We start from the raw sequence: 53278 nt of genomic DNA, 5'->3' as shown, positions 1-53278 counted from the left end.
GCGTGCCGGAAGCAGCGCTTCTCCGGATCGGCGACGCCGGGGGAACCGACCACGCGGACAACGATGTCGGCCGGCGACAACCGCGCCTCCGCGACGGCCGAAGCCGCGATCTTCCCGACCGCCGTGACGAGTGCGGCGCCGGAACGCGCCGTGTTGCGCTCGTCGCGGCGCGCGACGATCGTGCGGCCGAGGTCCGACACCGCGACGCGCAGGTGCTCGCGTCCGATGTCGACGCCCAGCACGTACCCTGCGGTCGGATCGGCCTCGTACAGCACGGCCGAGCGTCCGGTACCGGTGGACGTGTGCCCGGTCGGGCGCGCCAGCCCGGCGGCTTCCAGCGCGAGCAGCGCCTGGCTGACCGTCGGCTTCGACAGCCCGGTGTCCTTCGCCACCTGCGGCCGGGTCGCCGGTCCGCCGCGGCGGAGCAGGTCGAGCACCGCCCGCTGGTTGATCTTGCGCATCCCGGCGGGGGTCCCGACCGTTGGAGCATCTACGCCGGCCACCCGTGCCCGCCTCCTGTCGTCCGCTTGCTTGCTGCCACGCTAGCCGCCCGGGGCCCGGTTCCGCCGGAATACGCCCGCTTCCGGACCGGTTGACCGGGACATGAGCACTCCGGTACGCGGCCGGGTCCGCGTGGCACAAGGCGCGAAGCGGGTACGCGTGTTCCTCGGCGGGCAGGTCGTCGCGGACACGGTGCACCCCCTTCTGGTGTGGGAAGTCCCGTACTACCCGACGTACTACTTCCCGCGCGCGGACGTCGTCGGCGGCGTTCTCGTCCCCTCCGGCCGGACCTCGCACTCGCCCAGCCGCGGAGAAGGCGTTCTGTCGACGATAAAGGGTGGCGGAGCCGAGGCGGTGGACGCCGCGCTGGAATACCCGGATTCGCCCATCGAGGAGCTCCGGGACCACATCCGCTTCGAGTTCGGCGCGTTCGACTGGTTCGAAGAGGACGAACAGATCTTCACGCACCCGCGCGACCCCGGCGTCCGCGTCGACATCCTGCCGAGCTCGCGCCACGTGCGGATCGAGGTCGACGGCGTCACCGTCGCCGACACCGTGCGGCCGCACCTGCTCTTCGAGACCGGCCTGCCGACCCGCTACTACCTGCCCCGCGTCGACGTCCGGATGGACCTGCTCGAAAAGATCGGCACCGTGACGCACTGCCCGTACAAGGGCGCGGCCGACCACTTCGACGTGGCCGGGCACGAGGACCTCGCGTGGAGCTACCCGACACCGCTGCCGGAGAGCGAGCGTGTCGCCGGGCTGGTCGCGTTCCTCGACGAGAAGGTCGACGTCTACGTCGACGGTGTCCGCCAGGAGCGGCCGAAGACCAAGTTCGCCTGAACCTCAGCGCGCGGCCTTTTCGGCGCGGGCGCGCACGATGCGCGGGTAGCGGATGGTGAAGGCGACGGGCACGGCGAAGCCGAGGACCTTGAGGGTGATCAACGCGGCCGTCGCGTGCGGGGCGTAGTTCAGCAGCGCGATGCCGGCGAGCCCGGTGACGGTGAAGCTCGCGGCCCACACGAGCGTGATGACCACGTTGACCCGCTTGAAGATCGGGTTGTCCCAGAGTTCCGGCGGCGTCATCGTCCGCGCGATGCCGAGCGTGAACGGCCGGCCCAGAGCGAGCGAGCCCCAGGCGGTGAGGGCCAGCCAGGCGTCGGTCAGCGCGCCGGTGTAGGTCTTCAGCGGCGACGCGGGGAAGGCGAAGGCGACCGCCGTGAGCAGGGCGAAGAAGACGAGTGCGCTCCACTCGATGATGAGGGCGTCCGCTTTGCGGCCTTCGCGGCGGGCGAGCACGAGGAGCGCGGCCGAGATGACGAGCCCGGTCAGGCCGGACCAGCGCCAGTCGAACTGCGTCGCGACCACGGCGAACGCGATCCACGGAAGGAAGCTCTTCAGGTAGTTCATGCCGGTCTCCCGCAGACGTTCCAATTGTGACAGGTCGAAACTAGAACCTCCTGGGTAGACATGTCAATAGTGGAATGTCATGATGGGCGCATGAGCCTTCGACACGCGGTCCTCGGCATGCTGGCCGACGAACCCGGAAGCGGCTACGACCTGCTGAAGCGGTTCGAGCGGGCGATGGCCAGCGTCTGGCCCGCGACGCAGAGCCAGCTCTACGGCGAGCTCGGCAAGCTCGAGGCGGCGGGCATGATCCACGTCCTCGCCGAGGGCCCGCGCGGGCGCAAGGAGTACGAGATCACCGAGGCCGGGCTCGAGGAGCTGCGGCACTGGCTGGTCGACGTCGACCCGGGCGGGCCGCCGCGCAGCGCCGGTCTGCTGCGCGTGTACTTCCTCGGCTCGGTCTCGCCGGCGCAGGCACGCGGCTACGTCGCGTCGATGGGAGAGTCGGCACGGGCCCGCGAAGAGCGGCTGCACGAGCTGGAGGCCTCGATCGACTGGGGCGACGACAACCAGTCGGTCTACGGCCGCCTGGTGCTCGAGTGGGGAAAACGGTTTTCGGTGATGCAGCGCGAGTGGGCGGAATGGGCGGTGAAGCAGGTCGAGTGAGGGTCGTATAACGCCCTATATGGTGCGTCTTCTTCGGGCCGGACGGCGGAACCCGGTCCGAAAACCGGAACGGCGGGACGCGGTGCGCGCCCCGCCGTCGTCGGCCGTCAGCCGTCCGAGGACCGCTTCCACAGGTTGATGTCCGCGTCGGTCGCGTGGCCGTCGATCTCGGTCAGCTCCTCGGAGCTGAACTCGAGATTGCCGAGCGCGCCGACGTTGTCCTCCAGCTGCTTGACGCTGCTCGCGCCGATCAGCACCGACGTCACGCGGTGGTCGCGCAACGCCCACGCGAGCGCCAGCTGGGCCAGCGACTGCCCGCGGCGCCCGGCGATCTCGTTGAGCGCGCGGACGCGGCCGAGGCGGTTCTCGTCCAGGGTGTCCGGGTCGAGGGACTTGCCCTGTGCCGCGCGCGAATCCGCGGGGACGCCCTTCAGGTACTTGTCCGTCAGCAGGCCCTGCGCCAGCGGCGAGAACGCGATGCAGCCCGCGCCCGCCTCTTCGAGGGTGTCCAGGAGGCCGTCCTCCTCGATCCAGCGGTTCAGCATCGAGTACGACGGCTGGTGGATCAGCAGCGGCGTGCCGAGCTCGCGCAGGAGGCGCGCCGCCTCCGCGGTCCGCTCGGAGTTGTACGACGAAATCCCGACGTAAAGCGCTTTCCCGGCGCGGACGGCGGAGTCGAGCGCCCCGACCGTCTCCTCCAGCGGGGTCTCGGGGTCGAAGCGGTGCGAGTAGAAGATGTCGACGTAGTCCAGGCCCATCCGGCCCAGCGACTGGTCCAATGAGGACAGCAGGTACTTGCGGGAGCCCCACTCGCCGTACGGGCCGGGCCACATGTCGTAGCCGGCCTTGGTGGAGATCACCAGCTCGTCGCGGTACGGCTTGAAGTCCGTGGCCAGCAGGCGCCCGAAGTTCTCCTCCGCCGAGCCGTACGGCGGGCCGTAGTTGTTGGCCAGGTCGAAGTGCGTGATGCCGAGGTCGAACGCGCGGCGGGTGATGTCGCGCTGGGTCTCCAGCGGGCGATCGTGGCCGAAATTGTGCCACAGCCCGAGCGAGATCGCGGGCAGCTTGAGCCCGGACCGCCCGGTGCGCCGGTAAGGGATCGATTCGTATCGGCCGGAAGCCGCAACGTAGGTCACGCGGCCGATGCTAACCCGCCGGTCGGGTACGCTCCTGGTGAGCGACCGCTTAGGAGGCACGTGGTGGGCACGGGATTCTTCACCTCCGTCGACGACGTGTCGGCGAAGCTGGCCGAGGTCGGCTACCTGGCCTCGACGGCCGTGGCGACCACGGTGTTCCTCGCCGACCGGCTCGGCAAGCCCTTGCTGGTCGAGGGCCCCGCGGGTGTCGGCAAGACGGAGCTGGCCAAGGCCGTCGCCCAGGTCAGCGGCTCACGCCTGGTGCGCCTGCAGTGCTACGAGGGCATCGACGAGGCCCGCGCGCTGTACGAGTGGAACCACGCGAAGCAGCTGCTGCGGATCACCGCCGGCCGCGACGAGACGTGGGAAGACGCCCGCACCGACATCTTCGGCGAGGAGTTCCTGCTGCGCCGCCCGCTGCTCACGGCCATCTCCTCGGACGAGCCGACCGTGCTGCTCATCGACGAGACCGACAAGGCCGACATGGAGGTCGAGGGCCTGCTGCTCGAGGTCCTCGGCGACTTCCAGGTGACCGTGCCGGAGCTGGGCACGATCACCGCGACGCGCGCGCCGTTCGCCGTCCTGACCTCCAACGCGACGCGTGAGCTCTCCGAGGCCCTGCGCCGCCGGTGCCTGTTCCTGCACATCGACTTCCCGGACGAGGACCTCGAGCGCGACATCGTCCGGCTCAAGGTCCCGGGCATCGACGCCGCCCTCGCGGATTCCGTCGTCCGGGTGATCGCCGCCCTGCGCGCGATGGACCTGCGCAAGCTGCCGTCGGTCGCCGAGACCATCGACTGGGCACGCACGCTGCTCGCGCTCGGCGCGTCGACGCTGGACGAGCAGGTCGTGCGGGAAAGCCTCGGCGTCGTCCTCAAGCACCAGGACGACATCGCCAAGGCCGGCGCCGGCCTGAAGCTCGAACAGGTCCTGGACGCGTCGTGACCGGCGGCGTGCCGGAGCGGCTCGCCTCGTTCGTCAAGGCACTGCGGGCCCAGGGCATCCCGGCCGGTCCCGCCGAGACGGTCGACGCCGCGGCCGCGCTGGAAGTGCTCGGCATGGACGACCGCTCGCTGGTCCGCGAAGGCCTGGCCGCCGCACTGGTCCGGCGCGGTGGGCAGCGCGCGGTCTTCGACGCCGCGTTCGACCTGTACTTCCCAGCGGGGATCGGAACGCCCGAACGCGCCCGCGAAGACCAGCCGTCGACGCTCGAAGAGCTGCGTGACGAGCTGGCCGCCGCGCTCGCGGATGGCGACCGGCAGGCGCTGGCCCAGCTTGCGGGGCTCGCGGTGGACATGCTCGGCCAGTACGGCTCGGCGTCCGGCCCGGGCGGCGGGTTCTCGGCCCACCAGACGCTGGAGCGGCTCCAGCCGCAGACACTGATCGCGCGGGTGCTGGCCGCGGTGCGGGGTGGCGGCGCGCGCGGCGAGTTCACCGACCGGCTCGACCGCGACGAGATCCGCCGCCGCGTCGAAGGGTTCCGCGGGCAGGTCCGCACCGAGGCACGCCGGCGCGCGGCCGAGGTGCGGGGCCGCGAGCGGGTGGCCAAGCACGCCATCGCGCCCGCGGCCGACCGCGTCGACTTCCTCATCGCCAGCCGCACCCAGCTCGCCGAACTCCGGCGGACGATCCAGCCGTTGTCCCGCAAGCTCGCGACGCGCCTCGCCGCCCGCCGCAAGCGCACCACACGCGGGCAGATCGACCTGCGCCGCACACTGCGGCGGTCGCTGTCCACGGGCGGCGTGCCGGTGCGCCCGGCCTACCGCCACCGGCGGCCCGGCCGGCCCGAGATCGTGCTGCTGTGCGACCTCTCCGGCTCGGTGGCGGGCTTCGCGAACTTCACCATGCTGCTGGTGCAGGCCCTGCGCGACCAGTTCAGCAAGATCCGCGTGTTCGCGTTCGTCGACAGCGCGGACGAGGTCACCCACCTGGTCACCGGCGGCGCCGCCGACCCCGAGCACCTCGGCGCGCGCATGCTGTCGGAAGCGGCGCTGGTGCGCTGGGACGGCCACAGCGACTACGGCGGCTCGCTGCGCCAGTTCACGGCGAACTGGCTCGAGGCGGTCGGCCCGCGGACGTCGGTGCTGATCCTCGGCGACGCCCGCACCAACGGCGGCGACCCGAACCTCGACGCCGTCCGCGAGATCAAGGCCCGCGCCCGGCACGTCTACTGGCTGAACCCGGAGCGGCGCTCGCTGTGGTCGACCGGCGACTCGGCGGCGCTGGAGTACGCCGAGGTCGTCGAGATGCACGAGTGCCGCACGGTGCACCAGCTCGGCACGCTGGTCACCCGCCTGCTGCCGGTGTGAGCCACGCGTCGATGCCGCGCAGCATCGCGTCCTTCGTCGCTTCGGGCGCGAAGGACGCGATGACGCTTGCCCGCGCGAAGTCCGCCATCACCGCGTCGTCGTAGCCGAAGGCATCCCGGACGCGGGCGTACTCCGCCGCCAGGTTCGCGCCGGTGACCGACGGGACGTCGGTGTTGAGCGTGACCCTCAGCCCCGCGTCGAGGAGCCGGGGGAGCGGGTGCCCGGGGAGCGACGGCACCAGTCCGAGCGTCACGTTCGACGACGGGCAGACCTCCAGCGCGAGCCCCCGGTCGCGGACCTCGGCGACCAGCCCGGGGTCGTCGAGGACGCGGATGCCGTGGCCCAGCCGTTCGGTGCGCCCGATGTCCAGGGCCTCGCGGATGCTGTCCGGGCCGGCATCCTCGCCGGTGTGGTGCAGCAGGTGGATGCCGGCCGCGCGGGCCTTCTCGAAGATCGTCGCGAAGGGACGCAGGGAGTGGTTTTCCTCGCCGGCCATGCCGATCGCGAAGACCTCGTCGTACCGCACCGCGAGGTCGAGGGTGCGCTCGGCGCGGTCGACGGAACGGCGTCGTGAATGGTCCAGCAGCAGCCGCCACTCGAGCCGGCTGCTGCTCGCATTCAGTCCTTTCAGGACGGATTCGAGCGGCATTTCCAGGTCGTCCAAGCGTTCCCCGTGCGACGCCGCGGTGAACGTGACTTCGGCGTAGCGCGTGCCCTGGGCGGCCTCGTCTTCGCAGTACTCGCGGGCGACGCGCTCGAAGTCCTCGGGACGCCGGAGGCAGGCCCGGACGAGCGCGTTGTAGTCGGCGAAGGCCCGGAAGCCGTCGAACACCGGGGGCTCGGCCGGCACGTCGACACCGTGGGCCTCGCCCAGTTCGCGCAGCGTGCCCGGCCGGATGGTGCTCTCCAGGTGGACGTGCAGATGGGCCTTCGGCAGGGTGGCGAGGTCGCGCATGTTCGCGAGCCTAGGGATGTTCGGTGCGGGTCCGCTTCGCATTTTTGAGACGGTGACGGTCCGTCACGCCGTGCTCGGAGGTTTGGCCGTCGTCACACGGGGAACCTTCGGGTGGTTCGTCCGCGTTGTCAGGATGACCGAAACCCGATGAGGGAGGACCACCGTGCCGTTGATGCGCAGACTGACCATGTTGGCCGGGGCCGCGGGCGCGGCTCGCGCCTACGCCAAGAAGAACCCCGAAAAGGTGAACCAGTACGTCGGCAAGGCCGCGAAGTTCGTCGACGACCGGACCAAGGGCAAGTACCACGACCGGATCGCCGGCGCGGTCCGCAAGTTCAACTCCGTGACCGGGCCGGACGGCCGGCCGGGACCGGGGCCGGCCGCCCGCTAGGTCACTCGGCGGTCAGCACCTCGAGGACACCCTCGCCGTACTTGGCGAGCTTGTTCTCGCCGACGCCGCTGACCGTGCCCAGGTCGGCCAGTGAAGCCGGCCGTTGCGTGGCGATCTGGCGCAGTGTCGCGTCGTGGAAGATGACGTACGCGGGCACGCCCTGCTCCTTCGCGACGCCGGCCCGCCAGGCACGCAGGCGCTCGAACAGCGGGGCCGCCTCCGCGGGCATGTCCGCCGCGGGGGCGGCCTTCCGCGTGCCGCGGACCTTCGCGGCCGCCGTGCGCTCGGGTTCGCGGCGCAGCATCACCTGGCGGTCACCGCCCAGCACTTCGGCGCTGGCCTCGGTGAGCACCAGCGAGCCGTAGTCGCCTTCGACCGCGAGCAGGCCCTGGGCCAGCAGCTGCCGCACCACCGCGCGCCACTCCGGCTCGCGCAGCTCGGTGCCGATGCCGAACGTCTTGAGCGTGTCGTGCTGGAACTGCGTGACCTTCGGCGTGGACTTGCCGAGCAGGATGTCGATCACCTGGCCGGCGCCGAACTTCTGGCGCCGCTCGTTGCGCAGCCGCACGATCGTCGACAGCAGCTTCTGCGCCGGGATGGTGCCGTCGAACTTCTCCGGCGGGCTCAGGCACGTGTCGCAGTTGCCGCAGGGCTCGCCCTTCTGCCCGAAGTAGTTGAGGATCTGCACGCGGCGGCATTCCACCGTCTCGCACAGCGCGAGCATCGCGTTCAGGTGCGCGCCCAGCCGGCGCCGGTGCGCGTCGTCGCCCTCGGACGTGTCGATCATCTTGCGCTGCTGTACGACGTCCTGCAGCCCGTATGCGAGCCAGGCGGTGGACGGCAGGCCGTCACGCCCCGCGCGGCCGGTCTCCTGGTAGTAGCCCTCGACGGACTTCGGCAGGTCGAGGTGCGCGACGAACCGGACGTCCGGTTTGTCGATGCCCATGCCGAACGCGATGGTCGCGACCACGATCAGCCCGTCCTCGCGCAGGAACCGCGACTGGTGCTTCGCGCGGGTGCGCGCGTCGAGCCCCGCGTGGTACGGCACCGCCGGAATTCCGTTCTGCACCAGGAATTCCGCGGTCTTCTCGACCGAGTTCCGGGACAGGCAGTAGACGATCCCCGCGTCGCCCCGGTGCTCGGTGCGCAGCAGCTCCAGCAGCTGCCGCTGCGGCGAGTTCTTGCCGACGATCCGGTACTGGATGTTCGGCCGGTCGAAGCTCGCGACGAAGTGGCGGGCCTCGTCGAGGTTCAGCCGGGCCGCGATCTCCTTGTGCGTGGCCTCGGTCGCGGTGGCGGTGAGCGCGATCCGCGGCACGTCCGGCCAGCGCTCGTGCAGCGCGGAGAGCTGGAGGTAGTCGGGCCGGAAGTCGTGGCCCCACTGGGCGACGCAGTGCGCCTCGTCGATCGCGAACAGCGAGATCTTGCCGCGGTCGAGCAGCCGCACGGTGGATTCCACCGAAAGCCGTTCCGGCGCCAGGTAGAGCAGGTCGAGCTCGCCGGACAGGAACGCCGACTCGACCTCCTGGCGGGCCGCGTAGTCCTGCGTGGAGTTGAGGAAACCGGCGCGGACCCCGGCGTTGCGCAGCGCGTCGACCTGGTCCTGCATCAGCGCGATGAGCGGCGAGACGACCACGCCGACGCCGGGTCGCACCAGCGCGGGGATCTGGTAGCACAACGACTTCCCGCCACCGGTGGGCATCAGCACGAGCGCGTCGCCACCGGCGATCACGTGCTCGACGATCGCCGCCTGGTCGCCGCGGAAGCTGTCGTAGCCGAACACGCGCTGGAGGGTCTCCAGCGCTTCGGACACCGTTGCCGTCTCGGGGGCTGCCACGCGGCCGAGTCTAGAGCCGGGGTCCGACAACTTCCGGCCGCCCTCTCCGGCGCGGCGCTCCGGCGGCCGGATGACACACTGGTCGCGATGGACGAGCACTTCCCGGTTCCCGACCTGGCCGCGCATTTCGCCGGCGGGTGGCGGCTCGACCGCGAAATCCTCACCGCCGGCGGTGAGCCGGCGGGTGACGTGACCGGTACGGCCACCTTCACCGAGGAGGACGGCGTCCTCGTCTACCGCGAAGCCGGCGAGATGCGGCTCGGCGCGTACACCGGCCCGGTGACCCGCACGCTGCACTACCGGCCCACCGCGCCGGGCCGCGCCGACGTGCACTTCGACCACGGCGGGTTCTTCCACGCGCTCGACCTGCGCACCGGGCACTGGGAAACGGACCACCCCTGCCGCGCCGACCTGTACCGCGGGAGCTACCGCGTGCTCGACGCGGGCCGCTGGCGGCAGGAGTGGGCGGTCCGCGGCCCGGCGAAGGACCACCTGATCGTCACGCGGTTCAGCCGGCCGACGGGCTGAGCAGGTCGCCCAGGTCGATCCGGCGCAGGAACTCGCTCCGGATCCGGTCGCCGACCTCCGCGACCAGCCACCCGCCGTCGTCGGCGGGATCGATGTGGACGCGGAACGGCCGCTCGCCCTTGGGCAGGCCGACCACGCGCGCCAGCTCTTCGGCGACCTTCGCGACGTCCGCGCCGGACGGGGTGATTTCGGCCAGCTTCCGCCCGACGTGCTCGCTCAGGCCGGCGTAGCGCTCTTCGTAGGCGGCTTCGACGGCCCGGTCGGCCGGATGCCCGGCGTGGGGGAAGTGGTTGGTCCCGGAGGTGAACGCGCCGGGCACGACGATCGTGGTGTCGATGCCGAACCGGGCCACTTCGGCGGCGTAGGAGACGGCGAGGCTGTCCATCGCCGCCTTCGCCGCGAAGTACGGCGCGAGGTAGGGCGGCGTGCCGCCGCGGACGCTGCTGCTCGACACCCACACCAGCAGCCCGTCGCGTTGCGCGCGCAGATGGGGCAGGGCGGCGCGGTTGACGCGCTGGGTGCCGATCGCGTTCGTGTCGTACAACTCGGCGAGCTGCCCGGGCGTGAACGCCTCGGCCGGGCCGAGCGCCATGTGCCCGGCGTTGTGCACGACGACGTCCAGTCGGCCCTGGTCGGCGACGATCCGCTCGATGGCGGCGTCCGCCGACTCCTGGCTGAAGACGTCGAGCTCGACGGTGCGCAGGTCCGCGCCGTGCTCACGGGCGAACGCGGCGGCCGCGTCGACCTGGGGCGCGTCGCGGCCGCCGGTGTCGCGCATGCCCGCGTAGACGGTGTGCCCGGCCCGGGCCAGGGCCCGGGCGGAGAGGGCGCCGATCCCGCTGGAGGCGCCGGTGACGACGATGATCATGGTTCGCTCCTTGGTGGTCGGAGGGGTGCTCAGACGATGCCGCCGTTGGCGCGCAGCACCTGGCCGTTGACCCAGCGGGCCGGTCCGGCGAGGAACGCGACGACCTCGGCGATGTCCTCGGGCTTGCCGAGCCGCTCGAGCGGCGGCTGCTGGGCCATCCGCTGGATGGTCGCCTCGTCCTTGCCGTCGAGGAACAGCGCGGTCGCGGTCGGCCCGGGGGCGACGGTGTTGACGGTGATGTCGCGGCCGCGCAGCTCGCGCGCCAGGATCATGGTGATCGCCTCGACCGCGCCCTTGGTCGCGTTGTAGATGCCGTAGCCGGGCAGGTTCAGCCCGAGCACCGACGTCGAGGTGGTGATCACCGCGCCGCCGTCGCGCACCCGCTTCGCGGCCTGCTGGGCCACCGCGAACGTGCCGCGGATGTTGGTGCGGTGCACGCGGTCGAGGACCTCGAAGTCGGTGTCGGCGATCGGCGTCGGCGCGTTCATGACGCCGGCGAGGTGGGCGACGACGTCTACGCCGCCGAACGTGGTCTCCGCGGTGTCGAACAGCTCCGCGACCGCGGCCGGGTCGCCCACGTCGGCGCGGACGGCGATCGCCCGGCCGCCCCGCTCGGTGATGGCGTCGACGACGGCCTGGGCCTCCTGCTCGTTGCCGGCGTAGTTGACGACGACCGCCATGCCGTCGGCGGCCAGGCGCTCGGCGACCTGGCGGCCGATGCCGCGGGAGCCGCCGGTGACGATCGCGACGCGGGGTTCGGTGGTGTTCATGGTTCCTTCTTCCGGTCAGGGCGGTGGTGGTAGCACCGCTTACGTCGTTCTGTTACCGATGATAGCACCTCGATGGTAACAGCGCTAGTCATCCGGTGTTATCGTCGTTACATCCGCTGTGGTCGTCGGCATCCGGCCGTATCCGCGCCGCCGGTCGGCCGAATCGCGGGCGAAGGCAGTTTTCGGGCACCGGTGCGCGGGAACTCCGGACGCGTCGGGGGCGACATCCGTGAAGGAGTGTTTTGGCAATGCCCACATGGCTGATCGTCGTGATCGTCGTCGTGGCCGTCGCGGTGCTCGGCGCCGTGATTTGGCTTGTGACGCAAGAGATGCAGCGAAAGCGCCTGCAGCAGCGGTTCGGCCCGGAGTACGACCGGACGGTCGAGGAGAGCGACAACCCGCGTGCCGCGCAACGAGAACTCGCCGAGCGCGAGCGCCGGCACAAGGAACTCGACATCCGCCCGCTGTCGGCGTCGGCGCGTGAACGCTACGCCCGCGAATGGGCGCAGGTGCAGGAAAAGTTCGTCGACGAGCCGACCACCGCGGTCGCCGACGCGGACCGGCTCCTCGTGGCGCTGATGGGCGAACGCGGCTACCCCACCGAGGGGTACGAGCAGCAGCTGTCCGATCTTTCCGTGCGGCACGCCAAGACGCTCGAGCACTACCGCGCCGCGCACACCACGCAGCAGAAGAGCGACGGAGCGTCCACTGAGGACCTTCGCGACGCGATGGTCCGCTACCGCACCGTCTTCGAGGACCTGCTGACCGACGGCGCGGACGACGACCACCACGACCGTCGCAACGGGCACGACCGCAACGGGCACGACCGTGACCGCGCCGACCGCGGCGAGACCGAAGCCCGCGACGGTGACGGGCGCGAGGTCCACGAGACCGGACAGCACGAACGCCAGGCGTCCGCACAGCCGCGGACCGAGTGGAACGGAGGACGCTGACCATGACCGAGCACCTGACCCGGCACAGCGCCGAACACGACGACGACTTCACCGGGCGTGAGGACGTCCGCCAGCCGGACGGCACCGGAGTCCCCGGCGCGGAGAGCGCCGACTTCCGGGAACCCGCCGCCGGGGAGAGCTACGACGACGAGAGCCGCACCGACGAGAGCCGCACCGACGGGGGCGACCACAGCCTGAGCACCGCCGACCTGGCTTCGGCGTCCGCCCAGCCCGCCGGCTCCCGTACGGACACGGACACCGGCACCGAGGCGGACCGGGACACCAGGCCCGCGGAATCGGGCGGTGACATCGAGGCCCCGCCGCTGATCGACGAGGAGAAGATCACCGGCTTCCGGGACCGCTGGCAGAACGTGCAGACCGGCTTCGTCGACGACCCGAAGCAGGCGGTGCACCAGGCCGACGAGCTGGTCGCGGCCGTGATCAGCGCCCTCGCCACCACGTTCGCCGAGCACAAGAGCGAGCTCGAAGGCCAGTGGCGGCAGGGTGAACCGGCCACCGAGGAACTGCGGATCGCGCTGCGCCGCTACCGCTCGTTCTTCGACCAGCTGCTGCCGCGCTAGCCGGATCCGTTTGCCGGCGGGCATGATCGGGTAGCACGCCGGTGAACGGGTTCAGCAACGGGAGGCAGTCGATGAACGTGGCCGATCTGCTGGTCGACGGGTTCGGCCGGGTCCGGGAGAACGTGCACGCGGCGGTGGAAGGGCTCACCGCCGAGCAGCTCCGGACCCGGCTGGACGACGGGGGCAACTCGATCGCCTGGCTGGTGTGGCACCTGACCCGGGTCCAGGACGACCACGTCGCCGACGTGGCCGGGACCGAGCAGGTGTGGACCGGCCAGGACTGGCTTTCGCGGTTCGGTCTCCCGTTCCCGGCGGGCGACACCGGCTACGGGCACCGCCCGGCCGACGTCGAAGCGGTCCGGGTCGACGAGCCCGACCTGCTCACCGGGTACTACGACGCCGTCCACGAGCAGACGGTCCGGTTCCTCGGGGGTCTGGACGGGCAGGCGCTCGACCGGATCGTCGACGAGGCCTGGGACCCGCCGGTGACCCTGGGTGTGCGGCTCGTCAGCGTCCTCGACGACGACATCCAGCACGCCGGCCAGGCGATGTTCGTCCGCGGTGTGCTGGAGCGCCGCTAGTCTTCGTAGCCCTCGCCGCGGTGGTCGGCCAGCCGCCGCGGCCCGGGTCCGTCGACGCCGAGCCGATCGCCCGGATTGGCGAGCCGGCACTTGGCCAGGGACATGCAGCCGCAGCCGATGCAGTCGGTGAGCTGGTCGCGCAGCTGTTCCATCTGCCGGATCCGTGCGTTCAGGTCCTCCTGCCAGCACTGCGAGATCCTCGCCCAGTCGGCCCGCGTCGGCGTGCGGTCGTCGGGCAGCAGGGCGAGCACCTCCCGGATCGCCGACAGCGGCATCCCGACCCGCTGGGACATCCGGATGAAGGTCACCCGCCGCAGCGCGTCCCGGCAGTAGCGGCGCTGGTTGCCCGCGGTGCGGCGGCTCCGGATGAGGCCTTCGTCTTCGTAGAACCGCAGGGCCGACGCGGGAACCCCGCTGCGCCGGGAGAGTTCGCCGACGGTGAGGTCGGGCAGCGTCCGGGCTGGGGCGTTCACCATGCTTTCCAGCCAACCACAGCCGCGCACTTGACTTCAAGCGAGCTTGAGGTTCGATCCTGGGCCGGACGGCAACAACGCCGCTGTGCCAAGGAGGATCTGTGTCCGAAGCTCCCGTGCGGGTCGCGGTGATCGTGGGAAGTGTCCGGGAAGGACGGTTCGGGCCGGTGGTGGCGGACTGGCTGGCCGGCGTCGCGGGCGACCACGGCGGGTTCGAGGCCGACGTCGTCGACCTCGCCGAGACCGGCCTCCCGATGGTGCTGCCGGCGTTCGGCGCGGTGCCGACCGCGTCGGTCGTGGCCGAGGTCGCGAAGGTGCAGCCGCGGCTCGAAGCGGCCGACGCGTTCGTCGTGGTCACCCCGGAGTACAACCACAGTTATCCGGCGTCGCTGAAGAACGCGATCGACTGGCACCGCACGGAGTGGACGGCCAAGCCCGTCGCCTTCGTCTCCTACGGCGGGATGTCGGGCGGCCTGCGCGCGGTCGAGCACCTGAGGGCGGTCTTCGCCGAGCTCCACGCCGTGACGATCCGCGAGACGGTCAGCTTCCACGGCGCCCACGCCCGCTTCGGCGCGGACGGGCAGCCGACGGACGAGGCCGCGGCGGTCGCGGCGAAGGCGATGCTCGACCAGCTGAGCTGGTGGGCCCGGTCGCTGGCGGAGGCCCGAACGGCCCGGCCGTATCCCGGAGCTTGACCGGGCCGACGCCTGGTCCGAGGTGGCTGATCTTTCCGGGGTGGCGCGCAGTCCACAGTAGACAGGCCGGTCAGAACGCCTGGCACGCCTGGTACGGCAGCCGGACGTCCGTCCCGGAGAGCGAAATGACGCCGTCGGTCGAGTAGCCGCCCTGCGCCGCCAGCGCCGCGAACGCGGTGCAGACCAGCTGGTTGATCCCGGCGCCGCTGATCGGCTTCAGCGGGAACGGGACCGTGATCGCCGGCGGCGATCCGGGGGACAGGACGATCGGTCCGGACCGGCGCGGGAGGTCCGTGACGTAGCCGTCGTCCGTCTCGTCGGTGGTCGGCCCGGCCAGCAGCAGCGAAAGGGCGTTCTCGACGCCCACGGTGCCGGTCGACCGCGACACCGGGGCCACCCGCCCGCCGATGACGAAGTAGAGGATCACGTCGGCGCCGCGCCCGCTGACGCCCGGGCTCCGCAGCGTCGGCGCCGGCCCGGCCGGGACGACGCCCGTCGGTTTGATGCCGCATGCGCTCACCACCAGCAGCACCACCAGGACCAGGAGCTTCTTCACCGCGCCTCCCCGGAGCCGGCCGCCCGGGGCAGGCGCAGCTCGAAGCGAGCGCCCGTGCCGGTGTTGGCCGCGACGATGTCGCCGCCGTGCAACCGCGCGTTCTCGCGTGCGATGGACAGGCCGAGCCCGCTGCCCTCCGACCGCGCCCGGGCCGTGTCCGCCTTGGCGAAGCGGTCGAAGACCCGGGGCAGCACCTCGTCGGCGATGCCCGGCCCGTGGTCGGTGACGGTCAGCACGACGTCGCCGACCTCCGCCCGCAGCACCACCTCGACCGGGGGCGCGCCGTGCCGCAGCGCGTTGCCGACGAGGTTCGCCACGACGATGTCCAGCCGCCGCCGGTCGAGCGCGGCCGTGATCCCGGCCGGCAGGTCGGCGACCAGATCGGCGTTTTCGGAACCGATCTCCCAGCCGCGCGCGGCGAGGCTGTCGGTGACGGCGGCGGCGACGTCCAGCGCCTCCCGCCGCAGCTCGGCCCGGCCGGCGTCGAACCGCGAGATCTCGATCAGGTCCTGCACCAGCCGGGTCAGCCGCTTCGTCTCCGCCGACACCAGCCGCGCGGCGACCGCGGTGTCCGCCGGCAGCTGGCCGGCGTCCTCGTCGAGGACGTCGGTGACGGCGTTCATCGCCGCCAGCGGCGTCCGCAGCTCGTGGGAGACGTCGGCGACGAACCGCCGCGCGTCGGCCTCCATCGCGCGCAGCGTGCCGACCGTGCGCTCCAGCTCCGCCGCGGTGTGGTTGAACGTCGTGACGAGCTGCGCGAGCTCGTCTGCGCCCTTGACGCGCAGCCGCACGTCGAGCCGGCCCCGGCCGAGCTGGTCGGCCGCGGTGTTGAGCGCGCGGACCGGCCGCAGCACCTGCCGCGCGGCCAGCAAGGCCACCCCCACCGCGAACGGCAGCGCGAGCGCGGAGACCAGCCAGGCCTGGCGGGCCAGTTCGTCGATCGCGGCCTGCTGCTGGTCCAGCGACGTGCCCGCATAGACCTCGAGGCCGGTCGTCGTGCCCGAGCCGGTCTGCACCGGGATCCCCACGTAAAACTGCGGGAACCCGTGGGCGTCGACCCGCTGGAACTGCGTGTACGTGCTGGTCGCCACGGCCTGGCGCAGGTCGGCGGGCACCTGGTCCGGTGGCATGCCCGAAGACGAGTACATGTCGTGGTAGACGACGAGGGCGCCGCTGGGCTTGAGCGCGGAGGCGAACGCGTCGAGCGTGGCCTGGGACGGCGGCAGCGACACGGTCGGCAGGTAAGCGACGATCTGGTCGCGCAGCTTGAGCATCGTCTGGTCCTGGATGCCCTTGAGGATGGCGTTGCGCGCGGAGACGTAGCTCGCGCCGGCCGCGGCGGTGGCGCCGAGGATCATGATGACCGCGAAGGCGGCGACCAGCCGGGGCCTCAGCCCGGCGAGCCAAGAGCGGACCTGCCGGATCACGACCGGCCGAACCGGTAGCCGAACCCCCGGACCGTCTGCACGTGCTCGGGCTTCGCCGGCACGTCTTCGATCTTCGCGCGCAGCCGCTGCACGCACGCGTCGACGAGGCGCGAGTCGCCGAGGTAGTCGTGGTCCCAGACGGCGGAGAGGATCTGCTGACGGCTGAACACCTGACCGGGCGTGCGCGAGAGCTCCAGCAACAGCTTCAGCTCGGTCGGGGTCAGCGAAACCGGGACGCCGCGCTTGGTCACCTCGAGCGCGGCGCGGTCGATGACCAGGTCGCCGTGGCGTTCCTCGGGCTGCGGTGGTTCGTCCGGCCGCTCCGCGACGGCCCGGCGCAGCACGGCCCGGATCCGCGCGTCCAGCACCCGGGGTTCGACCGGTTTGGCGACGTAGTCGTCCGCGCCCGCTTCGAGCCCGGCCACGACGTCGAAGTCGTCGCTGCGCGCGGTGAGCATGATGATCGGGATCGGTCCCGACGCGCGCATCCGGCGGCACGTCTCGAAGCCGTCCATGCCGGGCAGCATGAGGTCGAGCACCACGATGTCGGGGTGCTGGTGCACGAGCACCTCGATGCCGAGCTCACCCGACTCCGCGGTGTGCACCACGTGTCCCTGCCGGCGCAGGGCCAGTTGCAGTCCTTCCCGTACCGCCGCGTCGTCCTCTACCACCAGTACCTCGGCCACGGCGCCATTATTCGGAAAAGCGCACGTCGTGGCGACCCGGGCGGATCTTGTAGCAAAACCATGACATCGCCCTGACGGGATCTCGAAATGCCGCAGCCAGACTCGGAGACATGGCAGTGATCATCTCCGAGGTACGCCCCGCCACCCCGCCGGCCGGCCGCCACGCGCTCGTGACCCGGGCCGTGTCCCGCACCGCCGTGCTCGCGGCGAGCGCGGCCGGGTTCGCCCTCGCCTTCGTCGCGGCCTACCTGCTCTTCGTCCGCACTGAAGCCGGGCGCGGCGTCGAGAACGGCGTCGTCCGCAGCGCCCAGTCCGCGGGGACGACGGTGGAGTGGGCGAACCCGCTGCGCGACAGCGACTTGGTGGTCGTGCTCGGCGGCGTCGCGGTGCTGCTGGTGGTGATCGCCCTGGCGCGGCGCCGGTTCGCGCTCGGCGTGACGGCCCTGCTGATGCTCGCCGCGCCGCTGATGGTGGCGCAGCTGCTCAAGCTGTACGTCCTGGACCGCCCGAGCACGGGCGACCGGTTCGGCGTCGCGAGCCACAACAGCTTTCCCAGCGGGCACGTCAGCGCGGCGATGGCCGTGCTGGTGGCGCTCGCGATCGTCCTGCCGCGCCGCTTCCGCCCGCAGGCCCTGGTGGCCGGCGGGATCGGCGTCGCCTGGGTCTCGGCCGCGGCCGTGGCGCTGGGCTGGCACCGGTTGAGCGACACCGTCGGCGGCTGTCTCCTGGTCGCCGCGGTCACCTGCGCCGGGGCGGCGGTGGTGTCCGCCCGCCGCCCCGACGGTGACCGGGTGCCGCCGCTGCCGGTGCTCTGCGGCCTGCTGGTGCCGGTCGCGCTGGTACTGGCGGGCTACCTGGTCCTCGGGACGGCGACGTCGGGTGCGGCCCAGTTCGTCGCCGCGATGGTGCTCGCGGCGTTGTCGGCGATGGCGGTGGTGCTGCTGTTGCTGGCACCGTTGCGGCGGGTGGCGTTCGATCCGGCGGAGGCCCGGGTCCGGCGGCTTCGACGCCGCTGACCGGCCCCGGCTCGGGGTCATCCGGGCGGTCGGCCGGGAGCTTGAACGGTCGGCTGGTGCACCCGGACAGTCGGTCGGCGTGCCCGGACGGTCGGCTGGCGTGCCTGGACAGTCGGTTCGTGTGCCTGGAGGGTCGGTTCGCGTGCTTGGGACGGCATCTTGCGTGTCTGGGCGGGCATCACTCGTGATTGGAGGGGCATCACACGTGATTTGAGGGGCGACTCGCGTGTGGGTCGACACGGTGGTCGGCGGGCCAGTTTCGGGGGATTGGACCGCGACAGCGCCGGTCGTGGGGCCTAGCGTCGGTGGGGTGCATCCGAGGCTTGCCGAAGACCTGAAGTCCCTGACCGAACTGCTGGACGCCGCGCGGAAAGTCGCCGGTGAAGCCCTGGCCGGGCTGGCCGAACGGCCCGCCGCCGTTCCGCCCGGCGAGCCGGCCCGGGCGCCGCTGCCGCTCGGAGGTATCGGGGGCCGGGGCGCGCTGGAGGAGTTCACGCAGCGCTGGGAAGCCGGCTTCGCGGGCAGCGCCGGGCCCCGGTACCTCGGGTTCGTCACCGGGGGTGCCACCCCGGCTTCGCTGGCCGGGGACTGGCTCACCGCCACCTACGACCAGAATCCCGCCGGCGGCATGGACTCCTCGGCCCAGGACCTGGAGCGCGAGACCGTCGGCTGGCTGGCCGAGCTGTTCGGGCTCGGCGCGGAGTTCTCCGGCGCGTTCGTCACCGGCGCCACGATGTCCACGGTCACCGGCCTCGCCATCGCCCGCGAATGGCTCGGCGAGCGCGCCGGGGTGGCGGTGTCCGACGACGGCGCCGCCGCGCTCGGCCCGGTCACCGTGCTGTCCGGCTCGCCGCACTCGAGCATCCTGAAGGCGTTGTCGTTCCTCGGGATGGGCCGGTCGGCGCTGCGGAAGGTGCCGGTGCTGCCGGGACGCGAAGCCGTCGATGTCGCCAAGCTGGCCGAGGCGCTCGAAGCGCTCGACGGGCCGGCCGTCGTCGTCGCGAACGCGGGCACCGTGAACACCGTCGACTTCGACGACCTGCTTGCGATCGCCGCGCTCAAGCAGCGGTACGACTTCTGGCTGCACGTCGACGCCGCGTTCGGCGGGTTCGCCGCCCTCTCGCCGGAGCACGCGGCGCTGACCGCGGGCCTCGACCAGGCCGACTCGGTGGTGATCGACCTGCACAAGTGGCTCAACGTGCCCTACGACTCCGCCGTCCAGTTCACCCGCCACCGCGACCTGCAGCTGCGCGTCTTCAGCAACAACGCGGCCTACCTGGGCGAGATCGGCGAAATCCCGGACTTCCTGCACCTCACGCCGGAGAACTCCCGGCGGCTGCGCGCCCTCCCGGCCTGGTTCTCGCTCGTGGCCTACGGCCGGGACGGGCACCGCGAGATCGTCGAGCGCTGCGTGTCGCTCGCCCGGAACCTCGGCGCGCGGCTCGACGGCTCGCCCCGCTGGCGGCTGCTCGCGCCGGTGCGGCTCAACGTCGTGTGCTTCGCCCCGGCCGCCGAGCGTGACATCGATGCTCTCGTGCGTGCGATCGCCGAGGACGGGGCGACGTTCCTGACCCCGACGGTGTACGAAGGCCGCCCGGCGCTGCGCGCGGCCTTCAGCAACTGGCAGACGACCGCGGCCGACGTCGACCGCGTGTTCGCCGCGCTCGAGCGCGTGGCCGCCGGCTAGCTGCGGTCCGACCTCGGCATCAGGTACTTCCACGGCGAGGCGCCCGCACCCAGCTCGCACGGCACGTGCACGAGCGCCGGCCGCCCCGCGGCGAACGCCTTGTCCAGCGCGCCGCGCAGGTCGTCCGGGGTGCGCGCGGTCAGGCCGAGCGCGCCGAACGTCTCGGCGAGCCGGGCGAAGTCCGGGTTCCGCAGCCGCCCGCCCAGCGCCCGGCCCTCGAACAGCCGCTCCTGGTCGAGGTGGACGTTGCCGTAGTAGCCGTTGTCGAACACGACCGCCACCACGTTGAGCCCGTACTGGACGGCCGTGGCCAGCTCCTGCGCGGCGAACATGAAGCCGCCGTCCCCGGCCACCGAAACCACCGGGCGGCCGGGGAAGGCCGCCTGCACGCCGAGCGCCGTCGGGTAGCCGAACCCGAGCGTGCCCTGGTGGCCGCACGTGACGAAGGTGCGAGGCGAGTAGACCTCGAACCCGAAGTAGGACGCGAAGCCCACCTGGCAGATCTCTTCGACGAAGAAGCCGTCGCGGGGCAGCACGTCCCGGATCGCCCGCAGGTACTCCAGCTCGGGGCCGACGTCGGTGAACCGCTCGGCCACGGTTGCCTTCAGGGCCACGAACTCCGCTGTCCGGTCCGTCCTCTGTGGACCGGCCGCTTCGGTGAGGGCCGCGGTGGAGCCGGCCGCGTCGGCGACGATCGCGACGTCCGCTTCGAGCCGGGTCGCCTGCCTCGGGTCGATGTCGAGCAGGATCGTCTTCAGGCCCGCGGGCTTGTCCGGCCAGCGGAACCACGACAGCTCCATCCGCGACCCGATGCCGACCACCACGTCGGTCTCCGCCCACCGCTCGAAACCGGAGACGCAGGTGAAGCCGAGCGGGTGGTCGTCGCCGACGATGCCGCGTCCGCCGCGGAACGGCACCACCGGCGCCTGCAGCCGCTCGGCCAGCGCCCGGATCTCGGTGGCCGCGTGCCGGGCCCCGCCGCCCACCATGATCATCGGGTTCTTCGCGCCCGCGAGGAGGTCCGCGGCTCGCTCCACCGCGACCGGGTCGACGGCCGGGCGGGGCAGCGGCAGGGGGCCGGCCACCTCGGCGGGCGCGCGCAGGCCCAGCACGTCCCAGGGCACCGCCAGGGAAACCGGCCTCGGCCGCCCGCCCGCGGCTTCGCGGAAGGCGGTCGCCAGCGCGTCCGGGACGTCGGCCGGGTGCTCGACCAGCGCCGACCACTTGGTGAGGGTGCGCAGGGTGGCGAGCTGGTCGGGCATCTCGTGCAGGTGCCCGAGCCCGCGGCCGAGGTACGCGCGCGGGATTTCGCTGGTCAGGCACAGCACCGGCGCACTGGCCCCGTGGGCCGAGAGCATCGCGGCCGAGGCGTTGAGGACCCCGGGGCCGGGCACCACGGTGTAGACGCCGGTGCGGCCGGTCGCCTGGGCGTACCCGAACGCCATGTAGGCCGCGGTCTGCTCGTGCCGGGCGCCGATCACCCGGATGTGGTCGCGCGCGCGGGCCAGGCTGTCGAACAGGTCGTAGGTCTGCACGCCGGGCAGGCCGAAGACGGTGTCGACACCGTGGGCCCGCAGCCCGTCGACGATCAGGTCGGCCGCGGTGGGGGCGGGCGGGGGAATCGGCATCGGCACGGCCTCCTGGGCGTCGTCCGTCGGCAGGACCATATATGGTTTCCTACATGATCAGCGCGTCCTCGGGAAGACCGGTCACGAAGTCCCAGCTGGCCTACGAGACGATCAAAGCGCGGATCATCGACGGCCGCTACGGGCCTGGGTACCGGCTCGTGCTCGACCGGATCGGGCGCGAACTCGACGTCAGCGCGGTGCCGGTCCGCGAGGCCCTGCGCCGGCTCGAGGCCGAGGAGCTGATCCAGTTCGAGCGGAACGTCGGTGCCCGGGTGGTGGCCATCGACCCCACGGAGTACCGGCACGCGATGGAGACGGTGGCGATCGTCGAAGGCGCGGCCACCGGGCTCGCCGCGCCACTGCTCACGCCGGAGACGCTGGCGCACGCCCGCTCGCTGAACGAGCGGATGCGCCGGAGCCTCGCCGAGTTCGACCCGCTCGCGTTCACGGCGCTGAACGCGGAGTTCCACGAGGTGCTGTTCAGCGCCTGCCCGAACCCGAACCTGGTCGACCTGGTGCAGCGCTGCTGGACCCGGCTGGCGGCGGTTCGCGACAGCACGTTCGCGTCCGTGCCGGGGCGGGCACCGGCGTCGGTCGAGGAGCACGAGCGGCTGCTGGCACTGATCGAGGGCGGCGGCGATCCGGCGGAGGTCGAGCGGTTCGCGCGAGGGCATCGGCTGGCGACGCTGGAGGCTTATCTCGCGCGGCAGCGGTGAGGACGGGCGGCTCGGGGCTTCGCGTGGTGGGGCCCCGCCGCGCGGGGGTCCGGTGGGATGCGGGTCGCGTGCCTGGTGCTGGGGGCGAGGTGCTCGCGGGGCTGCGCTGGGCCGGCGTGGATTGGTTCGCGCGAAGGTTGCTCGGCAGGTGCGGCGTCGGTGTGGGTGGGGCTGTTCGTGAGGTGCGCTGGGCAGGTGCGGGCAAGGGGTCGCTCGCGCGGCGCGCAGGGAAAGCCCGGACCCGGTCCGGAGGGGGCCGACGGGTTGGCCGGTGAGGGTTGCCCGGGTCGGCTCGGGGGTGTCAGGGTCGGGGATGCCGATCTTCTCCGCGCCGGACGGGACCGCGCTGGCCTTTCGCCTCCGCGGTTCCCGCGGTGAGCCTGTCGTCTGCCTGCCCGGCGGGCCGATGCGGGCCGGGGCCTATCTGGGGGATCTCGGAGGACTCGGCGAACGGCGGCAGCTGGCCGTGCTGGACTGCCGGGGGACCGGGGACTCCGGGACACCCGGTGATCCCTCGACCTACCGGTGCGATCGGCAGGTCGAGGACGTCGAAGCGCTGCGCAAGCACCTCGGCCTCGAACGGTTCGACCTGCTCGGGCATTCGGCCGGGGCGAGCCTTGCCACCCTCTACGCCGCTCGGTATCCCGGGCGGCTGCGCCGCCTCGCGCTCGTCGCGCCGAGTCCGCGGGCCGTCGGCTTGCAGCTGCCCGTCGCCGAACGGCGGCGGATCATGGCCCGGCGGTCCGGTGCGCCCTGGTTCGATGCCGCCGCCGCGGCTTATGAGGCCATCGCCACCCGGACCGCGACCAGCGCGGACTGGGCCGCCGTGGCCCCGTTGTACTACGGCCGCTGGGACGAGGCCGCCCGGCGGCACCAGGCCGCCGAACCCGGGCAGCGCAACGGTGCCGCCGCGCGCGTCTACAACGCCGAGGGTGCCTTCGAACCCGAGCGCACCCGGGCCGCGCTCGGTGCCGTCGACGCTCCCGTGCTGGTGCTGGCCGGTGAGCTGGACTGGATCGCCAGCCCGGGCGTTGCCGCCGGGTTCGCCGCGCTCTTCCCGGACGCGCGGGTCACCGTCCTGCCCGGTGCCGCGCACTACCCCTGGCTGGACGACGCGCCCGCGTTCGTCTCAGCCGTGGCCGGCTTCCTGGCCTGACGCCGGGTTCCGGCGCGGTTTGATGCGGACCGCCGGCAGCTCGGGCGCCGGCAGCCGCCGCGGGGTGCCCGAGTAGCCCGTGACGGCGCCGAACTGGTCGGACTCCGCCTGCCACGCTTCGCGGAACGCCGCGATCTCCTCGTGGGTCCGGCCGACGAAGTTCCACCACATCAGGATCTCCTCGTCGAACGGGGTCCCGCCCAGCAGGAGGAACCGGGCCGGCGCCGAGCCCCGGTTGCTCAGCGTCAGGGAGCGCACGCCGGTGCCGACGTAGCCCAGCTCGGCCGCGCGGACGCGGGTGCCCGCGACGACGACGTCGCCCGTGTCCGCCAGGACGCCGTGCTCGAAGCGCGGGTCGACGCCGAGCGACATGTGGGCGTCCGGACCGAGCACGATCTCCGCGCCGAGGAGCGGGGTGAACGTCGGGATCGGGGACGTGCGCCCGGCCAGCGACCCGAGGAACACCCGGATCTCGGCGCCCTCGATCCGGTTCACCGACGGCACGTAGTGGTCGAAAGCGCGTGCCGTGTGCCGGTGCCGCTCGGGCAGTGCCACCCAGAGCTGGACGCCGTGCAGCGTCTTCGCGGTTTCGGTCGAGACTTCCGAATGGCAGATGCCGTGCCCGCCGGTCATCAGGTTCAGCTCGCCGGGGCGGACCATCGCGTGCGTGCCCAGGCTGTCGCGGTGCTCGATCTCGCCCGCGAACAGCCAGCTCACCGTCTGCAGGCCGGTGTGCGGGTGCGGGGCGACGTCCATCGCGCCGGTGATCTCGGTCGGGCCGTAGTGGTCGGCGAAGCACCAGGCGCCGATCAGCGACCGGGACCGCTGGGGGAGCGTCCGCCGGACCCGCATCGCCCGCGGGCCGCCCAGGGGCACCTCACGCGGGGTGAGGATCTCGACGGCCGGGTGCTCGGGGTCGGCGGTCGCGGGCCGGTCGCCGCAGGCGAGCTCGGTGGGGGCGGCCTCGGTGTTGCTCATGCCCGCCACGGTAGTCGCGTTCCCCGCCCGGACCGGCGTGCCCGAGGCGGCCCTGGCGGGGCGGGATGACGGAGCCGGCCCCGGGTGAGGGGCCCGCGTGCCGCGTTCGTTGTGGAGTTGTCAAGCTTCGCGCCACCGGGTCAGGCGGCGTGGTGCTGCTGCCGCGCCGCGACGATCGCCCGGCCCTCGGCCGTCAGGATCGCCGGGACCAGCTCGCCCGGCGGGGCGGGGCGGGCCGCGCGGACCAGGCCCTGGTGGGCCAGCGCGTGGGCCGCGAACTGGTCGCCGCACGACACGCCGTCGATGAACAGGTCGGGCTCGCTGCTGCAGGACACCCGGCCGCGGCCCGCGCCGACCGCTCGCAGCATCGCCAGCATCCGGTGGTTCACCAGGGGGCGCACGACCGGTGTGCCGGTCTCTTCGGTCCTGTTCATCGCGGTCCCTCCCGCTCGTGGTCCGACCTCGTCCTATCCGTGCGTCGAACCGGCTGACGGGATTTCGACAGCACATCCGGAACCGGTCGGGCCGGCAGCGTCCGTCCATCGTCACCGCCGCCGGTCGAGCCCGGGTCGACTCCCCGTCAACGGGTGTTCGGACGCGGGCCGCGACCGGACAGGCTCAGAACGGAGGCGCCGCGGCGACCGCCGGCTCCGGCGTCCAGGAACTGCTCGCCTCGCCGCCCGCGGCCCGGCTGAGCCTGGTCACCTTGGCCGTGGCGTACCGCAGGGCGGGGCCGATCTCCTCGACGTCCAGCTCCGTCACGGTCCGCTTCTCGCCCTCCTTCGTGTCGTACGACCGCTGTCTCAGCCGGCCTTGGACGACCACGCGGGCGCCGCGCCCGAGCGACTCCGCGACGTTCTCCGCGTACTGCCGCCACAGGCTGCAGCGCAGGAACATCGCCTCGCCGTCGCGCCAGGCGCCGGACTCGCGGTCGAACGTGCGCGGCGTGGACGCGACCGTGAAGTTCGCGACCGCGGCGCCGGACGGGGTGAACCGCAGCTCGGGGTCGGTCGTCAGGTTGCCGACCACGGTGACCAGCGTTTCGCCTGCCATCGGGCTCCTCCTTCTGCTCCGGGTGCGGGGTGCACCGCTCTCGCCGACGAGGAGAGCACGGGGGTCCGACAGTTCCGGGCCGGGCGACGAGCTGCCGGCACCCGGCCGGGCTGGTTTCCTGCCGCCGCGCCGACGGCGTTCCAGCAGGAGCCGGCCACGCTCTCCCACCGGCCGGCGGACCTGTGCGCGCTGGTCGCGATCGCGCTCGAAGAGCCACGTGTTCCGCGGTCGAAAGGGACCACACGCTGGGCGGACGGGTGCGAGAAGATGCTGCCGCGGGCGAGGGCCCGGCGGGGGCATTGCCGGCCCTGCACGCGCCGCCGGAGGAGGACGTGAAGGCGGTCGCCGCCGCCGTCTGCACCGCCGTGGATCTCACTCGGATGGGTGGTCTTGCGCGGGAGGCCGCGGAGCCGCGGCGGCTGCCGGTGGAGGTGCGGCCGGCCCTCGGGCGGCTGGGCGGGCACGCGGTGGCCGCCGTCGACGTGGTGCTGCTCGCGGTGGTCTACGGCCGGTTCGCCGGGACGGCGGCCCTGATCGCACGCCGGGCCGTGGCGTTCGCGCCGGTCGGCGCCTGACGCAACGGCCCGGACGATGTCCGGAAAGCCGAACTAGGTCCTGGTTGTCCGAAATGGACGAAGCAGCGTCGGACGCCGAAACCGGTCAGCGCGCTCGAACCGCCGCGGACTCAGCTGCCCTGCTGCGGGAACTGGCCCTGCTGCGGGTACTGCTGCTGCGAAGGGTGCTGCGGCTGCGGGAAACCCTGCGGCTGAGACGGGTGCGGCGGCTGGAAACCCTGCGGCGCCCCCTGCTGCGGGAACCCCTGGGACGGCGGCTGCTGCGGGTAGCCCGGCTGGGCACCCTGCTGCTGGCCCTGCTCCTCCTGCGCCTGCAGGCGGACGGCGTCCTCCTTCGGGATCCGGTTCTCGATCCCGCAGAACGTGCACTGTGCGGAGTACTTCACGCTGATCGGGAAGAGGGGGATGAAGAAGAGGGTGAACTTCGTGACCGCCTTGCGCACCGCGTGCGAGGCGGGGTTGCCGCACCGGCCGCACAGGAAGGTCGTCATCGCCAGCACGTAGATCCGCGTCCGCCAGCCCCAGATCAGCATCGGTACTTCTTTCTCCCAGGTCTTCTGTTCGCCGCGCAGCCTCGCACACCTGCCCGCCGCCGCGTGGCGGTTTCGCCGAACTCGGGGACCAGGGGGACTAGATTGTGATCATGCCGAGCGATTTCGTCCTCAAGACCATGAACGCCGTGCACCGCGGTCTGATCAAGCTCAGCGGCGGGAAGGTGGGCTGGCAAGCCGCCATGCCCGTCCTCGAGCTCACCACGACCGGCCGCAAGAGCGGGCAGCCGCGGTCGGTGCTGCTGACCTCGCCGCACCAGGACGGCGACACGCTGGTCGTCGTCGCTTCGCGCGGCGGGGACGACACGCACCCCGCATGGTTCCTCAACCTGCGCGACAACCCGGACGTCGAGGTCTCGCTCAAGGGCGCCCCGAAGCGGCTGATGAAGGCGCGGGTCGCCGACGCCGGCGAGCGCGCGAAGCTCTGGCCGAAGATCACCGGCGACTTCAAGAACTACGCCCAGTACCAGACGAAGACCGAGCGCGAGATCCCGCTCGTCTTCCTCGAGCCGCGCTAGCTAGCTCCGCGCGGTCAGGTAGCCCGGGTCCGGGCCGGGGATCTGCTGGTCCGGCACACCCGCGAGCAGCCGGCTCATCGCGTGGAAGTACGGCGGCGCGGCGACCGTGCCGCCGAACGCGCCGTGGCCGCAGTCGCCGAGGTGCACCGGCGTGCCCGGGCAGATTTCGCGCGGGTGCGGGCCGTCGGCGAAGACCATGGACGAGACCGCGTAACCGTCGACGCCGCCGACGAACGCCACGGACTCGCTCTGCTGCGTCGTGCCCGTCTTGCCGATGTCGGGGCGCGTCCACCCGGCCGCGTGCGCGGCCTGGGCCGACGTGCCGTCCGTCGTGTCCTTGCTCAGGCCCGCTTCGAGGGTGTTCGCCACCCCGGTCGGGATGACCTGCTCGCACGCCTGCTGCTGGACCGGCACCGCGTTCCCGTTCCGGTCGGTCACCGAGAGGATCGGGTTCGGCGGGCACCAGACGCCGCCGCTCATCAGCGTCGCCGAGACGTTCGCCATCTCCAGGGGGCTGACCGGGCTGTTGCCGAGGGTGAACGACAGCAGGTTCCGGAAGTACTTCGACTGCGGCTCGTTGTACTGCGGATTGCTCGACGACGGATCCGGCACGGCTCCGGCGTCGTTGGTCGCGAGGGTGTTCCGCAGCCCCAGCTTGTACGCCATGTCGAGCACGGCGGGCATCCCGACCTGGTTCTCCAGCCCCACGAAGGCGACGTTCGGCGACGTCGCGAGTCCGTCGGCGAGGCTGATCGGGTCGGCGTAGTGGCCGTCGTTGTGGACGGTGTAGCAGGCCGTGTGCGCGTTGGCGTCCGGCGGCGTGAAGCACTGGCTGTCCGGGTTGGGCAGCGGCGTCTCCAGGCCCGCCTTGCCCGTGACGAGCGCCGCCGCCGAGGTGAAGATCTTGAACGACGAGCCCGCGCCGAACTCGTTGCTCGCGTCGGCGACGATGTCCGTGGACGTCTCGCCCCGCGCCGGATCCGTGCCGTAGTTCCGGTTGGCGACCATGGCGAGCACCTGGTGGCCGCTCGAGCCCGGCTGGACGACGGCGAAGGTGTTGGCCACGCCGTCCTGGGTGGTCGGCACGTTCGCGTCGACGGCGTCCTTCGTCACCTGCGAGACGCGCGGGTCGAGGGTGGTCTTGACCGTGTAGCCGCCGGTGGCGAGCTGGTCCGCGGTGAACCCGGCGCGCTCGAGGTAGTTCTCCGCGTAGGCGCAGAAGAACCCGGCGTCCGGCGCCGCGCCCAGGCACGTCCCGGACGGCGTCACCGGCCCGTCCGGCAGCAGCCCGAGCGGCGCCGCCTTCGCCGTCGGCGCGTAGGACGCCGGCAGGGAGCCGTTGGACACCATCGCGTCGATGACGAGGTTGCGGCGCTGCAGGGCCTTGTCCGGGTGCGTGTACGGGTTGTAGATGCTGGGGTTGTTCACCATTCCGGCGAGCAACGCCGCCTGCGGCACGGTCAGTTTGTCCGCCGTCGTCCCGAAATAGGCTTTCGCCGCGGCGCCGACCCCGTACACGGTTCCGCTGAATTCGACCACGTTGAGGTAATTCGCCAGAATGTCGTCCTTGCTCGTGGTGGCGTTGAGCTGGACGGCCATTTTCGCCTCGCGCAGCTTGCGCGCGAGCGAGTCCTCGCGATCCTCCTGCTGCGCGATCGGGTTGGTCCGGTCGACGACGTTCACGAGGTAGTTCTTGACGTACTGCTGGGTGATCGTCGACGCGCCCTGCAGCGAACCGCCGGCGCTGTCGTTGACCGCCGCGCGGAGCATGCCCTGCACGTCGACGCCGCCTTCGGTGTAGAACCGGCGGTCCTCGATGCCGATGATGGCGGCCTTCATCGTCGTCGCGATCCCCGCCGGGGTCACCGGGAGGCGGTACTGCGCGTAGAGCGTCGCGATCGGGGTGCCGTCGCGGTCGGTCACCGTCGTCGTCAGCGGCGGATCGGCTGCGGCGAGCTGGGCGGAAATGGCGTCCACCGAATCGCTGACCTGATTCGACAGCAGGCCGGCGCCGATGGCGGCGGGCGCCACCGTGCCCGCCACCAGAATTCCGGCGAGAACGCACAAACCGGCAAAAGAGACCACGCCAGGGCGACCATTCACGAAACCGAGATTAGCCACCGGGGAATGAAGCCGCCGTTCGGTGAGATATGTGCCTCAACGGGCCAACCTGCCGAGCAGGGCCGAGGCGATCGCGATCGCGGCGGCGGTCGCCGCGGCGAGCACGCCGAAGTCGAGCCCGAGGTGCGACGGGGTGCCGATCAGCAGCCCGCGCAGGGCGTCGACCTGGTAGCTCAGCGGGTTGACGTGGCTGAGCACCTTCAGCCACGACGGCATCAGGCCGACCGGGTACAGCGCGTTCGATCCGAAGAACAGCGGCATCGTGATCGCCTGGCCGATGCCCATCAGCCGTTCCCGCGACAGCACGATCCCGGCGATCACGATGGACAGGCAGCAGAAGAACGCCGACCCGAGCACGAGGATCACGGCCATGGCGAGGAGCTTCAGCGGGTTCACGGTCAGCCCGACGCCGAGGATCGCGGCCAAGACCAGCACCATCAGCGCCTGCACGAGCGCGCGGACACCGGCGGCGAACGCCTTCCCCGCGACGAGCGCGGCGCGCGGGGTCGGGGTCACCAGGAGCTTGGCGAGCACGCCCGCGTCGCGTTCCCAGATGATCTGGATGCCGTAGAAGATCGAGATGAACAACGCCGACTGCGCGAGGATGCCGGGCGCGAGGTAGTCGAGGTACGGCGTCGAGCCGGTCGGGATCGCGCGCAGCCGGGTGAACGTCTCCCCGAAGATCAGCAGCCACAGCGCGGGCTGGATCGCCCGGGTGAGCAGCTCGGTCTGGTCGCGGCGCAGCTTCTGCAGCTCCACCAGGCACATCGCGCCGACGCGCGCGGCGAGGATGCGCACCTGGCGCAGCGGACCGGGGTCAGCCGAGACGGCGGGCGGTGCGGCGAGCGGCACGGACACTGCGGATCCCTCCTTCGCCGGTTTCGAGGCGGTCGCCGGTGACCGCGCGGAACACGTCGTCCAATGTGGACCCCGGCCCGAGGTCGGTCTCGAGGTCGGCGGGGGTGCCCAGCGCCCGGATCCGGCCGGTGTGCATGAGCGCGACGCGGTCGCAGTACTGCTCGGCCTCGTCCATGTAGTGCGTGGTGACGAGCACGGTCATGCCGGTGTCGGTGCGGATCTGCGTGATGCGCTCCCACACGGCCGACCGGGCGACCGGGTCCAGCCCGATCGTCGGCTCGTCGAGGATCAGCAGCCGCGGCGAGCTGACCAGGGCCTGGGCGAGCTCGAGCCGGCGGATCATGCCGCCGGAGTAGCCCTTCGCGACGCGGCCGGCTTCGTCGGCCAGCCCGACGAGGTCCAGGGCCCGCCGCACCTCGGCGTCCCGCCGCGCGCGCGGCACGTCGAAGAGCCGCGCGAACAACGCGACGTTCTCGCGCCCGGTCAGCGCGCCGTCGGCCGAGAGCTGCTGCGGGACGTAGCCGATGAGCCGCCGCACGGCCATCCGGCGGCGCGCGACGTCGACGCCGAAGACCGTGATGTGGCCCGCCGTGGTCGGCAGCAGCGTCGTGATCATCCGAAGCGTCGTCGTCTTGCCGGCGCCGTTCGGGCCGAGCAGGCCGAACACCTCGCCGGGCGAGATCTCCAGGTCGACGCCGTCCACCGCGCGGGTCGTCCCGAACGAGTGGCTCAGCCCGGTGCACCGCACCGCGGGTTCGGTCATGGCTGCTCCTTCAGGATGCCCATGAGCTTTTCGAGCGCCGGCAACGCCTGCTCGATCGCCGCTGTGTCCTCTTCGGACAGTCCGGTGAGCGCTTCGGCGACGAGCCCGGTGCGGGCGCGCCGCAACGACGCGATCCGCTCGCGCGCGGCGCCGGTGATCTCCAGCCGCGCCGCGCGCCGGTCCGCCGGGTCGGCCTCCCGGCGCAGCAGGCCGGCGTCGACGAGCTGGTTCACCAGCGTGCTGACCGAGTTGGCGGCCAGGTGCAGCTCACGCGCGGCCGCGGCGACGCCGATACCGGGGTGGTCGGCGACCACGCGCAGCACCTCGACCTGCGCGCCGGGCAACGGAAAGCCGGGAACGTCGGCGCGTGCCCGGCGGCGCACCACCCGGCGGATTCCCTGGACGGCGCCGAGCAGCCGTTCGGCGAGTTCGGTCATGCCGCCAAGGTAGCTCTGACTCAGATCTATTAGCAATGCTCAATGTCTGATAGGGGAGAAATGCGGGGAAATCAGCCCCGCAGGCGCGCGGCTTCCGCGAGGGCCAGGTCGAGCAGGCCGGGGAAGCGGGCGTCGAATTCTTCGCGGCGCAACGCGTTGAGCCGCTGCGTGCCGCTGTCCCACTGCTTCAGCAGGCCGGCCGCGCGGAGGATCTTGAAGTGCCGGGACGCCGCGGGCTTGCTGACCGGCGGCATGATCGCACCGCACGGCCGGCCGGGTTCGCGGGCGAGCGCGGCGACCATGGCCAGCCGGTGCGGGTCGCGCAGGGCTTCCAGGGCCTCGGGGAACGAGACGTCCGCGAGGGCCGGGTGCTCCAGGGGGGTCGCGGTGCGGCTGGCCATGGTCCGAGTATCCCTGGTTGCCGCGACGCGGCCCGCTGTGCCATGGTCGATGTTAGTCGATCGATTAACATGAGGAGCTCAAAGGTGCGCGTCTACCGTCCCGAGTCCGGTCGTCTGGTCCGGCGCGAAGAGCCCACGCCCGAGCCGCGACGGGGTGAGGTGCTCGTCCGGGTCCGGGCGACGTCGCTGAACTACCGGGACCTGCTCATCCTCGACGGCGGCCTCGGCGCCGGCTCCGGGAGCCTGATCCCGGTGTCCGACGCCGCGGGCGAGGTCGTCGCGGTCGGCGAGGGCGTCACGCGGTTCGACCCCGGCGACCGGGTGATCAACGCCTTCCACTCGGACTGGATCGCCGGCCGGCTGCCCGACGGGCTGGCCGGCTACGGGAACTCCCAGGACGGCTGGCTCGCGGAGTACCGCGCCGTCGGGGAGCACGCGCTCGTCGCCCTGCCGGACTCCCTGACCTACGAACAGGGGGCGACGCTGCCGTGCGCCGCCGTCACGGCCTGGACGTCGCTCAGCGGGGTCAGGCCGGGCGATGTCGTGCTCACCCTCGGCACCGGGGGCGTGTCGCTGTTCGCCCTGCAGCTCGCCAAGCAGCACGGCGCGCGCGTCGTCGCGACGACGTCGAGCGCGGCGAAGGCGGCCAAGCTGACCGAACTCGGCGCGGATGCCGTCATCGACTACACCGCGACGCCCGAGTGGGGCAAGGCCGTCCTCGACGCCACCGGCGGCCGCGGTGCCGACCGGATCGTCGAGGTCGGCGGGCCCGGCACGTTCGCGCAGTCGCTCGTCGCGGCGGGGACGCACCACGCCGACATCGCGCTCGTCGGGTTCGTCGGCCGCAGCGGACCGCCGGTCGAGTTCATGGACCTCTTCCGCAGCGGCGCGACCATCCGGAAGATCTGGGTCGGCAGTCGCGAGGACACCGAGGACCTCCTCCGCCACCTCGCCGTGCGCCCGATCGCTCCGGTCATCGACGGCGTCTTCCCGTTCGACGACGCCGGTGCGGCGTTCGAGCGGTTCCGGAGCCGGCGCAACCTCGGCAAGGTGGTCATCGCGGTGCCGTGAGGCGAGAGGGGTACCGCTGATCGGCTGAACCTGACACGGAGTGACCGTTCGGCGGCGAAGTGCTGCCGTTCACCGCGTGATCGCCACGTTCCGATCCGGAACCGGCGGCCGCGGGCGCATGCTGTCCTTTCCGACCCCGCGTCCCCGCGCCTGACGTCCACTGTGGACATTGCCAGTGCGCCGGCCCGGCGGTCTTTTCGACCGGAGATAGGACACACCGCCCGTGACCCTGCTGGACAGCAAGCTCGTCCGCTGCTGGACGTCCCGTCCGGACCTGCAGTCCCTCTACAGCCTCGCCGCGGCCGCCCCGCGGATGCGTGCCGCACTCGGCCTCACGCCCACCGGTGGCGGCACGGTCGGCTTCAAGGTGGACGGCGACGCGCTGGCCCGCACCGAGGCGGAACTGATCGCCGCGACGTCGCCGCGGCTGCCGGTGCACCCGCTGGTGACCCTGGACCTCGACGGCCGCTCGACGGTCCGGTGCTGGCGCCGCAACCACGACCTGCGCGTGCTGACCGGGGACCTCGTGGACGTCGCGAACCGGCTGGCCCGGGCGGGCTACGGCGGCTGCCTGCGGTCGGCGACCGTGGAGTTCGCCGAGCCGGGCGGGCGCCGCGACCGCAAGCTCGCGCTGGTCTACCTGTTCGGCCGCGGCACGTTCCACACGGCGCCGGCCGCCGGGACCCCGCCCCTCGACCGCGCGCTGGAACTGCGCGCCCGCGCCGCGCTGCACGGCGCGCTGCCGTTGGAACCGCACGCGCACCGCCGGTTCGTCGTCTGAAATTCTCACGTTTGTCCAGGTCACGGGCTTCTGCGAGGATGCTGCTCTCGTCCGGACCGAAGGAGATCGCCGTGGCTTCCGTTCTCAACCCGTACCTGAGCTTCCGCGCCGAGGCCCGTCAGGCCATGGAGTTCTACAAAAGCGTCTTCGGCGGCACGCTGACCGTCAACACGTTCGGCGAATTCGGTTCACCAGAAGGAGCGGACGCGGAGAAGATCATGCACGCCCAGCTGGAGACCGACAACGGCTACACGCTGATGGCGTCCGACACCCCGACCGGGATGGACCACAACCCGGGCACGAACATCACGGTCAGCCTCAGCGGCGACGACGCGGCCGATCTGCGCGCCTACTGGGAAAAGCTGAGCGAGGGTGGCACCGTGACGGTTCCGTTCGAAAAGCAGATGTGGGGCGACGAATTCGGTTCCTGCGTCGACAAGTTCGGCATCCCGTGGATGGTCAACGTCGTCCAGAAGGCGTAACGGGGCGTTGCAGCCCGCGCCCGCGTCGGTGACGATGAGGGGCCGGCGTGCTTCCGCGCCGGGGCGAAGGAGGCCCGATGGCGGGTTTTCCCTGGACGTGCGCGCAGTGCGGCGCGGTCAACGACCCCGCGGCCGGGCGGTGCGGGACCTGCGGGAGCCTGGCCCCGGGCCGGGCTCGTGCGCGGGCCCTGTGGGTGCTGCTGGCCCTGATGCTGGTCGCCGCGGCCGCGATCGGCGGGGTCCTGCTGTTCACCTCGCGCTCGAAGCCCGCGCCCGCCGCGTCCGGGCCGTTCCCGTCGTACACGACGCCGGCCCTGCCGACGACCAAGACGGTGGTCACCACGGCGAACGGCGTCACCCCGCCGGTGACGCCGCCGACGTCGACCTCCGCGACGCCGGCGGGGAAGCCGTGCCCGGGTGACGCGGCGCGGTACCTGCCGGGCGGCCAGGGGACGGCGCTGCTCGTGGCGCAGACGGTGAAGTCGCTGATCACGATCTGCCGGGTACCCGACGGGCGGATCTTCTACGACGGCCAGGCCCGCGGGCAGGCGGCGTCGGACGACACCCACATCATGCTGCCCGCCGAGCCCTCGGGCGACGGTTTCGTCGCGAAGAACGGCGACTACACCTACCAGGTCGGCGGCGGCAGGCTGGTCGTGTCGGCCGGGTCCGGCGTGCTCTCGGACGACGAGCTGACCACGGTCGGCTGAGCGCCCGCTCAGGATGTGGGAGCGCCGCCACGAGACCGGCGGTTCCGCGCATCCTGGCGGTATGGCTTCTCCGCTCGACAACCCGGTTTGGGCGTCCCTGACCGGCCCGCACGCCCGCTTCGCCGAACGGCGCGGACGCGTGGTGCGCTACGCCGAGGACGTCGCTCCGTTCCTCGGTCTTCCCGACGATCCCGGCGAGCAGGACTGGCTCGACGTCGCCGAGCTCGGCGGGCCGGGAGCCGTCGTCGTGCTCGCCTCCACCGCCGCCCGGCCGCCGGCCGGCTGGGAAGTGCTCGACGAGCTTCCCGGGGTCCAGCTCGTGGACGAGAGCGTCGCGGCCGCGCCGGACCCGGAAGCCGTGCGGCTCGGGCTCGCGGACGTGCCGGAGATGCTGGACCTCGTCGAGCGGACGAAGCCCGGGCCGTTCCGGAAGCGGACCGTCGAGCTCGGCACGTACCTGGGCATCCGGCGCGACGGCGCGCTGGTCGCGATGGCCGGCGAGCGGCTGCACCCGCCCGGCCACACCGAGATCAGCGCGGTGTGCACCGACCCGGCGTACCGCGGGCAGGGCCTCGCGACGCGGCTCGTGCTCGCCGTGGCAGCGGGCATCCGTCAGCGTGGCGAGACGCCGATGATGCACGCGGCCGCGAGCAACACTTCCGCGATCCGCCTGTACCTTTCGCTCGGCTTCGTCCTGCGGCAGCGGCCGGACTTCGTCGCGGTCCGCGTGCCGGGTTAGGCGCCGCGGGGCTGAGGTTCGTTGACGGTCGCGGGTTCGGGCGGTGGGTCCCGACGCCATGAATGAGTCATTCACTGCGTCGGGCGAGGTGAAGGGGTCATTCACTGCGTCGGCGCGGCCGGGCGACGCGCGACACCAGGCGCCGCGGGGCCGGCCGTGGCCGGAAGGCCGGGAACCACCGAGTTCCGGCCAACGGCGGCGGGATGTCGATTCCGGCGTCCGCGGTTCGACGTCCCAGTAGCGAAAGGGGACCGAGATGACCGCCACGACCCGCACCGCCACGCCGGCCCGGATCCGCAGCCTGCCGGTCCTGCTCGCCACCGAAGACGACGCCGAGGACCTGGGCCTGCTGGCGCCGGACGACCGCCTGACCTGCCACGTGCACGGCCGGTGGATCCACCAGTGCGCGGCCTCGCCGACCCACGTCAGCCCGGTCACCCGGCACCGCTCGTGCCGCGGCTGCCGGACCGCGCTGTGCGTCGCCGTCGACGAGCTGTCGCAGGCCGTCTCGATGACCTGCCCGCGCTGTGGTCACGGCGGCAGTGCCGCCACCACCCGGCTGACCGCGGCCTGCCGCGCGAGCCTGGCCGCCGAGCGCGACGCCCGGCGCGCGGCCTGACCGCCGACCGGCAGCGCCTAGCTCGGCACCCACATCGTCACGCGGGTGCCGCGGCCCGGCTGGGAGTCCACTGTGCCGTGGCCGCCCACCTCGGCCAGGCGGGCGATGATCGACTGGGTGATGCCGAAGCCCGGGGGCCGGTCGTGGACGTCGAAGCCCTGGCCCTGGTCGCGCGCCACCACCGCGATGCCGCCGTCGCGCTCCTCCACGCGCAGCACGACCTGCTTCGTCCCGGAGTGCTTCACCGTGTTGCGCAACGCTTCCCGCACCGCTTCGCACATCGCCGTGCGGCGGTCCTGGGACAGCTTGTCGTCGTCGGCGAAGTCCGCGGCGACGAGCTGGGTGCGCAGGCCGTCGCGGGCCATCTCGGTCGCGACGTCGGCCAGCTCGACCGCGAACCCGCGCGCCGTCCCGTTCGGGATCGGCTCGGTGATCCGGCGGCGGATCTCGGCCGCCTCCGCCTTCGCGACCGAACGCACCTCGGACAGCCGGCTCACGGCGTGCGCGTCGTCGCCCGGTGCCGAGATGGCGAGCGCTTCCAGCGTCTGCAGGACGCTGTCGTGCATGATGCGCCGCGTCCGGCGGCGCTCGGCCTCGCGCCCGCGGCGGATCCCGATGTCGACCGCGAACCGGGTGCCGGCGCCGAGCAGGATGAGGATGCCCGCGGCGAGCACGATCGCCACCGCCAGCGCGACCATGCAGCCGATCGACCGCGTCAGGGAGAGCGGGTCGGTCAGGGGCAGGCCGCCGGCCAGGGTGAGCGCCGCCCGGAGCGGGGCGGCCGCCACCACCAGCCACAGCGCCGAGGGCAGCCCGGACGTGCCCGCCCACATGGCCACCGCGCCGACCAGCCAGGTCCAGGCCACGTCGACCGCGAACGGCTGCACCACCGCCGGGGCCGTCGCGGCGACGGCGAAGTTGAGCGCCACCCCGACGGCCAGGTCCAGCGCGAGGGCGCGGCCGGTGCTGCGGGCCCGCAGCCCGCCGGTGCGCAGCACCCAGGCCACCGCGCCGGTGTTGGCCGCGACGGCGAACACCGTGGCGGCCAGCACCGGCCCGAGCCCGACCCGGCCGTTGGCCGCGGCGAACCCGATGAACACCTTGACGAACGCCGCGATCCGGTAAGCGAGCGGCACGACGACCCAGTAGCGCGCGGCGCGGGCGAGCGTCGCGTCCCCGACGGCGGCGAGATCACTGTGCTCGTCGGGAGGCTCGGCCGGCTCCGCGGGTGTGCCGCTGCGCAACAGCGTGCGAACGAGCGCGCGCGGCGGTGCGGCAGAGCCCGCCTCGGGCATCGGTGGTCCCCATTTCATCCGGCCGTCCGGGCGGTCTGAGCCTGGCAGCGCGGCGGGGGCGTCGTCAACCGCTCCCCGGGGTAGGGGTCAGTAGGTGTGGAACACCGTGTCCTCGCCCGCGTACTCGGCCCAGCCGGGTTCGCCGGTGGCGGCGAAGCGGTACCAGGCGCTGTTCAGGTCGCGGGCGAGCTCCCGCGGCGGGTGCTCGCCGAGCAGGCCCCGCGGCCCGGACAGCGGTCCCAGCGCGTCGAACACGAACGGCAGCTCGAGCCCGTGACACGCGCCCAGGCTGCCGTCGAGCAACGGGGAACCCCACTCGAACTCGTACCGGAAGGTCCGGCCGCCGTGGTGCTCGGCCAGGTCGCGCACGCCGTCGCGGAACACCAGGTCGGTCAGGGCCGCGACGAGGACCTCGCCCGCCGAGCGGTCCGAGCCGAGGCCGTACCGGTGGAGCACGCCGGCCGGGTCGGGGTGCGAGACCGCCAGCGACGCCACGGCCTGGTCGTCGGTGACCGCCTCGAGCGCGCCGGTGGGCACCAGGTAGAGCCGCATCTCCTCGCTGCAGCTGCCGACGACCAGGTCGACGTCGCGGCCCGCGCCCGCGCGGATCGCCTTGGCCGGGTGCTGCGGCAGGACGTCGTCGCCGACCATCGGGAGGAACGGGCTGAGCCCGTACCCGCGGTCGTAGCCGAGCGCGTCGCGCAGGTCGGGGGCGCCACCGGGCCGCAGGACGGCCTCCTGCGCGTCGAGCAGCTGCTCGGTCGAGACCTTCCGGAACGCCTCGGCGGTCGGTTCGGCCTTCAGCTCGTCGGCGATCACCCGGGCGAGGCGGCGGGACTGGACGCCGTCGCGCACCATGTCCGGGTGTCCACTCTGGACGATAGCGCGGTGGAAGAGCCCCTGCGAAAGCGGGGAACCGAGGAGGCAGGCGACGCTGACCGCGCCGGAGGCGGCGCCGAAGAACGTGACGTTGCCGGGGTCGCCGCCGAAGCCGGTGATGTTCTCCTGGACCCACCGCAGGGCCGCGAGCTGGTCGCGCAGCCCCAGGTTCGTCGTGCCGCCCTCCAGCGGCAGGAAACCGTCGGCGCCGAGGCGGTATTGGACGGTCACGAGCACCGCGCCGGCGTGCGAGAACGAGGTGCCGTCATAGCCCGGTGCCGACCCGGTGCCGCCGAGGAACGCGCCGCCGTGCACGAACACGAGCACGGGCAGGCCGGCCGCGCCGAGCTGCGGGGTCCAGACGTCGACCGTCAGGTACTCCGGGCCCGGCCGCCAGCCGGTGCCGGTCAAGGGGGAGAGGTCGAGCCCGGGCACGTCGTGCCGGCGTTGCGGTGCGGTCGGCCCGGGTCTGCTCGCGTCGCGGACGTCCTCCCACGGCGGGGCGGGGACGGGTTCGGCGAAGCGCAGGTCGCCCTCGGGTGCGGCGGCGTACGGGATGCCGCGGAACAGCGCGAAGCCGGCGGCGGTGACGTGACCGCGGACCGCGCCGGACGTGGTGGGGACGACGGGGTCGGTCATGCCGGGGGGTCCCTTCGAGGAAGATCGGGCGAGCGCCCGTCAGCCTAGGACCGTGGACGGGCCGCCGTCATGGGCGATCCGCCGAGAGTTGTCGCGGATGGATAACGGCGCCGGGCCCGTTGCGCCAGGTGGCCGAACGCTCGGGGGCGGGACACGCGCGCGTGTCCCGCCCCCGCGATCAGTCTTCGAGCAGATCTTCGATGGTGATCGGGATGTGCCGGACCCGGATGCCGGTGGCGTTGTGCACCGCGTTGGCGACCGCCGCGGCCATGCCGACCGTGCCGATCTCGCCGAGCCCGCGCGCGCCGACCGCGTTGTGCAGGGTGTCCGGGTACTCGACGAAGTGGACGTCGACCTCCGGGATGTCGGCGTTGACCGGGAGCAGGTAGCTCGCGAAGTCGCCGTTCGCGAACCGGCCGTTCGCCTCGACCTCCAGGCCCTCGTGCAGCGCCGCCGAGATGCCCCAGATCATGCCGCCCATCAGCTGGCTGCGGGCCGCCTTGTCGTTGATGATCCGGCCCGCGTCGAAGACGCCGAGCATCCGCGACACGCGGGCCTCGCGCGTCCACTTGTGCACCCGGACTTCGACGAACTGGGCGCCCCACGAGGCGAACGAGTGCTTGGTCATCTCCTCGCCGGGCGCCGACGTGCCGGTCACCTCGAGCGATTCGCGTCCCACGGCTCGCAGCAGCTCACCGAACGTCATGGACCGCCCGTCGGCGAAGACCCGGCCGTCGGCGTAGGTGACTTCGGCGCCTTCGAACGGCGCGCCCGGGTCGGCCGCCAGGGCGACCAGCTCGTCGATCGCCTTGGTGGCGGCCAGCATGATCGCCGTGCCCGCGCTCGCCGTCGCCGTCGAGCCGCCGGACATGCCGCCGGGCGGCAGGGTCGAGTCACCGAGCCGCGGCACGATCCGGTCGGCGGGGATGTCCAGCGACTCGGCACCCACCAGGGAAAGCACGGTGAGCAGGCCGGTGCCGGGGTCCGCGCCGCTCGTCGCGACGACGGCGGTTTCGTCCGCCCGCAGGGTGATGCCGACCGTGGCCGGGAACCGGAGGGCGGGGAACACCGCGGTGGCCACGCCCATGCCGACGAGCCAGTCGCCGTCGGTGCGCGTGCCCGCCGGGCGGTGCGCCCAGCCGAACCGGTCCGCGCCGATGCGGAAGCACTCGTCGAGGTGCTTGCTCGACCACTGCAGGTCGTGCCCGGGCGGGGCGGTCGAGTTGTTGCGGACGCGCAGCTCGATCGGGTCCATGCCCAGCTTCACGGCGAGCTCGTCGATCGCGCTCTCCAGCGCGAACGAGCCGGGCGCCTCGCCGGGGGCCCGCATGAACGTCGTCGGCGGGAGGTTCAGCGGCACGACCTTCTGCGTGATCGACAGGTTCTTCGTGGCGTACCACTCGCGCGAGGTGCCGTGCGACGTCGGTTCGACGAACGACCGGGCGACGTCCGTGTGGCACCACGAGTCGTGGCGCAGGGCGACCAGGGTGCCGTCCGGCTCGGCGCCGAGCGCGAGCTTCTGGACCGTCGCGGCCCGGCCGGCCGTGGCGGTGAAGACCTGCTCGCGGGTGAGCGCGGCCTTCACCGGCCGGCCGAGGGCCCGGGCCGCCGCTGCCGCCAGAAACGCCGGCGTGGAGGTCCGCCCCTTGCCGCCGAACGCGCCGCCGACGAACGGGTTGATCGCGTGGACGGCGTCCGGCGCCAGGTCGAGCGCGATGGCCAGCTCCGCCGCCTGCATGTTGGACGCCTGGTTCCCGCTGTAGACGGTCAGCTTGCCGTCGTCCCACACCGCGACCGCGGAGTGCGGTTCCATCGCGGCGTGGTTCTGCGTCGCGGTCGAGTAGGTCGCCTCGACGACGACCGGGCTCGCGGCCAGGGCGGCTTCGATGGATTCGACGCCGTCTTCGAGCACCTCGATTTCCGGGGGAGAGCCGTCGAAGCCCGGCGGCGCGACTTCGGCCGTGTCGAGACCGTCGGCGAGCGAGGTCAGGGCGGGCCGCTCGCGGTAGGCGACCGCGACGAGGGCCGCCGCGTCCCGGGCCTGTTCGAACGTCTCCGCGACCACGAAGGCGACCGGCTGGCCGTAGTAGGTGACTTCCTTGTCCTGCAACGGAACCCACGTCTCGCCGAACACCGGCAGGCTCGGCGGGCGCAACGCCAGCGAGTCGAACGGCGTGTACACCTCGAGCACGCCGGGCGCGCTCTTGGCCGCGGTGGCGTCCATGGCTTCGATCTCGCCGTGGGCGATCGTGCTGAGGACGAGGTAGCCGTAGACCATGCCGGTGAAGGAGTGGTCGGCGCCGTACTTGGCCTCGCCGGTGACCTTCAGCGGCGCGTCGAGCCGGGTGATCATCGGGAGCTCCCCTCGGTCAGTTCGAGCAGGGCGCGGACGATCGTCCGCTTGAGCAGCGACACCTTGAAGGCGTTGTCCCGCAACGGGCGCGCGCCGTCGGCGGCCACGGCCGCGGCGGCCTCGAAGGAAGCCTGGGTCGCCGGGGCGCCCCGCAGGGCGTCTTCGACGGCGGGCAGGTGCCACGGCACCGTCCCGACGCCACCGGCCGCGACCCGCGCGTCGGCGATGACGCCGTCGCGGACGTCCAGCGCGACGGCGGCCGAGCACAGCGCGAACTCGTAGGACTGGCGGTCGCGCACCTTGACGTAGGTCGAGTTCGCGGCCCAGTCGAGACGCGGGACGACCACCTCGGTGATCAACTCGCCGGGGCGCAGGTCGTTCTCCAGCGCCGGGGTGTCGCCGGGCAGCTGGTAGAAGTCGCGCAGGGCGACTTCGCGGGTGCCTTCGGCGTTCGCCAGCAGCAGGCGCGCGTCGAGCGCCACCAGGGCGACGGCGACGTCACTGGCGTGCGTGGCGACGCACGAGTCGCTGGTGCCGAGGATCGCGTGCATCCGGTTGGCGCCGTCGAGGGCCGAGCAGCCGCTGCCGGGCTCGCGCTTGTTGCACGGCGTGGCGACGTCGCGGAAGTACGAGCAGCGCGTGCGCTGCAGCAGGTTCCCGCCGATGCTGGCCATGTTCCGGATCTGCTGGGACGCGCTCAGCAGCAGCGCGCGCGAGATCGCCGGGTACACCTGCGGGTGCGCGGCGATGGCGCTCATCCGCTCCAGCGCGCCGAAGCGCAGGCCGTCGCTCGTGTCGATGCCCTGCAGCGGGACCTGGTTGATGTCCAGGACGTGCTCGGGGGTGAGGACGTTCAGCTTCATGAGGTCGACCAGCGTCGTCCCGCCGGCCAGGAACGTGCCGGGCGTGGCGAGCGCGTCGTCGACGGTGGTGGGGGCGGTCAGCTCAAAGGGACGCATCGGCCCGCCTCGCCTGGTCGACGGCCTTGACGATGTTCGGGTAGGCGGCGCACCGGCAGAGGTTGCCGGACATGAACTCCCGCACGTCCTCGACGTCCTGCTCGACGGCGGCGACCGCCGACATGATCTGCCCGGCGGTGCAGAACCCGCACTGCAGGGCGTCCTGGTCGACGAAGGCCTGCTGCACCGGGTGCAGCTTGTCCTCTGTGGACAGTCCTTCGACGGTGGTGACCGGCTGCTTGACGGTGGCGGCCAGCGTGAGGCACGACAACACGGGCCGGCCGCCGACGTGCACGGTGCAGGCGCCGCACTGCCCGCGGTCGCAGCCCTTCTTCGGGCCCGTGACGTCGAGGCGCTCGCGCAGCGCGTCGAGGAGGGTCACACCGGGATCGACGTCCAGGTGTTCGGTACTGCCGTTGACTTCGAGTGAGATGTCCACTGGTCTCTTTCCGCAGCTCGTCCGGGTGGGTACCTGACGGTGGTGGTGGCGGCGAACGGGGAGCGGATACTCATCCGCTTCACCCGATCGCGAGGCTAGCGGATTACAATCCGGTTCGCAACGAACCGGACATGCTGGAGCCGCTCCAGCTCTGGGTTAGATTCGGCGGGACGGCACGAGGAGCGGGAGGACGATGACGACGGGATCGGTCAGTCCCCGGCGCGCGGACACCCGGCGCAACCACGAGCGCATCCTCGTCGTGGCCGCGGAGTCGCTGGCCCGCACGGGCGAGGTCTCGTTCAACGCGATCGCGAAGCAGGCCGAGGTCGGCGTCGGCACGGTGTACCGGCACTTCCCGACGCCGGAGGCGCTGATCCTGGCGGTGTACCAGCGCGAGGTGCGGCACATCGTCGACATCGTGCCGGTGCTGCTGGAGAAGCACGCCGCGGACGAGGCGTTCCGGGTGTGGGTGACCGACCACCTGGCGCACTACATGATGACCAAGAAGGGCCTGGCCGACGCCCTGCGCCGCGCGACGGCGTCCCGCGGTGAACTGCCGGCGAACGCGTACGAGGCGATGGTCGGCGCGGTCTCGACGTTGCTGAAGGCCAACGAGGCGGCCGGGACCGTGCGGCCGGACCTCGACCCGCTGGTCGTGCTGCGCGGCCTGGCCGGGCTGCTGCTGCTCGACCCGAACGGTGACTGGCGCGGCGACGCGGCGGCCCTCGCCGAGCTGCTCTGGCACGGGATGACCCGCTAGGCGGTTTCGGCTTCGTCGAGCCGGACGGTCACGGTGACGCGGCCCTTCTCGTCGCGCCGGGCGACGGCGTGGCCGGTGCGCTCGGTGTCGTCGAGTTCGAGGGACAGCGGGCCGCCGTCGCCGGTGAAGTTGCGCCACCACTTCTTGGCGTCGGGCAGCCGGACGCCGATGGTGACGACGTCGCCCGCCCGCCGGTAGCCGACCGGCGTGCTGAACGTGCGGCCCGACCGCCGTCCGGTGTAGGTGACCTGCGTGAGGTGGCGGCGGACCAGCCGCCCCCAGCGCGGGGACGTCCGGAGCGAGCCGACGCACGTGTTGACGCGGTCGACGGCGTTCTTCGGGAGCGGGCCTCGATACCCCACGGTGGCCTCCTTCGTCGGTGCCGCCACCCACCGTACCGGAAACCGGAGATAGGTGTTCCGGTTACCGCGGGGGGTCCGTTCAGCTGGAGGTGGGGAAGGTGAACGCCGCTTCGGAGTGGGGCCAGCGGGTCGTGACGACCTTCGCGCGGGTGTAGAAGTTGACGCCCGCCGGACCGTGGATGGGGCTGTCGCCGATGAGGGAGTCCTTCCAGCCGCCGAAGGAGTAGTACGACATCGGGACCGGGATCGGCACGTTGACGCCGATCATGCCGACCTTGACCTCGCGCTGGAACCTGCGCGCCGCCTCGCCGCTGCCGGTGAAGATCGCGGTGCCGTTGCCGTAGGGGTTGGCGTTGATGATCGCGATCGCCTCGGCCACGGTCTCCGCGCGCACGACCGCCAGCACCGGCCCGAAGATCTCCTCCTGGTAGGCCTGCATGTCCGTGGTGACGTTGTCCAAGAGGGACGGTCCGACGAAGAAGCCTTCCTCGTGCCCCTCGACCGTCAGCCCGCGGCCGTCGACCACCACCGACGCGCCCTGCTCCGCGCCCCGCGCGACGGCGTTCACCACGCGCTCGCGGGCGGCCTCGGTGACCACCGGGCCCATGTCGCTGGCCGGGTCGGTGCCGGGCCCGACCTTGACCTCGCGGGCCTTGCGCTCGAGGATCCCGACCAGCTCGTCGCCGGCCGCTCCGACGGCCACGCCGACCGAGATCGCCATGCACCGCTGCCCGGCCGAGCCGAACGCCGCCGCGGTCAGGTGGTTCGCGGCGTACTCCAGGTCGGCGTCGGGCAGGACGACAGCGTGGTTCTTCGCCCCGCCGAGGGCCTGGACGCGCTTGCCGGCCGCGGTCCCGCGCTCGTGCACGTACTTGGCGATCGGGGTCGAGCCGACGAACGAGACCGCGGCGACGTCCGGGTGGTCCAGGATCGCGTCGACCGCCACCTTGTCGCCGTGGACGACGGTGAACACGCCTTCGGGCAGCCCGGCCTCGGCGTAGAGCCGGGCGACGAAGTTCGATACCGACGGGTCGCGCTCGCTCGGCTTGAGGACGAACGTGTTGCCGGTGGCGATCGCGACCGGGTGCATCCACAGCGGGACCATGATCGGGAAGTTGAACGGCGTGATCCCGGCGACGACCCCGAGCGGCTGCCGGAAGTCGTGCACGTCGACATCGCGGGAGACCTGGTCGGAGAAGCTGCCCTTCAGCGCGTCGGCGATGCCGCACGCGTACTCGACCACCTCGCGGCCGCGCACGATCTCGCCGCGGGCGTCGTCGACGACCTTGCCGTGTTCGCTCGAGATGATGCGGGCGAGCTCGTCCTCGTGCTTCACCAGCAGCTCGCGGAAGGCGAACATCACCTTGGTCCGCTGGGACAGCGAGGAGTCGCCCCAGGTCTCGAAGGCCTTGCTCGCCGACGCGACCGCGGTGTCCACATCGGACGCTTCGGCGAGCAGCACCTCCGCCTGCCGCTTCCCGGTGGCCGGGTCGTGGACCGGCGCGGTGCGGGTCGAGCCCGCGGACGTGGTGGTGCCGTTGATCCAGTGCTCGATGATGTGCACGGTGCTCCCGAGGTCGGTGCGCTGATTCCGGTTGTTCACGACAGTCCCACCGCGGTGTCGACCGCCTTGGCGACGTCGCCGTCGTGCGGGTAGAGCAGCGAGCGTCCGACGACCAGGCCTTGCACGGTCGGCTGGGTGAGCGCGCGTTGCCACGCCGCGAAGGCCGCGTCCGGGTCGGTGACTTCGCCGCCGAGCAGGACGGCCGGCAGGGTCGACGACGCGAGCACGCGCTCCATGTCGTCCACCACGGGGAGCTTGAGCCACGTGTAGGCCGACGAGCGGCCGAGCCCGGCGGCGACGGTGATCGACTTGATGACGGCGTCGGGGGAGAGGTCGTTCCTGAGCCGCCCGTCGGCCCGGATCGACAGGAACGGCTCGACCATCGCGATCAGCTTGCGGTCGGCCAGCTCGTTGATCGCGTTCGCGGTGTTTTCCAGGACGCTCGGCGTGGCCGGGTCGTCGAGGCAGATCCGGGTGAGGGTCTTGCCGCCGTCGAACCGCATTCGCTCGATCGCTTCGGCGTCGTAGCAGGCGAAGCGATCGTCGATCTCGAAGCCCGACCCGGCCAGCCCGGTGCGGTTCATCGACCCGAGCACGGTCTTGCCGTCCAGTACGCCGAGCAGCAGCAGGTCGTCGAGGACGTCCGCGGTCCCGAGCACGCCGGTGACGCCGGGCCGTTCGAGCGCGAGGCACAGCCGTTCGAGTAGCTCGCCGCGGTTCGCCATCGCGGCGGGGTCGCCGCCGGCGGCGAGGGCGCCGCGAGCGGGGTGGTCCGCGGCGATGATCATCGCGCGGCCCTTGTCGTTGAAGGGCGACTTGGCCCGCTCGCGGCTCGCGGCCGCCTCGGCGATCGCTTCCGGGTCGTGCACCCGCTTGGCGACGATGCGCCGCACCAGTTCCGTCACGCGATCGACGATGCCAGCGCCCGGCAGAGTTTGTCAAGACATATGGACATGCGGTCAACCGGCCGGGTGACGGTAGGCTTCCGGCGATGAGCACCCCGCCGCCGTCGTCCCGCGTGGACGTCACGCACCCGGCCTGGGATCCCGGCCGGGAGATCGTGCTGGACCCGGGTAGCCCCGAGCCGCTGTACTTCCAGGTCTCCCGCCAGCTGCACGCCGCGATCGAGGACGGCCGCCTGCCCGCGGGCGCGCGGCTGGGCAACGAGGTGGACCTGGCCGCGAGCCTGCGGCTGTCGCGCCCGACCCTCCGCCAGGCGATCCAGACACTGGTCAACCAGGGTCTGCTGGTGCGGCGGCGCGGCGTCGGCACCCAGGTCGTCCGGACCAAGGTGGCGCGGCCACTGCGCCTCAGCAGCCTGTTCGACGACCTCGCCGGGCTCGGCGGCAAGCCGGAGTCGGTGGTGCTGGCCAACAGCGTGGAGGACGCCGGCGCCGAGGTGGCCGAGCTGCTGGAGGCACCGGGCCTGACGCGGGTGCGGCGGCTGACCCGGATCCGGTCGACCGACGGCGAGCCGCTCGCGCTGATGAACAACTACCTGCCCGACGGAATCATCGACCCGACGGACGAGGAGCTGCGCGGCAAGGGCCTCTACCAGCTCCTGCGTTCGGCGGGGGTCCGCCTGCACGCGGCGGAGCAGCACATCGGCGCGCGGCTGGCGACCGAAGAGGACGCGGAGCCGCTGGACGAGCAGCCGGGTGCGGCCCTGCTGACCATGCAGCGCACGACGTACGACGACTCGGGTCGCGTGGTCGAGTACGGCTGGCACGTCTACCGCGCGTCCCGCTACGCGTTCAACCTCTCGCTGACCAACGGCCCCCAGTAGGCGCGAACCGGTCACGTAAGGTGCGTTCGAAGAGGGGGTGGCGGTGACGGGATCGGGCAAGCTCCGGCTGCGCTCGGCCGTGCTCGAGGCGGCGTGGCACCGGATCCCCGGCGTCGAGGTCCTGTCGGCCGGGGACGGCGGCCCGCTGACCCGCACCGTCAAGAAGATCATCGACCCGCTCGTCGTGCGCACCGCGGCCCGGCCGAAGCTGGGCCGGCCGCTGCTGGAACCCGCCGCGGCGAACGAGCTCACCGAGCTGCTGCTCGCCGACGCGCCGCGGCTGCGGGCGACCGCCGCGTGGTTCGGGCACCTCAAGCGGCAGCGCCGGGCCCTGCGCATCACCGCGGGCAACGTCCAGGACGTCTGCTTCCCCTTGGCGTACGAGCTGGCGACCGGGTTCGGCATGCCGGGACCGGACGCGCCGGAGACCGCCGCGTCCGCGTTGCGCGAGCTGCACGGCGAAGGCGGCGAAGCCGGCGTCGCGCAGCTGACCGCGTACCTCGCCGATCCCCGGGCGGCCGCGGACCTGACCGCCGGGCTGCACCGCCGCTGGCACGCCGACGCCGGTCTCGCACCGGACGACGCCGTGGCGCTGCTCGGCGCGTTCGCCGAAACCCTCACCGATGCCGCGTGGCTGGCCGGATCCGCCGCGGGGCACGCCCTCGGCCTGGCGCTGCGCCGGCCCGGGGGAGCCGGCGCGCTCGCCCGCGCCGCCGAAGCCGTTTCCGGTTCGCCGGCCCCGGATCTCGGTCTGCAGCGCGGGGACCGCACCGCCGTCCCGCCGCTGCGCCGGCAGGACGAAGCCGGTCCCGAGCTCCTCGAACGCAGCGTCGAACGGCGAGTGCGCGCCACCCTGCGGCGGCTCCCCGCCGGCGAACGGGGTCCCGTCGCCGACCTCGTCGACGACGAAGTCCGCCGGGTCGCGGCCGGATTCGGGCTCGGGTTGCCCGCCCTGGCCACGTGTTTCGCGCTCGGCGTCGTCCTCGCTCCCGCCCTCCGGCCGCTCGACGGCGTCGCGCCCGGGTCCGCTCCCGGATTCGCGCGGCAGCTCAACACGCAGGTCGCGCGCGAGGGGTACGTGCTCCACGCCCGCCGGGCGCTGGCCGGCACCACACCACTCACCCCGCGTCCCGACGCCGAGCTGGTGCGCGAGCTGCGGGAGTTCGGGAAGCAGTTCCTCGGCCGGCTGTGGATCCGCCTGCACGGCTTCGACGTGCGCGGCGACCTCCCGGCCGACGCCGCGGACGTGCGCGATCTCGTCACCGGTGTCGTGCGGTCGACCTCGCTGGACCTGCGGACGAAGGTGCGCCGCGCGCTCGTGGCCCGCCTGCCGGAGCTGGAGGCCGTCTCGTGACGCACCCGGTGCACACCCCCGTCGTCGCGGCGGACGGCGGCCTCGTCCGCTTCGCCCTCGCCGGCCTGCTCGCCGGCGTGCCCGGCTCGATGCGCGTCGAACTCACCGACGCCGGGGCCGCTGAACCGTGGCTGACCCGGCTCGTCGGCGCGGAGCACGCCCTCGAGGCCCTCGCGTCCGGCCACGTCGACGTCCCCGCCCGGCCCGAACTGGCCACCCTCGCGCTGCTGCTGTGGGCCCGCCGGTGGTGGCCCGCGAGCGTGGCGCTCGGGATTCCGTTCCTGGACCCGGCGCTGCTCGACCTGGAAACGGCGGTCGCCACCGCGGCGGTCGAGGACCTCGCCGAAGGGATGCTCGACGGCTTCGAAGCCACGCCGGGGGAACTGTTCGACGCCGCCGTCGACGGGCTCGCCACGACGTCCGTCGCCGACGAAGTCCGCAGCCTGAGCCGGCGGCTGTCGTCCTGGTTCGACGACCAGGACGACGTCGTGCGCGCCGAAGCCGCGGGCCGGCTGGCGGCCGCCGTGCTGCCGGGCCGGCGCGAGTACGCCCTGGCCGCGGGAACCGGATCCGGCGCGTCCGCGGAGGGCGTCCTGACCGAGGGCCGGGCGAGCGTCGACTGGGCGCGGGTGCCACCGGGCGTCCTCGACGCCGCGGAGGACACCGTGACCTGGCGGGTCGTCGCGGCGCCCACGGCCACCCGCCTCGAGGTCGAGGTGGCCGGGGCGTTCGCCGACGCGGCGCTGTCCGCGTTCGCGACCCGCGACGGCGAGGTGGTCGCGGAAGTCCCGCTGCACCTGGGCGTCGGACGGTTCGCCGGTGCCGTCGACCTGGACCGCCCACCAGCTGTCCAGTTCGGACTCGTCGTCGGCGTGACGGCCGAGGACATCGGCGGGACGACGGAGGCCGACCGGGCCGAAGTGGTGTCGCTCGTGCGGACGCGCGAGGCGTTGCCGCCGGAGGCCCGGACGCTGGCCGAGCGCGCGGCCACCGAGGGGGAGTTCTGACGTGGTCGTGGGTCTGCCGCCGCCGCTCACCCCGCCGGACCGGCCGCTGCCGGCCGAGCTGGCCGGGGCGAGTTCGCACGGCTACAACTGCCGGTGCGTCGCCGCGCACTTCGGCCTGGACCCGGCTCCTTACGGCGCACTGCCCGCTTGTTCGCTGACCGAGACCGAATACCGGCGGCTGCTCGGCGAAGCCGTCGACGTCCAGCAGGAGGCCAAGCGGCTCGCCGCGGCACGGGACATCGCCGGCGCGCACCGGAAGTACGGCCGGATGCGGCAGATCGCGCGGCAGCTGGACCGGAGCGACCTCGAACTCGCCGCCGTCAGCGACCTGGCCACGGTCTGCTACTCCGCGGGCGACCTGCGCAATGCCCGGCAGTGCGCCGAAGCCGTCCTCGATGCCTTCCGGCTGAGCGCGGCCGCTGCTGTCCACTTCGGACAGTACGCCGAGGTGCGGATGATCGAAGGCTCCCGTGAGGTGGCGGATCGCGTGCTCATCTCACTGTCCACCGAGGAGGGTGACGTCGCGCGGGCTCGTGAGCTGATCGCGGGACAGCGGCACCGGGCGGCCCTGCGGAAGGCGGCCGGACCGGAGCAGTACCCGCCCGAACTGCTCGACCCGCACGGCACCGACGAGCTGGAGCTGCGGATCCTCGAGGCGCGCGTCCAGGTGGCCGCCGGCGACCCCGCCGGGGCGCTGACCGCCCTCGAGGACATCCTGGCAGCGCTGGACGCCGGGACCGGCGACCAGGTGGCTTCCCTGCGCGCGATGGCCCAGGCCGAACGTGCCCGCCTGCGCCGGGCCGGCGGGCAAGACGCCGACGCGCGCGCCGACCTGGTCCGGCTCACCGCGGACCACGCCGCGAAGTTCGCCATCGACCTGGCCGCGGACCGTGCCTCGGGCGGGGACTTCCCGGGTGCGGTCGAGGCGATCGTCGCCGCGCGCGACGAGCTCGCGGCGGCGGGCGCGACCGGCGACGTGGCGGAAGCGAGCCACGCGCTGGGGACGCTGCTGCTGCTCGCCGGCGACGTCCGGCAGGCGCGGGACCAGTTCGAGCACGCGGGCAAGCTCTGGGCGGCCCACGAAGACCGGCCCGGTCTGCGCCGGCTCGACGTGGCGCTGGCCCGGTGCGCGGCGGCGGAGGGTGACTGGGAGACGGCCGGGGAGCACGTGACGCGCGCGCGGGATTCGGCGCGCGCGTCCGGCGAGTGGCTGGAGTGCCTGCACACGGACTTCGTCGCGGCCACGATCGGCTACGCGCGCGGCGACGACCTGCGCGCGGTGCTCGACCTGCTGCTCCCGCTGGCGTTGGCGGCGGCGGACTACCGGTACGAGTTCGCGTCGCCGCGGGCCCGCACGGCGTGGGCGCGTGACGTCGCGGGGCCGGCGACCGAACTGCTGATGGTGCTGCTGACCCGGCTGCGGGAGCCGCGGCTGGCGGCGGAGCTGGTCGAACGCACCTGTGCCGTCGGCGCCTACACGGGGGTCGGGGCGGCGCCCGTCGAGCTGACCGGGACAGTTCCGTCGCTCGAGTCGGCGCCCGGCGGCGACCGGCTTCCGCTCGCCGCGCTGGGCAGCGTCACGTCGTCGCTGCCGCTGCGCCTGGCCCCGCCGCCCGCCCTGCGATGGTCCCCGGACTCGCCGATGGAGCTCGACCGCTGGCTCGACGTCGCCGCCGAGCGGTATTCCTCGCCCCGGTCCGGAACGCCGGCGGTGTGCACGTGGCCGGCCGCCGGGCCCGAGACGTTCCTCCTGCGCTACGCCGACGCCGGGCACACCTACCTCACCTGGCGGACCACCGGCGACCTCGACGACGTCCACACCCACCCGGTCGACGCCGCGCTCGTCGCGACGGCGCGCGAGTACCTGGACGCCGCGTCGCCGACGCCGCACGACGGCGAGAGCGTCTCCGACGCCGTCGGGCGGGCGATGGCCGCCTTCGGCAGCTTCGCCGGTGAACGACGGCTGGCCCGGGTTCTCGGCCTGAACCTGCTGCCGGCGGATCTCGTCGCACGGCTGCGGGAGGCGGCCGCCGGAGGACGGCGTCCGCTGCTGCGCGTCCAGCCGTCGCCGAGCCTCGCCGCGGTGCCGTGGGGCCTGCTCGCGCTGCCCGACCGGCGGCCGGACCGGGTGCTCGAACCCGGCGAGGAAGGCCGGTGCTTCGACGGCGACGAGCGCGTCCTCGACGTCGCCGACGTCTCGCTGCTGGCTCCCGCCGGGATCCCGCGCCGGCCCCCGGCGCCGCCCGGGCCGCCCGTGTACCTGCTCGACCCGCGGATCCCCGGCCAGAGCGCGTTCGGCGAGCTGGGCTCGGTGCTCGGCAAGCAGGATCCCGCGTCGCCGCTGATCCGCCACCTGGACACGCGGCTCGCCGATGGCCCGGTCCGGCCCGCCGCCGCGCGGGGTCTCGACCTGGTCCGCCGGACCGACACCGATCGGCGGCTGCTCGCGCGGCTGCTGGCCGAGCCGTGTTCACGGCTGGTGTTCGTCGGGCACGTCAGCCGGGTCCGCGACGACCACGGCGCGCAGACCGCGCTGCACCTGTCCTGCGCGGCCGGACTGCCCGGTACGGCCGCGCCGATCGGCGCGCACCGGCCCTTCACCGCCGCGGATCTCGCACTGTCCGAAGTGGACGCGATGCCGGCGCGGGTGGCGCTGGTCGGCTGCGCCAGCGCGAGCGATTTCGGCCTGGCCGAGCCGTTCGGCGTGCTGCTGGCGGCCGTCGCGGCCGGGGCCCGGCTGGTGGCCGCGACGGTGTGGGCGCTGCCGACGTCGGCGGCGGTGCCCGGCGCGGACCCGATGGCCGAACTGGTGATCGCCGTCGACACGGCGCTGGCCGGCGACGACCCGGTCGCCGAGCTGTGCGCGTGGCAGCGGAGCCGGCTCGCGGACTGGCGCGAACGGGCCGAGCCCGCGCGCTCACCGGTCTTCTGGGCGGCGCTGACCTGCCTCGATGCCTCCGACGACGGGCAAACCTGGGTTCGGTAGCAGCCGGCCCGCCCGAAGCTGTGTGCACACCACACAGCTAAAGGCGGGACCGATGTTCAAGAAGATCCGCGACAAGATCGACGAAGCCACCCAGCAGGGCATGGCCCGCGGCGCACAGGACTTCCGGCAGCACGCCGAGCAGTTCCGGCAGGCCGCGGCGGCGCAGGGGTACGACATCACCCCGCAGCTGCCGACGCCGCAGCTGGCCGCGCAAGCGTTGCGAGGCCTGACCGCCGACCCGGACATGGCGGCGTTCATGGCGCTCCCGCCGGAGGAGCAGCTGCGCCAGCAGCAGGAGCTGCAGGCCTACGGCACCGAACTGCGGCGGCTGTACGACACGTGCGAGCCGGCCACGCTGGTGATTCGCGCCCTGGAGCCGACCGGCCGGACGGTCGCGGGGCAGGCGCAGTACACCGCGACGCTCGAGGTCACCCGCGCCGGCGGCACCCCCTACCGGACGGTGACCCGGCTGATCGCGCCGCAGGCGACGATCCAGCAGTACGCGCCCGGTACCCGGCACGAGGCCCGCGTCGACCCGGCCGACCCGGCGAAGGTCGCCGTGTTCGGCCCGATCGACTAGGCGGCCGCGGTGTTCGCGTTCGCGGATTCCCCCCGGCCGAACCGCCGGTTGTGGCTGCTCGGGATCCCGACGACGCTCGCCTGGGCGGCGGCGGGCTGGTCGGGGACGCTCGGGCTGCTGGACGGCTTCCGGCTGATGTCGCTGAACCGCGTCGACGCGTGGGGGGCCGACGCGGGCCCGACGGTATCGCTGGTG

Annotated in this window: 58 protein-coding genes (2 of these 58 cut by a window edge); 29 read left to right on the top strand and 29 right to left on the bottom strand. The window is 72.8% G+C overall.

Going from position 1 to position 53278, the window contains the following annotated elements; all coding sequences use genetic code 11:
- A protein-coding gene (locus ACZ4TR_RS15160) for an ROK family transcriptional regulator (RefSeq protein WP_465287606.1) crosses the window boundary here: on the bottom strand, positions 1 to 461 show its 5' end (the start). Its footprint begins 697 nt before the window's first position; the window shows 461 of its 1158 coding nt (coding positions 1-461); its start codon is at positions 459 to 461; its stop codon lies off the left edge, out of view.
- A 142-nt stretch (positions 462 to 603) separates the two neighbouring features.
- On the opposite strand from ACZ4TR_RS15160, the gene ACZ4TR_RS15155 reads away from it, so the two are divergent.
- Positions 604 to 1344 carry a DUF427 domain-containing protein gene (locus ACZ4TR_RS15155; RefSeq protein ID WP_465287605.1) on the top strand — a complete coding sequence of 247 codons (741 nt, stop codon included), beginning with the start codon at positions 604 to 606 and terminating at the stop codon, positions 1342 to 1344.
- Between the two features lie 3 nt (positions 1345 to 1347).
- On the opposite strand, the gene ACZ4TR_RS15150 is transcribed toward ACZ4TR_RS15155, so the two are convergent.
- Positions 1348 to 1911: a hypothetical protein gene (locus ACZ4TR_RS15150; RefSeq protein ID WP_465287604.1), complete on the bottom strand. Its 564-nt coding sequence runs from the start codon at positions 1909 to 1911 to the stop codon at positions 1348 to 1350.
- Between the two features lie 90 nt (positions 1912 to 2001).
- On the opposite strand from ACZ4TR_RS15150, the gene ACZ4TR_RS15145 reads away from it, so the two are divergent.
- Positions 2002 to 2514 (top strand): PadR family transcriptional regulator, encoded by a 513-nt coding sequence (locus ACZ4TR_RS15145; protein WP_364510974.1) that lies wholly within the window; start codon positions 2002 to 2004, stop codon positions 2512 to 2514.
- Between the two features lie 107 nt (positions 2515 to 2621).
- On the opposite strand, the gene mgrA is transcribed toward ACZ4TR_RS15145, so the two are convergent.
- On the bottom strand, positions 2622 to 3650 hold the full coding sequence (gene mgrA, locus ACZ4TR_RS15140; protein ID WP_465287603.1) for an L-glyceraldehyde 3-phosphate reductase: 1029 nt from the start codon (positions 3648 to 3650) through the stop codon (positions 2622 to 2624).
- A 63-nt stretch (positions 3651 to 3713) separates the two neighbouring features.
- On the opposite strand from mgrA, the gene ACZ4TR_RS15135 reads away from it, so the two are divergent.
- Together ACZ4TR_RS15135 and ACZ4TR_RS15130 are read left to right on the top strand one after the other, a co-directional pair.
- On the top strand, positions 3714 to 4595 hold the full coding sequence (locus ACZ4TR_RS15135) for an AAA family ATPase (protein ID WP_465287602.1): 882 nt from the start codon (positions 3714 to 3716) through the stop codon (positions 4593 to 4595).
- Complete coding sequence (locus tag ACZ4TR_RS15130; RefSeq protein ID WP_465287601.1) at positions 4592 to 5959, top strand: vWA domain-containing protein; 1368 nt, start codon at positions 4592 to 4594, stop codon at positions 5957 to 5959. Before ACZ4TR_RS15135 ends, ACZ4TR_RS15130 begins: the two co-directional genes overlap by 4 nt.
- Here ACZ4TR_RS15130 and add read toward each other — a convergent pair.
- Positions 5937 to 6914 carry an adenosine deaminase gene (gene add, locus ACZ4TR_RS15125; protein WP_465287600.1) on the bottom strand — a complete coding sequence of 326 codons (978 nt, stop codon included), beginning with the start codon at positions 6912 to 6914 and terminating at the stop codon, positions 5937 to 5939. The genes ACZ4TR_RS15130 and add overlap by 23 nt on opposite strands.
- A 172-nt stretch (positions 6915 to 7086) precedes the next feature.
- Here add and ACZ4TR_RS15120 point away from each other — a divergent pair, with 172 nt between their 5' ends.
- Positions 7087 to 7305 (top strand): antitoxin, encoded by a 219-nt coding sequence (locus tag ACZ4TR_RS15120; protein WP_465287599.1) that lies wholly within the window; start codon positions 7087 to 7089, stop codon positions 7303 to 7305.
- Position 7306: 1 nt separating this feature from the next.
- On the opposite strand, the gene recQ is transcribed toward ACZ4TR_RS15120, so the two are convergent.
- Positions 7307 to 9142 carry a DNA helicase RecQ gene (gene recQ / locus ACZ4TR_RS15115; protein WP_465287598.1) on the bottom strand — a complete coding sequence of 612 codons (1836 nt, stop codon included), beginning with the start codon at positions 9140 to 9142 and terminating at the stop codon, positions 7307 to 7309.
- Positions 9143 to 9229: 87 nt separating this feature from the next.
- Here recQ and ACZ4TR_RS15110 point away from each other — a divergent pair, with 87 nt between their 5' ends.
- Positions 9230 to 9670: a DUF6314 family protein gene (locus ACZ4TR_RS15110; protein ID WP_465287597.1), complete on the top strand. Its 441-nt coding sequence runs from the start codon at positions 9230 to 9232 to the stop codon at positions 9668 to 9670.
- Here ACZ4TR_RS15110 and ACZ4TR_RS15105 read toward each other — a convergent pair.
- On the bottom strand, positions 9651 to 10538 hold the full coding sequence (locus tag ACZ4TR_RS15105; protein ID WP_465287596.1) for an SDR family oxidoreductase: 888 nt from the start codon (positions 10536 to 10538) through the stop codon (positions 9651 to 9653). The genes ACZ4TR_RS15110 and ACZ4TR_RS15105 overlap by 20 nt on opposite strands.
- Before the next feature lie 29 nt (positions 10539 to 10567).
- Complete coding sequence (locus ACZ4TR_RS15100) at positions 10568 to 11308, bottom strand: SDR family oxidoreductase (RefSeq protein ID WP_465287595.1); 741 nt, start codon at positions 11306 to 11308, stop codon at positions 10568 to 10570.
- A 248-nt stretch (positions 11309 to 11556) separates the two neighbouring features.
- On the opposite strand from ACZ4TR_RS15100, the gene ACZ4TR_RS15095 reads away from it, so the two are divergent.
- The 3 genes from ACZ4TR_RS15095 to ACZ4TR_RS15085 all read left to right on the top strand — a co-directional run bounded on the left by ACZ4TR_RS15095 (position 11557) and on the right by ACZ4TR_RS15085 (position 13423).
- Entirely contained in the window at positions 11557 to 12261 is a 705-nt protein-coding gene (locus ACZ4TR_RS15095; RefSeq protein WP_465287594.1) for a hypothetical protein, read from the top strand.
- A 2-nt stretch (positions 12262 to 12263) separates the two neighbouring features.
- Entirely contained in the window at positions 12264 to 12842 is a 579-nt protein-coding gene (locus ACZ4TR_RS15090) for a hypothetical protein (protein ID WP_465287593.1), read from the top strand.
- A 71-nt stretch (positions 12843 to 12913) separates the two neighbouring features.
- Positions 12914 to 13423, top strand: coding sequence for a mycothiol transferase (locus ACZ4TR_RS15085; protein WP_465287592.1), 510 nt, complete (start codon positions 12914 to 12916; stop codon positions 13421 to 13423).
- On the opposite strand, the gene soxR is transcribed toward ACZ4TR_RS15085, so the two are convergent.
- A complete protein-coding gene (gene soxR, locus ACZ4TR_RS15080) occupies positions 13420 to 13899 on the bottom strand; it encodes a redox-sensitive transcriptional activator SoxR (RefSeq protein ID WP_465287591.1) in 480 nt (159 codons plus the stop codon). The two genes, ACZ4TR_RS15085 and soxR, sit on opposite strands and share 4 nt — an antisense overlap.
- A 98-nt stretch (positions 13900 to 13997) precedes the next feature.
- Between soxR and ACZ4TR_RS15075 the strand changes: the two genes are divergently transcribed.
- A complete protein-coding gene (locus tag ACZ4TR_RS15075) occupies positions 13998 to 14591 on the top strand; it encodes an NADPH-dependent FMN reductase (RefSeq protein WP_465287590.1) in 594 nt (197 codons plus the stop codon).
- 70 nt (positions 14592 to 14661) lie between these two features.
- On the opposite strand, the gene ACZ4TR_RS15070 is transcribed toward ACZ4TR_RS15075, so the two are convergent.
- From ACZ4TR_RS15070 to ACZ4TR_RS15060, 3 genes are all read right to left on the bottom strand, one after another.
- Positions 14662 to 15147, bottom strand: a complete 486-nt coding sequence (locus ACZ4TR_RS15070) for a hypothetical protein (RefSeq protein ID WP_465287589.1) — start codon at positions 15145 to 15147, stop codon at positions 14662 to 14664.
- Entirely contained in the window at positions 15144 to 16505 is a 1362-nt protein-coding gene (locus ACZ4TR_RS15065) for an ATP-binding protein (protein WP_465288112.1), read from the bottom strand. The genes ACZ4TR_RS15070 and ACZ4TR_RS15065 overlap by 4 nt, the downstream gene beginning before the upstream one ends.
- A 65-nt stretch (positions 16506 to 16570) precedes the next feature.
- Positions 16571 to 17260 (bottom strand): response regulator, encoded by a 690-nt coding sequence (locus tag ACZ4TR_RS15060; RefSeq protein WP_465287588.1) that lies wholly within the window; start codon positions 17258 to 17260, stop codon positions 16571 to 16573.
- 110 nt (positions 17261 to 17370) lie between these two features.
- On the opposite strand from ACZ4TR_RS15060, the gene ACZ4TR_RS15055 reads away from it, so the two are divergent.
- A complete protein-coding gene (locus tag ACZ4TR_RS15055; protein WP_465287587.1) occupies positions 17371 to 18276 on the top strand; it encodes a phosphatase PAP2 family protein in 906 nt (301 codons plus the stop codon).
- Positions 18277 to 18586: 310 nt separating this feature from the next.
- Complete coding sequence (locus ACZ4TR_RS15050) at positions 18587 to 19963, top strand: pyridoxal phosphate-dependent decarboxylase family protein (RefSeq protein ID WP_465287586.1); 1377 nt, start codon at positions 18587 to 18589, stop codon at positions 19961 to 19963.
- Here the strand turns inward: ACZ4TR_RS15050 and ACZ4TR_RS15045 are convergent.
- Entirely contained in the window at positions 19960 to 21630 is a 1671-nt protein-coding gene (locus ACZ4TR_RS15045; protein ID WP_465287585.1) for a thiamine pyrophosphate-dependent enzyme, read from the bottom strand. The genes ACZ4TR_RS15050 and ACZ4TR_RS15045 overlap by 4 nt on opposite strands.
- 2 nt (positions 21631 to 21632) lie before the next feature.
- Here ACZ4TR_RS15045 and ACZ4TR_RS15040 point away from each other — a divergent pair, with 2 nt between their 5' ends.
- Together ACZ4TR_RS15040 and ACZ4TR_RS15035 are read left to right on the top strand one after the other, a co-directional pair.
- Complete coding sequence (locus ACZ4TR_RS15040) at positions 21633 to 22307, top strand: GntR family transcriptional regulator (RefSeq protein ID WP_465287584.1); 675 nt, start codon at positions 21633 to 21635, stop codon at positions 22305 to 22307.
- Between the two features lie 313 nt (positions 22308 to 22620).
- A complete protein-coding gene (locus ACZ4TR_RS15035; RefSeq protein WP_465287583.1) occupies positions 22621 to 23463 on the top strand; it encodes an alpha/beta fold hydrolase in 843 nt (280 codons plus the stop codon).
- Here the strand turns inward: ACZ4TR_RS15035 and ACZ4TR_RS15030 are convergent.
- From ACZ4TR_RS15030 to ACZ4TR_RS15020, 3 genes are all read right to left on the bottom strand, one after another.
- Positions 23437 to 24441, bottom strand: a complete 1005-nt coding sequence (locus tag ACZ4TR_RS15030; protein ID WP_364511029.1) for a pirin family protein — start codon at positions 24439 to 24441, stop codon at positions 23437 to 23439. The genes ACZ4TR_RS15035 and ACZ4TR_RS15030 overlap by 27 nt on opposite strands.
- Positions 24442 to 24581: 140 nt before the next feature.
- Entirely contained in the window at positions 24582 to 24875 is a 294-nt protein-coding gene (locus ACZ4TR_RS15025) for a hypothetical protein (RefSeq protein ID WP_465287582.1), read from the bottom strand.
- Between the two features lie 184 nt (positions 24876 to 25059).
- Positions 25060 to 25494, bottom strand: coding sequence for a single-stranded DNA-binding protein (locus tag ACZ4TR_RS15020; RefSeq protein ID WP_364511035.1), 435 nt, complete (start codon positions 25492 to 25494; stop codon positions 25060 to 25062).
- A 257-nt stretch (positions 25495 to 25751) separates the two neighbouring features.
- Here ACZ4TR_RS15020 and ACZ4TR_RS15015 point away from each other — a divergent pair, with 257 nt between their 5' ends.
- The gene (locus ACZ4TR_RS15015; protein ID WP_465287581.1) at positions 25752 to 26069 is read left to right on the top strand and encodes a hypothetical protein; all 318 of its coding nucleotides are present in this window, start codon (positions 25752 to 25754) and stop codon (positions 26067 to 26069) included.
- A 110-nt stretch (positions 26070 to 26179) separates the two neighbouring features.
- Here ACZ4TR_RS15015 and ACZ4TR_RS15010 read toward each other — a convergent pair whose 3' ends face one another.
- Positions 26180 to 26602 (bottom strand): zinc ribbon domain-containing protein, encoded by a 423-nt coding sequence (locus ACZ4TR_RS15010; protein ID WP_364511041.1) that lies wholly within the window; start codon positions 26600 to 26602, stop codon positions 26180 to 26182.
- Between the two features lie 110 nt (positions 26603 to 26712).
- Here ACZ4TR_RS15010 and ACZ4TR_RS15005 point away from each other — a divergent pair, with 110 nt between their 5' ends.
- The gene (locus ACZ4TR_RS15005) at positions 26713 to 27138 is read left to right on the top strand and encodes a nitroreductase/quinone reductase family protein (RefSeq protein ID WP_465287580.1); all 426 of its coding nucleotides are present in this window, start codon (positions 26713 to 26715) and stop codon (positions 27136 to 27138) included.
- On the opposite strand, the gene ACZ4TR_RS15000 is transcribed toward ACZ4TR_RS15005, so the two are convergent.
- The 5 genes from ACZ4TR_RS15000 to ACZ4TR_RS14980 all read right to left on the bottom strand — a co-directional run bounded on the left by ACZ4TR_RS15000 (position 27139) and on the right by ACZ4TR_RS14980 (position 31718).
- Complete coding sequence (locus ACZ4TR_RS15000; protein ID WP_465287579.1) at positions 27139 to 29181, bottom strand: transglycosylase domain-containing protein; 2043 nt, start codon at positions 29179 to 29181, stop codon at positions 27139 to 27141.
- A 114-nt stretch (positions 29182 to 29295) separates the two neighbouring features.
- On the bottom strand, positions 29296 to 30117 hold the full coding sequence (locus ACZ4TR_RS14995; protein WP_465287578.1) for an ABC transporter permease: 822 nt from the start codon (positions 30115 to 30117) through the stop codon (positions 29296 to 29298).
- Entirely contained in the window at positions 30077 to 30880 is an 804-nt protein-coding gene (locus ACZ4TR_RS14990) for an ABC transporter ATP-binding protein (RefSeq protein ID WP_465287577.1), read from the bottom strand. Before ACZ4TR_RS14990 ends, ACZ4TR_RS14995 begins: the two co-directional genes overlap by 41 nt.
- Positions 30877 to 31317: a MarR family winged helix-turn-helix transcriptional regulator gene (locus tag ACZ4TR_RS14985; RefSeq protein ID WP_465287576.1), complete on the bottom strand. Its 441-nt coding sequence runs from the start codon at positions 31315 to 31317 to the stop codon at positions 30877 to 30879. The genes ACZ4TR_RS14990 and ACZ4TR_RS14985 overlap by 4 nt, the downstream gene beginning before the upstream one ends.
- A 71-nt stretch (positions 31318 to 31388) precedes the next feature.
- Complete coding sequence (locus ACZ4TR_RS14980) at positions 31389 to 31718, bottom strand: ArsR/SmtB family transcription factor (protein WP_465287575.1); 330 nt, start codon at positions 31716 to 31718, stop codon at positions 31389 to 31391.
- 84 nt (positions 31719 to 31802) lie between these two features.
- On the opposite strand from ACZ4TR_RS14980, the gene ACZ4TR_RS14975 reads away from it, so the two are divergent.
- From ACZ4TR_RS14975 to ACZ4TR_RS14950, 6 genes are all read left to right on the top strand, one after another.
- On the top strand, positions 31803 to 32789 hold the full coding sequence (locus ACZ4TR_RS14975) for a zinc-dependent alcohol dehydrogenase family protein (RefSeq protein ID WP_465287574.1): 987 nt from the start codon (positions 31803 to 31805) through the stop codon (positions 32787 to 32789).
- A 223-nt stretch (positions 32790 to 33012) separates the two neighbouring features.
- Positions 33013 to 33570 (top strand): PspA-associated protein PspAB, encoded by a 558-nt coding sequence (gene pspAB, locus ACZ4TR_RS14970; protein WP_465287573.1) that lies wholly within the window; start codon positions 33013 to 33015, stop codon positions 33568 to 33570.
- Between the two features lie 71 nt (positions 33571 to 33641).
- A complete protein-coding gene (locus ACZ4TR_RS14965) occupies positions 33642 to 34052 on the top strand; it encodes a VOC family protein (RefSeq protein WP_465287572.1) in 411 nt (136 codons plus the stop codon).
- A gap of 77 nt (positions 34053 to 34129) precedes the next feature.
- On the top strand, positions 34130 to 34762 hold the full coding sequence (locus ACZ4TR_RS14960; RefSeq protein ID WP_465287571.1) for a hypothetical protein: 633 nt from the start codon (positions 34130 to 34132) through the stop codon (positions 34760 to 34762).
- Between the two features lie 61 nt (positions 34763 to 34823).
- On the top strand, positions 34824 to 35501 hold the full coding sequence (locus ACZ4TR_RS14955; protein ID WP_465287570.1) for a GNAT family N-acetyltransferase: 678 nt from the start codon (positions 34824 to 34826) through the stop codon (positions 35499 to 35501).
- 256 nt (positions 35502 to 35757) lie between these two features.
- Positions 35758 to 36120 carry a hypothetical protein gene (locus tag ACZ4TR_RS14950; RefSeq protein ID WP_465287569.1) on the top strand — a complete coding sequence of 121 codons (363 nt, stop codon included), beginning with the start codon at positions 35758 to 35760 and terminating at the stop codon, positions 36118 to 36120.
- A 17-nt stretch (positions 36121 to 36137) separates the two neighbouring features.
- Here ACZ4TR_RS14950 and ACZ4TR_RS14945 read toward each other — a convergent pair whose 3' ends face one another.
- The 5 genes from ACZ4TR_RS14945 to ACZ4TR_RS14925 all read right to left on the bottom strand — a co-directional run bounded on the left by ACZ4TR_RS14945 (position 36138) and on the right by ACZ4TR_RS14925 (position 42684).
- Positions 36138 to 37415 carry a sensor histidine kinase gene (locus ACZ4TR_RS14945; protein ID WP_465287568.1) on the bottom strand — a complete coding sequence of 426 codons (1278 nt, stop codon included), beginning with the start codon at positions 37413 to 37415 and terminating at the stop codon, positions 36138 to 36140.
- A gap of 87 nt (positions 37416 to 37502) precedes the next feature.
- A complete protein-coding gene (locus tag ACZ4TR_RS14940) occupies positions 37503 to 38933 on the bottom strand; it encodes a carboxylesterase/lipase family protein (protein ID WP_465287567.1) in 1431 nt (476 codons plus the stop codon).
- A 178-nt stretch (positions 38934 to 39111) separates the two neighbouring features.
- Entirely contained in the window at positions 39112 to 41286 is a 2175-nt protein-coding gene (locus ACZ4TR_RS14935) for a xanthine dehydrogenase family protein molybdopterin-binding subunit (RefSeq protein WP_465287566.1), read from the bottom strand.
- Complete coding sequence (locus ACZ4TR_RS14930) at positions 41283 to 42245, bottom strand: FAD binding domain-containing protein (RefSeq protein ID WP_465287565.1); 963 nt, start codon at positions 42243 to 42245, stop codon at positions 41283 to 41285. Before ACZ4TR_RS14930 ends, ACZ4TR_RS14935 begins: the two co-directional genes overlap by 4 nt.
- Positions 42232 to 42684, bottom strand: coding sequence for a (2Fe-2S)-binding protein (locus ACZ4TR_RS14925; RefSeq protein WP_364511086.1), 453 nt, complete (start codon positions 42682 to 42684; stop codon positions 42232 to 42234). Before ACZ4TR_RS14925 ends, ACZ4TR_RS14930 begins: the two co-directional genes overlap by 14 nt.
- A 193-nt stretch (positions 42685 to 42877) precedes the next feature.
- On the opposite strand from ACZ4TR_RS14925, the gene ACZ4TR_RS14920 reads away from it, so the two are divergent.
- A complete protein-coding gene (locus ACZ4TR_RS14920) occupies positions 42878 to 43444 on the top strand; it encodes a TetR/AcrR family transcriptional regulator (protein WP_465287564.1) in 567 nt (188 codons plus the stop codon).
- Here the strand turns inward: ACZ4TR_RS14920 and ACZ4TR_RS14915 are convergent.
- The 3 genes from ACZ4TR_RS14915 to ACZ4TR_RS14905 all read right to left on the bottom strand — a co-directional run bounded on the left by ACZ4TR_RS14915 (position 43441) and on the right by ACZ4TR_RS14905 (position 46275).
- Entirely contained in the window at positions 43441 to 43806 is a 366-nt protein-coding gene (locus ACZ4TR_RS14915; RefSeq protein ID WP_465287563.1) for a hypothetical protein, read from the bottom strand. The two genes, ACZ4TR_RS14920 and ACZ4TR_RS14915, sit on opposite strands and share 4 nt — an antisense overlap.
- A gap of 79 nt (positions 43807 to 43885) precedes the next feature.
- Positions 43886 to 45370, bottom strand: coding sequence for a CoA-acylating methylmalonate-semialdehyde dehydrogenase (locus tag ACZ4TR_RS14910; protein WP_465288111.1), 1485 nt, complete (start codon positions 45368 to 45370; stop codon positions 43886 to 43888).
- Between the two features lie 35 nt (positions 45371 to 45405).
- Complete coding sequence (locus ACZ4TR_RS14905; protein ID WP_465287562.1) at positions 45406 to 46275, bottom strand: Cgl0159 family (beta/alpha)8-fold protein; 870 nt, start codon at positions 46273 to 46275, stop codon at positions 45406 to 45408.
- An 86-nt stretch (positions 46276 to 46361) separates the two neighbouring features.
- Between ACZ4TR_RS14905 and ACZ4TR_RS14900 the strand changes: the two genes are divergently transcribed.
- The 6 genes in view from ACZ4TR_RS14900 to ACZ4TR_RS14875 are tightly spaced (at most 52 nt apart) and all read left to right on the top strand, a layout consistent with a single transcriptional unit that may run on beyond the window.
- Positions 46362 to 47156 carry a GntR family transcriptional regulator gene (locus ACZ4TR_RS14900; protein WP_465287561.1) on the top strand — a complete coding sequence of 265 codons (795 nt, stop codon included), beginning with the start codon at positions 46362 to 46364 and terminating at the stop codon, positions 47154 to 47156.
- 43 nt (positions 47157 to 47199) lie between these two features.
- Complete coding sequence (locus ACZ4TR_RS14895) at positions 47200 to 48510, top strand: hypothetical protein (RefSeq protein WP_465287560.1); 1311 nt, start codon at positions 47200 to 47202, stop codon at positions 48508 to 48510.
- The gene (locus ACZ4TR_RS14890; RefSeq protein ID WP_465287559.1) at positions 48507 to 49517 is read left to right on the top strand and encodes a hypothetical protein; all 1011 of its coding nucleotides are present in this window, start codon (positions 48507 to 48509) and stop codon (positions 49515 to 49517) included. The genes ACZ4TR_RS14895 and ACZ4TR_RS14890 overlap by 4 nt, the downstream gene beginning before the upstream one ends.
- Position 49518: 1 nt before the next feature.
- Positions 49519 to 52503: a hypothetical protein gene (locus tag ACZ4TR_RS14885; protein WP_465287558.1), complete on the top strand. Its 2985-nt coding sequence runs from the start codon at positions 49519 to 49521 to the stop codon at positions 52501 to 52503.
- A 52-nt stretch (positions 52504 to 52555) separates the two neighbouring features.
- Entirely contained in the window at positions 52556 to 53083 is a 528-nt protein-coding gene (locus ACZ4TR_RS14880; protein ID WP_465287557.1) for a hypothetical protein, read from the top strand.
- 9 nt (positions 53084 to 53092) lie between these two features.
- Positions 53093 to 53278: the 5' end (the start) of a DUF3592 domain-containing protein gene (locus ACZ4TR_RS14875; RefSeq protein ID WP_465287556.1), read on the top strand. It continues 624 nt past the right edge of the window; the window shows 186 of its 810 coding nt (coding positions 1-186); the start codon lies at positions 53093 to 53095; its stop codon lies beyond the right edge, outside the window.

This window comes from Amycolatopsis sp. NPDC028719 (assembly GCF_055565395.1).
The sequence above is the reverse complement of the archived record's forward strand: the minus strand, read 5'-3'. Positions and strand labels throughout refer to the sequence as shown.

Excerpts from the sequence above, each read along its gene's own strand:
- ACZ4TR_RS15155 (WP_465287605.1), top strand. The coding sequence starts at position 604 with ATGAGCACTCCGGTACGCGGCCGGGTCCGCGTGGCACAAGGCGCGAAG.
- ACZ4TR_RS15150 (WP_465287604.1), bottom strand. The coding sequence starts at position 1,911 with ATGAACTACCTGAAGAGCTTCCTTCCGTGGATCGCGTTCGCCGTGGTC.
- ACZ4TR_RS15145 (WP_364510974.1), top strand. The coding sequence starts at position 2,002 with ATGAGCCTTCGACACGCGGTCCTCGGCATGCTGGCCGACGAACCCGGA.
- add (WP_465287600.1), bottom strand. The coding sequence starts at position 6,914 with ATGCGCGACCTCGCCACCCTGCCGAAGGCCCATCTGCACGTCCACCTG.
- ACZ4TR_RS15120 (WP_465287599.1), top strand. The coding sequence starts at position 7,087 with ATGCGCAGACTGACCATGTTGGCCGGGGCCGCGGGCGCGGCTCGCGCC.
- ACZ4TR_RS15110 (WP_465287597.1), top strand. The coding sequence starts at position 9,230 with ATGGACGAGCACTTCCCGGTTCCCGACCTGGCCGCGCATTTCGCCGGC.
- ACZ4TR_RS15105 (WP_465287596.1), bottom strand. The coding sequence starts at position 10,538 with ATGATCATCGTCGTCACCGGCGCCTCCAGCGGGATCGGCGCCCTCTCC.
- ACZ4TR_RS15100 (WP_465287595.1), bottom strand. The coding sequence starts at position 11,308 with ATGAACACCACCGAACCCCGCGTCGCGATCGTCACCGGCGGCTCCCGC.
- ACZ4TR_RS15095 (WP_465287594.1), top strand. The coding sequence starts at position 11,557 with ATGCCCACATGGCTGATCGTCGTGATCGTCGTCGTGGCCGTCGCGGTG.
- ACZ4TR_RS15090 (WP_465287593.1), top strand. The coding sequence starts at position 12,264 with ATGACCGAGCACCTGACCCGGCACAGCGCCGAACACGACGACGACTTC.
- ACZ4TR_RS15085 (WP_465287592.1), top strand. The coding sequence starts at position 12,914 with ATGAACGTGGCCGATCTGCTGGTCGACGGGTTCGGCCGGGTCCGGGAG.
- soxR (WP_465287591.1), bottom strand. The coding sequence starts at position 13,899 with ATGGTGAACGCCCCAGCCCGGACGCTGCCCGACCTCACCGTCGGCGAA.
- ACZ4TR_RS15065 (WP_465288112.1), bottom strand. The coding sequence starts at position 16,505 with ATGATCCTCGGCGCCACCGCCGCGGCCGGCGCGAGCTACGTCTCCGCG.
- ACZ4TR_RS15055 (WP_465287587.1), top strand. The coding sequence starts at position 17,371 with ATGGCAGTGATCATCTCCGAGGTACGCCCCGCCACCCCGCCGGCCGGC.
- ACZ4TR_RS15045 (WP_465287585.1), bottom strand. The coding sequence starts at position 21,630 with ATGGTCCTGCCGACGGACGACGCCCAGGAGGCCGTGCCGATGCCGATT.
- ACZ4TR_RS15040 (WP_465287584.1), top strand. The coding sequence starts at position 21,633 with ATGGTTTCCTACATGATCAGCGCGTCCTCGGGAAGACCGGTCACGAAG.
- ACZ4TR_RS15035 (WP_465287583.1), top strand. The coding sequence starts at position 22,621 with ATGCCGATCTTCTCCGCGCCGGACGGGACCGCGCTGGCCTTTCGCCTC.
- ACZ4TR_RS15030 (WP_364511029.1), bottom strand. The coding sequence starts at position 24,441 with ATGAGCAACACCGAGGCCGCCCCCACCGAGCTCGCCTGCGGCGACCGG.
- ACZ4TR_RS15025 (WP_465287582.1), bottom strand. The coding sequence starts at position 24,875 with ATGAACAGGACCGAAGAGACCGGCACACCGGTCGTGCGCCCCCTGGTG.
- ACZ4TR_RS15020 (WP_364511035.1), bottom strand. The coding sequence starts at position 25,494 with ATGGCAGGCGAAACGCTGGTCACCGTGGTCGGCAACCTGACGACCGAC.
- ACZ4TR_RS15010 (WP_364511041.1), bottom strand. The coding sequence starts at position 26,602 with ATGCTGATCTGGGGCTGGCGGACGCGGATCTACGTGCTGGCGATGACG.
- ACZ4TR_RS15005 (WP_465287580.1), top strand. The coding sequence starts at position 26,713 with ATGCCGAGCGATTTCGTCCTCAAGACCATGAACGCCGTGCACCGCGGT.
- ACZ4TR_RS14990 (WP_465287577.1), bottom strand. The coding sequence starts at position 30,880 with ATGACCGAACCCGCGGTGCGGTGCACCGGGCTGAGCCACTCGTTCGGG.
- ACZ4TR_RS14985 (WP_465287576.1), bottom strand. The coding sequence starts at position 31,317 with ATGACCGAACTCGCCGAACGGCTGCTCGGCGCCGTCCAGGGAATCCGC.
- ACZ4TR_RS14980 (WP_465287575.1), bottom strand. The coding sequence starts at position 31,718 with ATGGCCAGCCGCACCGCGACCCCCCTGGAGCACCCGGCCCTCGCGGAC.
- ACZ4TR_RS14960 (WP_465287571.1), top strand. The coding sequence starts at position 34,130 with ATGGCGGGTTTTCCCTGGACGTGCGCGCAGTGCGGCGCGGTCAACGAC.
- ACZ4TR_RS14955 (WP_465287570.1), top strand. The coding sequence starts at position 34,824 with ATGGCTTCTCCGCTCGACAACCCGGTTTGGGCGTCCCTGACCGGCCCG.
- ACZ4TR_RS14950 (WP_465287569.1), top strand. The coding sequence starts at position 35,758 with ATGACCGCCACGACCCGCACCGCCACGCCGGCCCGGATCCGCAGCCTG.
- ACZ4TR_RS14945 (WP_465287568.1), bottom strand. The coding sequence starts at position 37,415 with ATGCCCGAGGCGGGCTCTGCCGCACCGCCGCGCGCGCTCGTTCGCACG.
- ACZ4TR_RS14940 (WP_465287567.1), bottom strand. The coding sequence starts at position 38,933 with ATGACCGACCCCGTCGTCCCCACCACGTCCGGCGCGGTCCGCGGTCAC.
- ACZ4TR_RS14935 (WP_465287566.1), bottom strand. The coding sequence starts at position 41,286 with ATGATCACCCGGCTCGACGCGCCGCTGAAGGTCACCGGCGAGGCCAAG.
- ACZ4TR_RS14930 (WP_465287565.1), bottom strand. The coding sequence starts at position 42,245 with ATGCGTCCCTTTGAGCTGACCGCCCCCACCACCGTCGACGACGCGCTC.
- ACZ4TR_RS14920 (WP_465287564.1), top strand. The coding sequence starts at position 42,878 with ATGACGACGGGATCGGTCAGTCCCCGGCGCGCGGACACCCGGCGCAAC.
- ACZ4TR_RS14900 (WP_465287561.1), top strand. The coding sequence starts at position 46,362 with ATGAGCACCCCGCCGCCGTCGTCCCGCGTGGACGTCACGCACCCGGCC.
- ACZ4TR_RS14880 (WP_465287557.1), top strand. The coding sequence starts at position 52,556 with ATGTTCAAGAAGATCCGCGACAAGATCGACGAAGCCACCCAGCAGGGC.